This window comes from Citrobacter sp. JUb117, assembly GCF_024809055.1.
Taxonomy (GTDB): Bacteria; Pseudomonadota; Gammaproteobacteria; order Enterobacterales; family Enterobacteriaceae; genus Citrobacter; species Citrobacter gillenii.
Window position 1 is genome coordinate 115,344 of the sequence record NZ_JANUFB010000007.1, and the last position, 56,909, is coordinate 172,252.

57 protein-coding genes (1 of these 57 only partly in view) are annotated in these 56,909 nt (G+C 53.0%); 37 read left to right on the plus strand and 20 right to left on the minus strand.

Annotation, left to right across the window (positions count from 1 at the left end; translation table 11 throughout):
- Positions 1-1,345, plus strand: the 3' end of a protein-coding gene (ehaB, locus tag M2374_RS16965; protein ID WP_135912481.1) for an autotransporter adhesin EhaB. It extends 1,580 nt beyond the left edge of the window; only the last 1,345 of its 2,925 coding nucleotides appear in the window; its start codon lies beyond the left edge, outside the window; its stop codon occupies positions 1,343-1,345.
- A gap of 82 nt (positions 1,346-1,427) precedes the next feature.
- On the plus strand, positions 1,428-2,051 hold the full coding sequence (gene iprA / locus M2374_RS16970; RefSeq protein WP_181688431.1) for a hydrogen peroxide resistance inhibitor IprA: 624 nt from the start codon (positions 1,428-1,430) through the stop codon (positions 2,049-2,051).
- A 1-nt stretch (position 2,052) separates the two neighbouring features.
- Here iprA and ampH read toward each other — a convergent pair whose 3' ends face one another.
- Positions 2,053-3,210 (minus strand): D-alanyl-D-alanine-carboxypeptidase/endopeptidase AmpH, encoded by a 1,158-nt coding sequence (ampH, locus tag M2374_RS16975; protein WP_096758119.1) that lies wholly within the window; start codon positions 3,208-3,210, stop codon positions 2,053-2,055.
- A gap of 383 nt (positions 3,211-3,593) precedes the next feature.
- Between ampH and sbmA the strand changes: the two genes are divergently transcribed.
- Positions 3,594-4,814 carry a peptide antibiotic transporter SbmA gene (sbmA, locus tag M2374_RS16980; protein WP_181688429.1) on the plus strand — a complete coding sequence of 407 codons (1,221 nt, stop codon included), beginning with the start codon at positions 3,594-3,596 and terminating at the stop codon, positions 4,812-4,814.
- A gap of 14 nt (positions 4,815-4,828) precedes the next feature.
- A complete protein-coding gene (locus M2374_RS16985) occupies positions 4,829-5,932 on the plus strand; it encodes a DUF1615 domain-containing protein (RefSeq protein ID WP_181688428.1) in 1,104 nt (367 codons plus the stop codon).
- On the opposite strand, the gene M2374_RS16990 is transcribed toward M2374_RS16985, so the two are convergent.
- On the minus strand, positions 5,917-6,240 hold the full coding sequence (locus M2374_RS16990; RefSeq protein WP_115259259.1) for a DUF2755 family protein: 324 nt from the start codon (positions 6,238-6,240) through the stop codon (positions 5,917-5,919). The two genes, M2374_RS16985 and M2374_RS16990, sit on opposite strands and share 16 nt — an antisense overlap.
- 265 nt (positions 6,241-6,505) lie before the next feature.
- Between M2374_RS16990 and M2374_RS16995 the strand changes: the two genes are divergently transcribed.
- On the plus strand, positions 6,506-6,724 hold the full coding sequence (locus tag M2374_RS16995; RefSeq protein WP_115259258.1) for a DUF2754 domain-containing protein: 219 nt from the start codon (positions 6,506-6,508) through the stop codon (positions 6,722-6,724).
- Positions 6,725-6,747: 23 nt separating this feature from the next.
- Here M2374_RS16995 and ddlA read toward each other — a convergent pair whose 3' ends face one another.
- Positions 6,748-7,842: a D-alanine--D-alanine ligase gene (gene ddlA, locus M2374_RS17000; RefSeq protein WP_096759461.1), complete on the minus strand. Its 1,095-nt coding sequence runs from the start codon at positions 7,840-7,842 to the stop codon at positions 6,748-6,750.
- Between the two features lie 301 nt (positions 7,843-8,143).
- Between ddlA and M2374_RS17005 the strand changes: the two genes are divergently transcribed.
- From M2374_RS17005 to adrA, 5 genes are all read left to right on the plus strand, one after another.
- Positions 8,144-9,340, plus strand: a complete 1,197-nt coding sequence (locus M2374_RS17005) for a multidrug efflux MFS transporter (RefSeq protein ID WP_181629257.1) — start codon at positions 8,144-8,146, stop codon at positions 9,338-9,340.
- 248 nt (positions 9,341-9,588) lie between these two features.
- Positions 9,589-9,831, plus strand: a complete 243-nt coding sequence (locus M2374_RS17010; RefSeq protein ID WP_096758113.1) for a sigma-S stabilization anti-adapter protein IraP — start codon at positions 9,589-9,591, stop codon at positions 9,829-9,831.
- Between the two features lie 106 nt (positions 9,832-9,937).
- Positions 9,938-11,353, plus strand: a complete 1,416-nt coding sequence (phoA, locus tag M2374_RS17015) for an alkaline phosphatase (protein ID WP_181499032.1) — start codon at positions 9,938-9,940, stop codon at positions 11,351-11,353.
- A 97-nt stretch (positions 11,354-11,450) separates the two neighbouring features.
- Entirely contained in the window at positions 11,451-11,771 is a 321-nt protein-coding gene (psiF, locus tag M2374_RS17020; protein WP_096758111.1) for a phosphate starvation-inducible protein PsiF, read from the plus strand.
- A 99-nt stretch (positions 11,772-11,870) separates the two neighbouring features.
- Positions 11,871-12,986 (plus strand): diguanylate cyclase AdrA, encoded by a 1,116-nt coding sequence (gene adrA, locus M2374_RS17025; protein ID WP_115259256.1) that lies wholly within the window; start codon positions 11,871-11,873, stop codon positions 12,984-12,986.
- Between the two features lie 15 nt (positions 12,987-13,001).
- On the opposite strand, the gene proC is transcribed toward adrA, so the two are convergent.
- A complete protein-coding gene (proC, locus tag M2374_RS17030) occupies positions 13,002-13,811 on the minus strand; it encodes a pyrroline-5-carboxylate reductase (RefSeq protein ID WP_096758109.1) in 810 nt (269 codons plus the stop codon).
- Between the two features lie 181 nt (positions 13,812-13,992).
- Between proC and M2374_RS17035 the strand changes: the two genes are divergently transcribed.
- From M2374_RS17035 to ppnP, 5 genes are all read left to right on the plus strand, one after another.
- Positions 13,993-14,448, plus strand: a complete 456-nt coding sequence (locus M2374_RS17035) for a YaiI/YqxD family protein (RefSeq protein WP_096758108.1) — start codon at positions 13,993-13,995, stop codon at positions 14,446-14,448.
- 185 nt (positions 14,449-14,633) lie between these two features.
- The gene (aroL, locus tag M2374_RS17040) at positions 14,634-15,179 is read left to right on the plus strand and encodes a shikimate kinase AroL (protein ID WP_115259255.1); all 546 of its coding nucleotides are present in this window, start codon (positions 14,634-14,636) and stop codon (positions 15,177-15,179) included.
- A 26-nt stretch (positions 15,180-15,205) separates the two neighbouring features.
- Positions 15,206-15,397: a protein YaiA gene (yaiA, locus tag M2374_RS17045; protein ID WP_096758106.1), complete on the plus strand. Its 192-nt coding sequence runs from the start codon at positions 15,206-15,208 to the stop codon at positions 15,395-15,397.
- 213 nt (positions 15,398-15,610) lie between these two features.
- The gene (locus M2374_RS17050; RefSeq protein WP_181688427.1) at positions 15,611-16,288 is read left to right on the plus strand and encodes an AroM family protein; all 678 of its coding nucleotides are present in this window, start codon (positions 15,611-15,613) and stop codon (positions 16,286-16,288) included.
- A 71-nt stretch (positions 16,289-16,359) separates the two neighbouring features.
- Positions 16,360-16,644 (plus strand): pyrimidine/purine nucleoside phosphorylase, encoded by a 285-nt coding sequence (ppnP, locus tag M2374_RS17055; RefSeq protein WP_181688426.1) that lies wholly within the window; start codon positions 16,360-16,362, stop codon positions 16,642-16,644.
- Positions 16,645-16,697: 53 nt separating this feature from the next.
- On the opposite strand, the gene rdgC is transcribed toward ppnP, so the two are convergent.
- Complete coding sequence (rdgC, locus tag M2374_RS17060) at positions 16,698-17,609, minus strand: recombination-associated protein RdgC (protein ID WP_137362723.1); 912 nt, start codon at positions 17,607-17,609, stop codon at positions 16,698-16,700.
- Between the two features lie 125 nt (positions 17,610-17,734).
- Here rdgC and mak point away from each other — a divergent pair, with 125 nt between their 5' ends.
- A complete protein-coding gene (gene mak / locus M2374_RS17065) occupies positions 17,735-18,643 on the plus strand; it encodes a fructokinase (protein ID WP_181631511.1) in 909 nt (302 codons plus the stop codon).
- Positions 18,644-18,648: 5 nt separating this feature from the next.
- Here the strand turns inward: mak and araJ are convergent, their stop codons facing one another.
- The 3 genes from araJ to sbcD form a co-directional block, all read right to left on the minus strand.
- Positions 18,649-19,833: an MFS transporter AraJ gene (gene araJ / locus M2374_RS17070; protein WP_153879404.1), complete on the minus strand. Its 1,185-nt coding sequence runs from the start codon at positions 19,831-19,833 to the stop codon at positions 18,649-18,651.
- A 193-nt stretch (positions 19,834-20,026) separates the two neighbouring features.
- Positions 20,027-23,158, minus strand: a complete 3,132-nt coding sequence (gene sbcC / locus M2374_RS17075) for an exonuclease subunit SbcC (RefSeq protein WP_181688425.1) — start codon at positions 23,156-23,158, stop codon at positions 20,027-20,029.
- Positions 23,155-24,357: an exonuclease subunit SbcD gene (gene sbcD / locus M2374_RS17080; protein ID WP_115259250.1), complete on the minus strand. Its 1,203-nt coding sequence runs from the start codon at positions 24,355-24,357 to the stop codon at positions 23,155-23,157. Before sbcD ends, sbcC begins: the two co-directional genes overlap by 4 nt.
- A gap of 192 nt (positions 24,358-24,549) precedes the next feature.
- Here sbcD and phoB point away from each other — a divergent pair, with 192 nt between their 5' ends.
- The 5 genes from phoB (at position 24,550) to malZ (ending at position 31,728) form a co-directional block, all read left to right on the plus strand.
- Positions 24,550-25,239: a phosphate response regulator transcription factor PhoB gene (gene phoB, locus M2374_RS17085; RefSeq protein WP_096758099.1), complete on the plus strand. Its 690-nt coding sequence runs from the start codon at positions 24,550-24,552 to the stop codon at positions 25,237-25,239.
- A 50-nt stretch (positions 25,240-25,289) separates the two neighbouring features.
- Positions 25,290-26,585, plus strand: coding sequence for a phosphate regulon sensor histidine kinase PhoR (gene phoR / locus M2374_RS17090; protein ID WP_096759459.1), 1,296 nt, complete (start codon positions 25,290-25,292; stop codon positions 26,583-26,585).
- Positions 26,586-26,997: 412 nt separating this feature from the next.
- Positions 26,998-28,317, plus strand: coding sequence for a branched-chain amino acid transporter carrier protein BrnQ (brnQ, locus tag M2374_RS17095; RefSeq protein WP_181688424.1), 1,320 nt, complete (start codon positions 26,998-27,000; stop codon positions 28,315-28,317).
- 81 nt (positions 28,318-28,398) lie between these two features.
- Positions 28,399-29,772, plus strand: a complete 1,374-nt coding sequence (gene proY / locus M2374_RS17100) for a proline-specific permease ProY (RefSeq protein ID WP_115259248.1) — start codon at positions 28,399-28,401, stop codon at positions 29,770-29,772.
- A 138-nt stretch (positions 29,773-29,910) separates the two neighbouring features.
- Positions 29,911-31,728 (plus strand): maltodextrin glucosidase, encoded by a 1,818-nt coding sequence (malZ, locus tag M2374_RS17105; RefSeq protein ID WP_181688423.1) that lies wholly within the window; start codon positions 29,911-29,913, stop codon positions 31,726-31,728.
- 46 nt (positions 31,729-31,774) lie between these two features.
- On the opposite strand, the gene M2374_RS17110 is transcribed toward malZ, so the two are convergent.
- On the minus strand, positions 31,775-32,377 hold the full coding sequence (locus M2374_RS17110) for a peroxiredoxin (RefSeq protein ID WP_048212444.1): 603 nt from the start codon (positions 32,375-32,377) through the stop codon (positions 31,775-31,777).
- 167 nt (positions 32,378-32,544) lie between these two features.
- A complete protein-coding gene (gene acpH, locus M2374_RS17115; RefSeq protein WP_096758095.1) occupies positions 32,545-33,126 on the minus strand; it encodes an ACP phosphodiesterase in 582 nt (193 codons plus the stop codon).
- Positions 33,127-33,219: 93 nt separating this feature from the next.
- Between acpH and queA the strand changes: the two genes are divergently transcribed.
- From queA to secF, 5 genes are read left to right on the plus strand one after another with little or no spacing between them, the layout of a single operon-like run.
- Positions 33,220-34,290, plus strand: coding sequence for a tRNA preQ1(34) S-adenosylmethionine ribosyltransferase-isomerase QueA (queA, locus tag M2374_RS17120; protein ID WP_096758094.1), 1,071 nt, complete (start codon positions 33,220-33,222; stop codon positions 34,288-34,290).
- Between the two features lie 53 nt (positions 34,291-34,343).
- Positions 34,344-35,471 (plus strand): tRNA guanosine(34) transglycosylase Tgt, encoded by a 1,128-nt coding sequence (gene tgt / locus M2374_RS17125; protein WP_096758093.1) that lies wholly within the window; start codon positions 34,344-34,346, stop codon positions 35,469-35,471.
- Between the two features lie 22 nt (positions 35,472-35,493).
- A complete protein-coding gene (gene yajC / locus M2374_RS17130; RefSeq protein WP_052283894.1) occupies positions 35,494-35,826 on the plus strand; it encodes a preprotein translocase subunit YajC in 333 nt (110 codons plus the stop codon).
- A 27-nt stretch (positions 35,827-35,853) separates the two neighbouring features.
- Positions 35,854-37,701, plus strand: coding sequence for a protein translocase subunit SecD (gene secD / locus M2374_RS17135; protein WP_096758092.1), 1,848 nt, complete (start codon positions 35,854-35,856; stop codon positions 37,699-37,701).
- A gap of 10 nt (positions 37,702-37,711) precedes the next feature.
- Complete coding sequence (secF, locus tag M2374_RS17140; protein ID WP_096758091.1) at positions 37,712-38,683, plus strand: protein translocase subunit SecF; 972 nt, start codon at positions 37,712-37,714, stop codon at positions 38,681-38,683.
- A 174-nt stretch (positions 38,684-38,857) separates the two neighbouring features.
- Here secF and M2374_RS17145 read toward each other — a convergent pair whose 3' ends face one another.
- Positions 38,858-39,736, minus strand: coding sequence for a nucleoside-specific channel-forming protein Tsx (locus M2374_RS17145; protein ID WP_115259246.1), 879 nt, complete (start codon positions 39,734-39,736; stop codon positions 38,858-38,860).
- 298 nt (positions 39,737-40,034) lie between these two features.
- Positions 40,035-40,574: a DUF3251 domain-containing protein gene (locus M2374_RS17150; RefSeq protein ID WP_181688422.1), complete on the minus strand. Its 540-nt coding sequence runs from the start codon at positions 40,572-40,574 to the stop codon at positions 40,035-40,037.
- Positions 40,575-40,728: 154 nt separating this feature from the next.
- Between M2374_RS17150 and nrdR the strand changes: the two genes are divergently transcribed.
- The 6 genes from nrdR (at position 40,729) to pgpA (ending at position 44,831) form a co-directional block, all read left to right on the plus strand.
- Complete coding sequence (gene nrdR / locus M2374_RS17155; protein WP_096758088.1) at positions 40,729-41,178, plus strand: transcriptional regulator NrdR; 450 nt, start codon at positions 40,729-40,731, stop codon at positions 41,176-41,178.
- 3 nt (positions 41,179-41,181) lie between these two features.
- Complete coding sequence (ribD, locus tag M2374_RS17160) at positions 41,182-42,285, plus strand: bifunctional diaminohydroxyphosphoribosylaminopyrimidine deaminase/5-amino-6-(5-phosphoribosylamino)uracil reductase RibD (RefSeq protein ID WP_096758087.1); 1,104 nt, start codon at positions 41,182-41,184, stop codon at positions 42,283-42,285.
- Positions 42,286-42,371: 86 nt separating this feature from the next.
- The gene (gene ribE, locus M2374_RS17165) at positions 42,372-42,842 is read left to right on the plus strand and encodes a 6,7-dimethyl-8-ribityllumazine synthase (RefSeq protein WP_003021575.1); all 471 of its coding nucleotides are present in this window, start codon (positions 42,372-42,374) and stop codon (positions 42,840-42,842) included.
- Positions 42,843-42,861: 19 nt separating this feature from the next.
- Positions 42,862-43,281 (plus strand): transcription antitermination factor NusB, encoded by a 420-nt coding sequence (nusB, locus tag M2374_RS17170; protein ID WP_096758086.1) that lies wholly within the window; start codon positions 42,862-42,864, stop codon positions 43,279-43,281.
- Positions 43,282-43,357: 76 nt separating this feature from the next.
- Positions 43,358-44,335 carry a thiamine-phosphate kinase gene (gene thiL / locus M2374_RS17175; protein ID WP_135912468.1) on the plus strand — a complete coding sequence of 326 codons (978 nt, stop codon included), beginning with the start codon at positions 43,358-43,360 and terminating at the stop codon, positions 44,333-44,335.
- Complete coding sequence (gene pgpA, locus M2374_RS17180) at positions 44,313-44,831, plus strand: phosphatidylglycerophosphatase A (protein WP_096758084.1); 519 nt, start codon at positions 44,313-44,315, stop codon at positions 44,829-44,831. The genes thiL and pgpA overlap by 23 nt, the downstream gene beginning before the upstream one ends.
- A 58-nt stretch (positions 44,832-44,889) precedes the next feature.
- On the opposite strand, the gene M2374_RS17185 is transcribed toward pgpA, so the two are convergent.
- From M2374_RS17185 to xseB, 4 genes are read right to left on the minus strand one after another with little or no spacing between them, the layout of a single operon-like run.
- Positions 44,890-45,864, minus strand: a complete 975-nt coding sequence (locus M2374_RS17185) for an aldo/keto reductase (RefSeq protein ID WP_181688421.1) — start codon at positions 45,862-45,864, stop codon at positions 44,890-44,892.
- A 55-nt stretch (positions 45,865-45,919) separates the two neighbouring features.
- A complete protein-coding gene (gene dxs, locus M2374_RS17190) occupies positions 45,920-47,782 on the minus strand; it encodes a 1-deoxy-D-xylulose-5-phosphate synthase (protein WP_115259241.1) in 1,863 nt (620 codons plus the stop codon).
- Between the two features lie 24 nt (positions 47,783-47,806).
- Complete coding sequence (ispA, locus tag M2374_RS17195; RefSeq protein ID WP_115259240.1) at positions 47,807-48,706, minus strand: (2E,6E)-farnesyl diphosphate synthase; 900 nt, start codon at positions 48,704-48,706, stop codon at positions 47,807-47,809.
- Positions 48,707-48,949, minus strand: coding sequence for an exodeoxyribonuclease VII small subunit (gene xseB, locus M2374_RS17200; protein ID WP_096759458.1), 243 nt, complete (start codon positions 48,947-48,949; stop codon positions 48,707-48,709).
- 194 nt (positions 48,950-49,143) lie between these two features.
- Between xseB and thiI the strand changes: the two genes are divergently transcribed.
- On the plus strand, positions 49,144-50,592 hold the full coding sequence (gene thiI, locus M2374_RS17205; RefSeq protein WP_135912466.1) for a tRNA uracil 4-sulfurtransferase ThiI: 1,449 nt from the start codon (positions 49,144-49,146) through the stop codon (positions 50,590-50,592).
- Between the two features lie 100 nt (positions 50,593-50,692).
- Here thiI and M2374_RS17210 read toward each other — a convergent pair whose 3' ends face one another.
- The 3 genes from M2374_RS17210 to panE are packed head-to-tail and all read right to left on the minus strand — an operon-like array spanning position 50,693 to position 53,272.
- The gene (locus tag M2374_RS17210) at positions 50,693-51,775 is read right to left on the minus strand and encodes a hypothetical protein (RefSeq protein ID WP_181688420.1); all 1,083 of its coding nucleotides are present in this window, start codon (positions 51,773-51,775) and stop codon (positions 50,693-50,695) included.
- A 32-nt stretch (positions 51,776-51,807) separates the two neighbouring features.
- Positions 51,808-52,398 carry a protein deglycase YajL gene (gene yajL, locus M2374_RS17215; RefSeq protein ID WP_181625052.1) on the minus strand — a complete coding sequence of 197 codons (591 nt, stop codon included), beginning with the start codon at positions 52,396-52,398 and terminating at the stop codon, positions 51,808-51,810.
- Positions 52,361-53,272 (minus strand): 2-dehydropantoate 2-reductase, encoded by a 912-nt coding sequence (gene panE, locus M2374_RS17220; protein WP_096758077.1) that lies wholly within the window; start codon positions 53,270-53,272, stop codon positions 52,361-52,363. The genes yajL and panE overlap by 38 nt, the downstream gene beginning before the upstream one ends.
- A gap of 174 nt (positions 53,273-53,446) precedes the next feature.
- Here panE and M2374_RS17225 point away from each other — a divergent pair, with 174 nt between their 5' ends.
- The gene (locus tag M2374_RS17225; RefSeq protein ID WP_096758076.1) at positions 53,447-53,938 is read left to right on the plus strand and encodes a YajQ family cyclic di-GMP-binding protein; all 492 of its coding nucleotides are present in this window, start codon (positions 53,447-53,449) and stop codon (positions 53,936-53,938) included.
- Positions 53,939-54,032: 94 nt separating this feature from the next.
- Here the strand turns inward: M2374_RS17225 and M2374_RS17230 are convergent, their stop codons facing one another.
- Complete coding sequence (locus M2374_RS17230; protein ID WP_181688419.1) at positions 54,033-55,397, minus strand: MFS transporter; 1,365 nt, start codon at positions 55,395-55,397, stop codon at positions 54,033-54,035.
- 182 nt (positions 55,398-55,579) lie between these two features.
- On the opposite strand from M2374_RS17230, the gene M2374_RS17235 reads away from it, so the two are divergent.
- From M2374_RS17235 to M2374_RS17245, 3 genes are read left to right on the plus strand one after another with little or no spacing between them, the layout of a single operon-like run.
- The gene (locus M2374_RS17235; protein ID WP_181688418.1) at positions 55,580-56,062 is read left to right on the plus strand and encodes an Hcp family type VI secretion system effector; all 483 of its coding nucleotides are present in this window, start codon (positions 55,580-55,582) and stop codon (positions 56,060-56,062) included.
- 11 nt (positions 56,063-56,073) lie between these two features.
- Complete coding sequence (locus M2374_RS17240; RefSeq protein WP_174360582.1) at positions 56,074-56,523, plus strand: STM2901 family protein; 450 nt, start codon at positions 56,074-56,076, stop codon at positions 56,521-56,523.
- A complete protein-coding gene (locus M2374_RS17245) occupies positions 56,523-56,882 on the plus strand; it encodes a DUF1493 family protein (protein ID WP_174360583.1) in 360 nt (119 codons plus the stop codon). Before M2374_RS17240 ends, M2374_RS17245 begins: the two co-directional genes overlap by 1 nt.
- Positions 56,883-56,909: the final 27 nt, after the last annotated feature.

Below are 56,909 nucleotides of genomic sequence, written 5' to 3' on the forward strand. Positions count from 1 at the left end.
GACCAGTTACACCGACGCTTACAACAATGTCAATGCCGGTGTTTTCGATATCAACAGCACCAACTATGTGCTGAATGCTGATCTGACCAACGATCGCACCAACGACACTACCCAGTCTAACTACGGTTACGGCGTGATCGCGATGAACTCTGATGGTCATCTGACTATCAACGGTAATGGCGATTCTGACACTTCAGGCGATCAGTCTGAAGTTGATAACTATGGTGACCACGTAGCGGCGGCAACCGGTAACTATAAAGTTCGCATCGATAACGCCACTGGTGCAGGCTCTGTTGCTGATTACAAAGGTAACGAGCTGATCTACGTTAACGACACGAACAGCAACGCGACCTTCTCTGCGGCTAACAAAGCTGACCTAGGTGCTTACACTTATCAGGCGCAGCAGCAGGGTAACACCGTTGTTCTGCAGCAGATGGAACTGACAGACTACGCGAACATGGCGCTGAGCATCCCGTCTGCAAATACCAACATCTGGAACCTGCAACAGGATACTGTCGGTACGCGTCTGACCAATGCACGTCACGGTCTGGCGGATAACGGTGGCGCGTGGGTGAGCTACTTCGGCGGCAGCTTCAACGGCGACAACGGCACCATTAACTACGATCAGGATGTCAGCGGCATCATGGTCGGTGTTGATTCCAAAATTGATGGTAACAACGCTAAGTGGATTGTCGGTGCTGCAGCAGGCTTCGCGAAGGGTGACCTGAGCGACCGTACCGGTCAGGTAGATCAGGATAGCCAGACTGCCTATATCTACTCTTCAGCTCACTTTGCCAACAACATCTTTGTTGACGGTAACTTAAGCTACTCTCACTTTAACAACGATCTGTCTGCCAGCATGAGCAATGGTCAGTATGTTGATGGCAGCACCTCTTCTGATGCCTGGGGCTTTGGCTTGAAACTGGGTTATGACCTGAAGCTGGGTGACGCAGGTTACGTGACGCCTTACGGTAGCGTATCCGGTCTGTTCCAGTCTGGTGATGACTATAAGCTGAGCAACGACATGAAAGTTGACGGTCAGTCTTATGACAGCATGCGTTATGAACTGGGTGTTGATGCCGGTTATACCTTCGCTTACAGCGATGACCAGGCGCTGACTCCGTACTTCAAACTGGCGTACGTTTATGACGATGCGGGTAACGATGCTAACGTCAACGGTGATTCCATCGACAATGGTACAGAAGGTTCTGCGGTACGTGTTGGACTGGGTACTCAGTTCAGCTTTACCAAAAACTTCAGCGCATATACCGATGCCAGCTACCTCGGCGGTGGTGATGTCGATCAAGACTGGTCTGCGAATGCAGGCGTTAAATATACCTGGTAAGAATTCCTATTAGAGGACTCGGTATTTTAATCCCAATAAGCCCGTCAAGGATTTGACGGGCTTTTATGCAAGGAATGCGTAAATGTTATCTGTAGATAAGCCTTTTCTGGAATTTGGTAAGCTGGATAAATGTTTGTCGAAATATGGCGAGCGTTTTGAATATGAAAATGAAAAACAAATAATATATTCCAGTGATGTAAATAAAAATGACACTTTTGTTGTTTTAAAGGGGGTTGTCTCGCTGAGGCGAGGAGAAACCATACTGGTTGGCATTACACAGGCACCGTTTATTATGGGACTTGCTGATGGTGTGATGAAAACAGATATTCAATATAGATTAATAACAGAAGGTTACTGTACGGGTTATTATCTGCCTGCGTCCCAAACGATTAATATTATTGAACAATGTCAGCTATGGCGCGAGGCCTTTAGCTGGTTAGCATGGCAGCACTGCATGCTTGAATTACGCGACCTGCAATTAATTGGCAATAACTCCTATGAGCAAATCCGCGCCACGCTGATATCCATGATGAAATGGGATGAGTTACTGCGCTCTCGCGTTGGTGTTATGAACTATATCCACCAACGAACACGTATTTCACGCTCTGTCGTCGCAGAGGTTCTCGCAGCACTGCGTAAAGGCGGCTACATTGAAATGAATAAAGGCAAACTGGTGAATATTAACCGTTTGCCTTTTGAGTACTAAATCAGGATGCGGGGATAACCTGGGGTTTGTTTCCGCTCAACTCACTCACCAGATCGTTGATACCATCGCTCATATTGGTAAATCGGGTCAGCGGAGAACGGGTGACCACAATAAAGGCCCCTACGTTTTTCTGCGGGATCATCGCCATATAGGTAATGAATCCACCACCCCCACCGGTTTTTTGAATAATCCCCGGGCGGCCATTTTTCGGTGCCATATAGACCCAGCCCAGGCCCAGCGCATCGGCTTTGCCTGGCACGTCCATGCCAATTACTTTGGTTAACTGTGTACGCTGATAAATCAGCGTCTGCATCCGGTCAGCCTGCTGGCTGCGCTGATAAAAGTCTGAAGAGAGATACTGCTGCATCCAGCGCATCATATCGCCAGGCGTCGAATAGACGCCGCCGCTGCCCATAGCCGCCAGCGTATTGTTACACGGGCTGGCCCCTTTTTCGGCGACCATCAGGCGCTTGCACTGATCGGGTGAAGGCGTAAACGTGGTGTCTTTCATCCCGAGCGGTCGGGTGATTTTCTCTTCAAACAGCTGTTGATAAGGCTTACCGGACGCGGCTGCCAGCGCATCGGCCAGTAGATCGAACGCCAGATTCGAGTAGGAGGCCTGCGATCCGGGAGCAGCTTTCAGCGTGGCGGTAGAGAGGTAACTCCAGCGCTGTTCGCGCGTTGGCCAGACAAATACCGGGCGTTTTGCCGCACCGCCTGGCTGCTCGCGGGGTAGGGCGCTGGTATGAGTCGCCAGATTCACCAGCGTGATCGGCGTTCCCTGCCAGGTCGGGACTCGTGCACCGGGCGGTGCATATTTACTCAATGGATCGTTCAGTTTTACCGTGCCCTGATCGAGTAATTTGACCAGCATTTCACTGGTCATCAATTTGGTAATTGAGGCGATGCGGATCACCGAATCCAGCTGCGGATGAACATTATTGCCAGGGCGTGTTTCGCCAAAACTGCGAAATACGCGCTGATTACCGTCAATGACCACGAGCGCCATTCCCGTCGCCCCGCTGCCGTAGAAGATATGATCGGCGTAACGATCGACGATATCAGAGGCGAAGACCGGATCGGTGATAGGCTGTGCCGCCTGGACAGATGTCAATGACGCCGCACACAGCGCGGCAGAAAAAAGCAGACTACGTTTCAACGGTGGTGTCCATGAGTTAGGGGTAGTAAAAAAGGATGACGTGCGTATGCGTATTTATACTACTCATCGGCATATTGCAAAGTGCTATTACGCCAATCATAGTGTGAAAAACGTAACGATGAGTAAACGTTACCTTTTCCCCCGGAGTGGATGTTCGCTTTTGTGATCTCACGCTGCGATAATCTGAATATGCCGGAACGCTTTCAGGTATGAAAACCATAGAAACAATTCTTCAGGGCCGGTAGCGAACTAAGCGCGTCGGTTCTGGTCACAATTGTCGGTTTCAGCATGTGTTTATTGGGCGTTAGCCGTCTTGCCATCGTTTGCACGCTGGCAAATGCACAGCAGTCGTCATAACGATAAGAAGTTAGCAGGAGAGCACTATGTTTACGTCTTTTTTCCCAAAGCCGGGACCGTTCTTTATTTCGGCATTTATTTGGGCGCTGGTCGCCGTTGTATTCTGGCAGGCAGGTGGGGGAGCCTGGGTTGCACATATCACCGGCGCATCGGGTGATGTGCCTATCAGCGCCGCCCGGTTCTGGTCGCTGGATTACCTGATTTTTTATGCATATTACCTTCTCTGCGTCGGCCTGTTCGCCGCGTTCTGGTTTATCTACTGTCCACACCGTTGGCAGTATTGGTCCATATTGGGCACGTCGCTGATTATCTTTGTGACCTGGTTTCTGGTTGAAGTCGGGGTTGCCGTCAACGCCTGGTATGCGCCGTTCTATGACCTGATTCAAACCGCACTGAGCGCTCCTCATAAGGTGAAGATTGAACAGTTCTATCATGAAGTGGGGATCTTCCTTGGCATCGCGCTGATTGCCGTGGTAATTGGGGTGATGAACAATTTCTTCGTCAGCCATTACGTGTTCCGCTGGCGTACCGCGATGAACGAACATTATATGGCGCACTGGCAGCATCTGCGTCATATCGAAGGCGCCGCGCAGCGTGTGCAGGAAGACACCATGCGCTTCGCCTCTACGCTGGAAGATATGGGCGTCAGTTTTATCAACGCGATTATGACGCTGATTGCCTTCTTACCGGTGCTGGTTACGCTGTCTGCACATGTCCCTGAGCTGCCGATTGTTGGCCATGTTCCCTATGGTCTGGTGATTGCTGCCATTGTCTGGTCGTTGATGGGCACCGGCTTGCTGGCGGTGGTGGGGATCAAACTCCCGGGTCTGGAGTTTAAAAACCAACGCGTGGAAGCCGCTTACCGTAAAGAACTGGTCTATGGCGAAGATGATGCTAATCGCGCAACGCCGCCGACCGTGCGTGAACTGTTTCACGCGGTGCGTCAGAACTATTTCCGCCTCTATTTTCACTATATGTACTTTAATATCGCCCGTATTCTTTACCTGCAGGTGGATAACGTTTTCGGTTTGTTCCTGCTGTTTCCGTCAATTGTTGCCGGTACGATTACGCTCGGTCTGATGACGCAAATCACCAACGTGTTTGGTCAGGTACGCGGATCGTTCCAGTATCTGATTAACTCCTGGACGACGTTAGTGGAATTAATGTCTATCTATAAGCGTCTGCGCAGCTTCGAACGTGAGCTGGATGGTCAGGATATTCAGGCCGTAACCCATACGCTTAGCTAACAAAAGGAGATGTTATGTCGACGGTTTCCCGTCTTTACCCCTGGTCTTGTCTGGCGGCGTTGGTGCTGGTGGGATGCAGTAGCCAGTCTTCGCAGCCGTTAAAAAAAGGGGAGAAAGCCGTCGATGTGGCGAGCGTGGTCCGTCAGAAGATGCCGGCCAGCGTGAAGGACAGAGACGCCTGGGCGCAGGATCTGGCCAGGACGTTTGAAAGCCAGAAGCTGGCACCGACGGTTGAGAATGTCTGTTCGGTGCTGGCGGTAGCGCAGCAGGAGTCTAACTATCAGGCGGACCCGGCGGTACCGGGCTTAAATAAAATAGCCTGGAAAGAGATCGACCGCCGCGCTGAGCGCATGCATATTCCGCTGTTTGTGGTGCACACCGCGCTGAAGATTAACTCGCCGACCGGCAAAACCTACAGCGAGCGTCTGGATTCGGTAAAAACGGAAAAGCAGCTTAGCGCTATTTTTGATGATTTTATCAATATGGTGCAGATGGGGCAGACGCTATTCGGTTCGCTTAATCCGGTGCATACAGGCGGTCCGATGCAGGTCAGCATCGCGTTTGCTGAACAACACGCTTCAGGCTATCCGTGGAAAATGGCGGGGACGGTACGTCAGGAAGTCTTCACCCGTCGTGGTGGGCTGTGGTTCGGGACCTATCATTTGCTGAATTACCCGGCGAACTATAGCGCGCCTATCTTCCGTTTCGCTGATTTTAATGCGGGCTGGTACGCCAGTCGTAATGCGGCTTTCCAGAACGCGGTGACTAAGGCCAGCGGCGTGAAACTGGCGTTGGACGGTGATTTGATTCGCTATGACAGCAACGATCCAGGCAAAACAGAGCTGGCGGTACGTAAGCTGGCCGGGAAGCTGGACATGAGCGAGAGTGATATCCATCGGCAGTTGCAAAAAGGTGACAGCCTCGCGTTTGAAGAGACCGCGTTGTACAAGAACGTGTATAAGCTAGCGGAAGCGAAAACGGGCAAAACCTTACCCCGCGAAATGCTGCCGGGTATTCAGCTCGAAAGTCCAAAGATTACCCGTAATCTGACCACCGCGTGGTTTGCGAAACGGGTGGATGAGCGACGGGTAAAATGTATGGGTCAGTCATCTTTGTGATGGCGTTGGCGCCAGTGCAACACGGCTGCGATGGTGCCAAGAATCAGACCGCCGACCAGGAAGGGAATCAAACCAAAAATTGTTCCTACGCCCAACCCGATCTCGATGTGCGGGCGTCCGCTCTCCTGCATTTGCAGTTGCATTAGCTGTTCATAAATACCGGGTGCGTGAGCCAGTAGGGTTAATACCTGCGCCCCGACCCAAAAGCAAAACAGCACAAAGACGGCATAGACAATGTTGCCGGTCAGCGAGGAGGGATCCCGATGCTTGCCCTTAAACGGGAATTTTGAGAGCGTAAAATCAGCCATAAAGACCTCCAGCAACAACCTGCTTTTCTTGACGTAATGCCAGTAACTGACAGTGAGTCTGACAGGTGATCGGGATTGTCAATATCAGAATGATGGTAATTTCAGCCAGGGATTATTCCTGGATTTCGTTTTTTTGCCTGTTGTCACAAATATGTAACCTTAAGTGAAATTAGATTACATCTAAGAAATTCTGCCTACGCCACAGACCGCCAGAGAGAAATGTGCGAGGATGCGTCTTTATAACGTTGTGATCCCCGGAGCTGTTATGAACCTGCCTGTAAAACTTCGCCGCGACTGGCACTACTACGCGTTTGCTATTGGGCTTATCTTTATTCTCAACGGGGTGGTGGGATTACTGGGATTTGAAGCGAAGGGGTGGCAAACCTATGCGGTGGGGCTGGTTACCTGGGTGATTAGCTTTTGGCTTGCCGGATTGATTATCCGCCGCCGCGCGGAAGATGACGAAACGCAGGATGCCCAATAGCTATCGGGCACCCTGGCGGGGGTTTACATACTGGTTTTCAGCGCGCTGTTTGCCGCATGACGCTCCAGCGCCAGTTCGATCAGACGGGTGATCAAATCGGTATAACCTAAGCCGCTCGCCTGCCACAGTTTTGGATACATACTGATATTGGTGAAGCCCGGTAGCGTGTTGATCTCGTTGATCACCACGTCATTTTCCGCGGTTAAGAACACATCTACGCGTGCCATGCCAGCGCAACCCAGCGTCTGGTAAGCCTGGATCGCTATCTCGCGGATCTTGTCGTTAATCTCCGGCGCAATGGCCGCCGGGACCACGACTTTGGCACCGTTATCGTCAATGTACTTGGTGTCATAGGCGTAAAAATCGCTGTTCAGAACGATTTCGCCACAGGTGCTGGCCTGCGGATGATCGTTCCCCAGCACCGCGCATTCGATCTCACGACCAACGACCCCTTGTTCCACCACCACTTTATGGTCGAACTCAAATGCCAGCGCCACGGCCTGGTTATATTGAGCTTCGTTGGTGACTTTGCTGACCCCAACGGACGAGCCCTGATTAGCCGGCTTGACGAACAGCGGCAGGCCCAGGCGCGATTCAACCTCTGCGAAGCTGATGCTATTACGATTAGCGCGGGTGAGCGTAATAAAGGGGGCAATGTTTAATCCGGCGTCGCGCAGCAGACGTTTAGTCACGTCTTTATCCATGCATGCCGCTGAGCCCAGCACGTCGGAACCGACGAACGGGAGATTTGCCACGCGCAGCATACCTTGCAGGGAACCATCTTCGCCCAACGTACCGTGCACAATCGGGAAAATAACATCGACGGTTTGCAGCGGCTGACCATTGTGCGCATCAATCAACTGGTGTTCTTGCTTTCCCGGTACCTGCGCCAGGCTGGTTGCCGAAGGACGCAGCGCAATACGCGCCGGGTCGTTGGCATTAAGTAGATAGTTGCTGGCATCGCTGACGTGCCATTGCCCTTCTTTATCAATACCTAACAGCACAACATCAAAGCGAGTCTTGTCGATGGCATCGACAATATTTTTTGCCGATTGCAATGACACTTCATGTTCTGCTGATTTACCACCAAATACGATTCCTACCCGCAACTTTGCCATCTTAAAAACCCATTCCATGAATGCAAAGCACATACATTACCACGACAAAACGCAGGATTCCTCGGCTTCTGGCAGAATGTTTTCGTGCGTCGCCAGGGAAAGGAAACTCACAAATCTGCGCTGGAGCCTCAAAGCATATTCCCCTGCAATAAATAGGGGTTATGTGTGATGAATATCACAAATATGATGAGCGGGGAGATAAAATACTAAACTGTGAGGTATCGCACCTCTGGGCCCTTGTCCGGACACGTAATTTGTTAAGCTGCTCGCAGTTTTCAGCTACTTATCGTTATGAGTCCCTATGGAATCCTGGAGAGTTAACCTTATTTCCGTTTGGTTCGGGTGCTTTTTTACCGGACTGGCGATCAGCCAAATCCTGCCTTTTTTACCGCTCTATGTTTCCCAGCTCGGGGTGACCTCGCATGAAGCGCTGTCGATGTGGTCCGGGTTAACGTTTAGCGTCACCTTTCTGATTTCCGCCATTGTTTCGCCGATGTGGGGCAGTTTAGCCGATCGTAAAGGGCGTAAGCTGATGCTGCTGCGCGCCTCGCTGGGGATGGCGATTGCGATTTTATTGCAGGCCTTTGCCACGAATGTCTGGCAGCTTTTCCTGCTGCGTGGTGTGATGGGATTAACGTCGGGATACATCCCCAATGCGATGGCGTTAGTGGCGTCGCAGGTTCCGCGTGAGCGCAGCGGTTGGGCGCTAAGTACGCTCTCTACGGCACAGATTAGCGGAGTGATTGGTGGGCCGCTGATGGGCGGTTTTATTGCCGACCACGTGGGCTTGCGCGCGGTATTTTGTATTACCGCCGGGCTGCTGGTGGTCAGTTTCTTGGTCACGCTATTCTTCATTAAAGAGGGTGTGCGCCCAACGATTAAAAAAAGTGAACGCTTAAGCGGCAAGGCTGTGTTCGCCTCGTTGCCTTATCCGGCGCTGGTGATCAGCCTGTTTTTTACTACCCTGGTTATCCAGTTGTGCAACGGATCAATTGGTCCCATTCTGGCACTGTTTATTAAATCGATGGTGCCGGACAGCGGCAATATTGCTTTTCTCAGCGGGCTGATTGCCTCGGTGCCTGGTATATCGGCGCTGATTTCAGCCCCCCGGCTGGGCAAATTAGGCGATCGGGTGGGAACTGAACGGATCCTCATGGCGACGCTTATCTTTGCCGTGGTGCTGTTTTTCGCCATGTCCTGGGTCACAACGCCGTTGCAGTTGGGGGTATTGCGTTTCCTGCTAGGCTTTGCCGATGGCGCAATGCTTCCTGCCGTGCAAACGCTACTGGTGAAATACTCCAGCGACCAGGTAACTGGGCGTATTTTTGGCTATAACCAGTCGTTTATGTATCTGGGCAACGTCGCCGGACCGTTAATGGGAGCCACCGTGTCGGCCATGGCGGGTTTTCGCTGGGTGTTTATCGCGACCGCGAGCATTGTGCTGATCAACATTTGGCAACTGGCTGTCGCGTTACGACGTCGGCGTCGCACGCGCTGAATGGCGAATAAACCCCGTTGGCTGTCAGCGGGGTTTATCCATAAGTTTGTATTATATTATTGGGTGATTATTAAGCTTCTCACCCTTTTATATTGAATAATTCTGTCGTAATTCCCAATTCATCTTATTTTGCGGTGTGATTGTTTTCGCAAAACGTTTTATTTCTGCTAAAAATACAACTTTCATCCCCTAGGCAGTTGGGAGCCATAATGCTACCGTGACCCATATTTTGTTAAGGGAATACACAAATGAAAAATCTCGTCACTGAGTTGTTACTTAAGCTCGCCCAAAAAGAAGAAGAGTCACAGGACCTCGCCGCGCAGGTAGAAACCTTAGAGCGCGTTATCATGGAAATGCTGCATACGATGGCGACGCATGAGCAGCAAACACTGATTCGTCATATTGAGGGCGCGCTGGCAGGCGTAAGCCGCATGCCAGCCTGTTTAACAACCTTGCATGACGTCGGCGAGAGGGTACCCAAAGCGTATTGAGGTTTGCGTAGCGCCTCACGACGTTGAATCATCATAAAAGTGTCACATCAAATACTTATAGTCGCTTTGTTTTAATTTTACCGTATTTATACATGGAGAAAATAAAGTGAAACAAAGCGCACTCGCTATTGCCCTGTTACCTTTGCTGTTTACCCCGGTTATTTATGCAGAATCATCTGCTGTGCCGGTTATGGATAATCGCGCCGCTCAGGGGGATATCACCACGCCGGGTGGCGCTCGCCGATTAGCAGGCGATCAAACGGCCGCTCTGCGTGATTCACTGATTAATAAACCGGCTAAAAATATTATTTTGCTGATCGGCGATGGTATGGGTGACTCAGAAATTACTGCAGCGCGAAATTATGCCGAAGGCGCGGGCGGCTTTTTTAAAGGGATTGATGCGCTACCCCTGACTGGACAATACACCCACTATTCGCTGGATAAGAAAACGGGTAAACCCGATTACGTGACAGATTCAGCGGCTTCGGCAACGGCGTGGACCACCGGGGTTAAATCCTATAATGGTGCGCTGGGCGTTGATATCCATGAAAAAGATCACGCCACGATTCTGGAAATGGCAAAAGCCGCAGGTCTGGCTACCGGCAACGTTTCTACTGCTGAATTACAGGATGCCACTCCGGCTGCGCTGGTTGCGCATGTGACGTCACGTAAATGCTACGGTCCGAGCGTGACCCGTGAAAAATGCCCGACTAATGCGCTGGAAAACGGCGGTAAAGGGTCAATCACTGAACAATTGTTGAATGCCCGTGCCGACGTCACGCTGGGGGGCGGGGCAAAAACGTTTGCTGAAACCGCTGCTGCGGGTGAATGGCAGGGCAAGACGCTGCGTGAGCAGGCGCAGATGCGTGGCTATCAGTTGGTGAGCGACGCCGCATCGCTTGCGGCAATCACTGACGCCAGTCAGGATAAACCGCTGCTGGGGTTGTTCTCTGAAGGTAATATGCCGGTGCGTTGGGAAGGACCAAAAGCCTCGTATCATGGCAACATTGATAAGCCGGCTGTGACCTGTACGCCAAATGCCAAACGCAACGACACGGTGCCGACGCTGGCACAGATGACGGATAAAGCGATTGAGCTGTTAAGCAAAAATGAAAAAGGCTTCTTCCTGCAGGTGGAAGGCGCGTCAATCGATAAACAGGATCATGCTGCTAACCCGTGCGGGCAGATTGGCGAAACGGTTGATCTGGACGAAGCCGTACAGCGCGCGCTGGCCTTTGCGAAGAAAGACGGTAATACGCTGGTGGTGGTAACCGCCGATCACGCGCATGCCAGCCAGATAGTGGCGCCAGATACCAAAGCGCCGGGCCTGACTCAGGCGCTGAACACCAAAGATGGCGCGGTGATGGTCATCAGCTACGGCAACTCTGAAGAAGAATCTCAGGAGCATACGGGCAGCCAACTGCGTATTGCTGCCTATGGGCCGCATGCGGCGAATGTGGTTGGCCTGACCGACCAGACCGATTTGTTCTACACCATGAAATCGGCCTTAGGGCTGAAATAAGTACACACCCGGCGGCATTACTTTTGCTGTCGGGTGGTTTTTTTATCGTTAGCAGCCAGACTTATCTGTGTCTCGTCGTTCAGAAAAGGAAGGTGCTATGAAAATATCATTAGTCATGACGTTGCTTTTTGGTCTGCTTTTTTTAGCGACTGTTGGCGCCGCCGAGAAAACGCTAACCCCGCAACAACAACGAATGACCACCTGTAACCAGCAGGCCACAGCGCAGACCTTAAAAGGGGATGCGCGTAAGAGCTATATGAGTGATTGCCTGAAAAACAGTAAATCGGCCCCCGAGGAAAAAAGCCTGACGCCACAGCAACAGAAGATGCGTGAATGTAATGTTCAGGCAACGGAACAGTCGCTGAAAGGTGATGATCGCAATAAATTTATGAGTGCCTGCCTGAAAAAAGCAGCGTAATTGCGTAGTACATAAGGGTGAGCAGCGAAATTCGCTCACCCGAAATATCATACTCCCGCGCACGTCCTCCTTTCTATAATTTGGGAAATTTGTTTCAGAATGTTCCTAAATACGATGAATGATGAAAGTTTCTATCAAAAAAAGGTCGTCCCAAATGAAGCGGTTTTATCGCTTCATCAAAATGACCATCAGCGCTCCGGACTGCGATTTGCCCGACGGATCAGGCTGCCGCGCGCGGTGGGACTGGGCGGGATGTTTTTCCCTATCGCGTCGGTCCTGGTGTCTCAGCCGATCACCGGAGGCTGGTGGCTTTTATTGGTAGGATGGGCTTTTGTCTGGCCGCATCTGGCATGGCAGTTGGCGGGCAAAGCAGATGACCCGATGCATAGCGAATTCACCAACTTAAAAGCCGATGCGATTCTGACCGGAATGTGGATAGGGCTGATGGGGGTAAACCTGCTACCGTCGACGGCCCTACTGATGATTATCTGTATCAACCTGATGGGCGCAGGGGGAATACGGTTATTCATCGCCGGTCTGGTGTTGACGATTGTCTCATGTCTGGTCACCCTGCAACTGACGGACATCCCCGTGGTGTTTAGCAGTACGCAACTGAGTGTGATGCTGTCGCTGCCGGTGTTGGTGTTGTATCCGCTGCTGTTTGCGTGGGTGAGCTATAAGACGGTCATCAAATTGGCTGAGCACAAACGTCGGTTGCAGGTGATGAGCACGCGAGATGGTATGACCGGTGTGTATAACCGACGTCATTGGGAGCTTTTGCTGCGCAATGAATTTGATAACTGCCGCCGTTATCAGCGCGACGCCACGTTACTGATTATCGATATCGACCACTTCAAAAGTATTAACGATACCTGGGGCCATGACGTTGGCGATGAGGCTATTGTCGCGCTAACGCGTCAGCTGCAGATGACGCTGCGCGGCAGCGATGTCATAGGGCGTTTTGGTGGCGATGAATTTGCTGTGATTATGTGCGGTACCCCGGCGAGCAGCGCCATCGCCGCCATGTCTCGTGTCCACGAACGACTCAGCCTATTGCGATTGTCCTGTGCTCCGCAGGTTGCTCTGCGTATCAGCGTCGGCGTCGCACCGCTGACTTCAGAAACGGAACACTATCGAGAATGGCTGAAATCGGCGGATATGGCGCTTTATAAAGCAAAGAATTCCGGACGTAACCGCACTGAAGCGGCGGCCTGACGTCCGGTTGCCCACTCAGGATTTGCTTAGTTTTTCCGACTGTTCCATGCACTTAACCATCGCTTCAATGACTGAAGAACGGAAACCACGGGCCTCCAGAACGCGCACGGCCTCAATGGTTGTTCCACCTGGTGAGCACACCATATCCTTCAGTTCTCCAGGATGTTTTCCTGTTTCGAGAACCATTTTTGCTGACCCCATCACCGCCTGTGCGGCGAATTTATACGCCTGCGCGCGGGGCATGCCGCCCTGGACGGCCGCATCAGCCATCGCTTCAATAAACATAAACACGTAGGCCGGCGCAGAACCGCTGACGCCGACGACCGGGTGAATCATCGATTCCGCAATCACTTCAGCTTCGCCAAAGCAGCGGAAAATATTTAATACGTCAGCCGTATCTTCCGGTGTCACCAGCGCGTTTGGCGTTACGGAGGTCATGCCCGCATTAACCAGCGACGGTGTGTTGGGCATCGCGCGGATAATTTTACGGTCATGACCCAGCGCGCGGGCAAGCTGATCGAGCGTGACGCCAGCGGCAATAGAGACGACCAGTGAATCTTTGTTCAGGCTGGAGGTGATTTCGCTCAGCACTTTAACCATGATGCCGGGTTTCACAGCACCAAAGACAATATCGGCAATTTGGGCGACTTCCTGCGCCGACTGCGCGGCGTTGATGCCGTACTGGTCGTGTAATGCGGCGACTTTATCAGGAGAGGGGGTATAGACCCAGATTTGTCCGGGGAGAACCTGACCACTGGCGATCATGCCTCCAAGAATGGCTTTGCCCATATTGCCGCAGCCGATAAAACCAATTTTCTTGTCCATCTTGTCACTCCCTATGCGTGATATTCATTGTTTTATACCCGTCATACTTTTGAATTACTTAGGGTATACCTGGGAAAGTTAAGCTTAGCGCGGAATGGATATGTTCAGAAGGAGAAACAGCACTTTGCCGGAAAGTAAAAGCACGAGACAATGTGCGATTGCACAGGAACCAGGAGGTGTTATGACAATATGGGTGGATGCGGATGCGTGTCCGAATGTGATTAAAGATATTTTGTACCGGGCTTCAGAGCGTATGCAGATGCCGCTGATTTTGGTCGCCAACCAGAGTTTGCGCGTGCCGCCTTCACGTTTTATCCGTACATTACGTGTTCCTGCCGGGTTTGATGTTGCCGATAACGAGATTGTGCGCCAGTGTAGCGCAGGCGATTTGGTGGTAACCGCGGATATACCGCTGGCTTCTGAAGTGATTGAAAAAGGGGCCGCGGCGCTGAATCCTCGTGGCGAACGCTATACCGAAGCCACCATCCGTGAACGTCTGATGATGCGTGATTTTATGGACACACTCCGTGCCAGTGGGATCCAGACCGGAGGCCCGGACACGCTTTCACCGCGCGACCGACAGCATTTTGCTGCTGAACTGGATAAGTGGTGGCTGGAAGTTCAGCGTAGAAAATAAAGACTGTAATTTATTTTTTACACTTTCATCATTGTGAAATCTTGTTATAGTGAGAATCAATGGGCTTTTTAGTCTGTGGTGGAACTTATTCTTTACGTTTTGGTGATGTACTAGTTTGATGGTATGATTATAACTTTAACAGCATCAGATCCCGCTTGTGGGCGGCTCTCTGGGGAATTTCTTCGATGACGCAACCTCTTTTTCTTGTTGGCCCGCGGGGGTGTGGTAAGACGACAACCGGTATGGCGCTGGCGAAAGCTATCGACTTCCAGTTTGTTGATACCGATCGCTGGTTGCAATCACATGTGCAAATGACCGTTGCCGAAATCGTTGAAAGAGAGGGGTGGGAAGGATTTCGCGCTCAGGAGACGACCGCTTTGCAGGCCGTGACCGGCCCCTCAACGGTTATTGCGACCGGTGGCGGCATTATTCTTACCGAATATAACCGTCACTACATGCGAAATAACGGCATGGTCATTTATTTAAGCGCGCCGGTCTCGGTACTGGTGAGTCGCCTGGAAGCCGCGCCTGAAGAAGGATTGCGCCCAACCTTAACCGGTAAACCGCTGACCGAAGAGGTGCAGGAAGTGCTTGAGCAACGCGACGAGCTGTATCGTCAAGCGGCGCACTTTATTGTTGATGCAACGCACGAACCCTCTCAGGTTGTGGCTGATATCCTGGCGATGATGTCCCAGGCTGCGCCGCGGTTGCAGGGTGGGGTCTATACTTAACGCTTATCCATTCAAAAGGAAGCGCTATGCCGACAAACCCCCCTTATCCACGTAAAGCGACGATTGTTACTGTTGAAAAAGGTACGCCAGGCCAGACGGTCACCTGGTATCAACTCCGCGCTGACCACCCGAAGCCGAATTCGTTGATTAGCGAACATCCGTCCGCGCAGGAAGCAATGGATGCCAAAAAACGCTATGAGGATCCGCAGAAAACCTGAGGTCGGACGCTGTCTGTGTCACATTTTTCGCACGTCTCTGGAGAGTGCGAAAAATGAAAAGTAAACGATAACAATAAATTATTAGAATGATTTGGAATCTTTACACAATGTATTGCTTATCTGCTGCTACGCTTTTGAACATTTATAGCGCAGGTCAGTGCCCGGCATTTATCCGGGAATTCACAGCAAAGTAAGAAGACGGTGGAGCAACACATGAGTACGTCGTTGGCTATCCTCACGATTGGCGTTGTGCCGATGTGTGAGGTATTACCGCTCCTGACGGAATATATTGATGAGCAACACATTACCCACCATAGTTTGCTAGGGCAGATGCGGCGGGAAGAGGTGATGGCCGAGTACGCCATCTCGCCGGGCGACGATGTGTTATTAACGCTGCTCAGTGACCAACAGTTGGCGCACGTTTCGCGCCAGAAAGTGGAACGCGCGCTGCAAGGTATCGTTGAGGTGCTGGATAATCAGGGTTTTGACGTCATTTTATTGATGAGCACTGCGGTCATTACTCGTCTGACGATCCGAAACGGCATCCTGCTGGAGCCCTTACGTATTATTCCCCCTCTGGTGGCGTCGATTGTCGACGGGCATCAGGTTGGTGTGATTGTACCCGTCACTGAATTACTCGTCGCCCAGACGCAGAAATGGCAGGTGCTACAAACGCCGCCAGTCTATGCCGTGGCCAATCCCATTGATGGCACCGAACAACAACTGATTGATGCTGGAAAGCAACTTCTTGAGCAAGGTGCCGACGTGATTATGCTCGACTGCCTGGGGTTTAATCAGCGTCATCGTGATGTACTGCAAAAATCACTCGACGTTCCGGTACTGTTGTCGAATGTGCTGATAGCCCGTCTGGCTTCGGAACTTCTGGCGTAATTTTGCGTGACAGAGGGAACGTCAGGCCCCTATATTGGTTGTTAACTTAATAACGAGATAGGGCCAGTGGTATGCTTCAAAGTAATGAATACTTTTCCGGCAAAGTAAAATCGATTGGTTTTACCAGCAGCAGTACTGGCCGCGCGAGCGTGGGTGTGATGGTGGAAGGCGAGTACACCTTTGGCACGGCGGCACCTGAAGAGATGACGGTGGTGAGTGGGGCATTGAATGTATTGCTGCCGGGCGAAACTGAGTGGAAAGTGTATGTTGCCGGGGAGATGTTTAACGTGCCTGGGCACAGTGAATTTCATCTGCAGGTCGCAGAGCCGACGTCCTATCTTTGCCGTTACCTGTAAGCGTAATATGCCGGATAAGCCGCTTGTGGCGTTATCCGGCAAGACTGATGCGCTTAGCGCTGTGCTTCGCCGCCTAATCCTTCCACCAGACTTTTGATCAATGCTGCCAGTTCACCGGTCATCAGGATGAAATCGGCATCAAAACGCTGACCGTAATCTTCTCTGTCGATATCTTCGTTCTGGTCGCGCAGCTCATCACAGAACTTCAGACGCTTAATCGAGCCATCGTCACACATCAAAAACTGAATGCGCTGCTGCCAGTCGAGAGCCAGCTTAGTGACGACTTTTCCGGCTTCAATGTGCACGGCGATCTCATCACTCACCAGGTCCTGTTTCTTCGCCCGGATCACACCACCGTCTTCCAGCATAGCTTTCAGTTCGGCTTCATCCAGCAACTGGAATCCCTGCGCAGTCGTCCCGGAACGGACCCATTCGGTGAGCGTGAGCTCTATCGGGTTTTCCAGGGTCAGCGGGACTACCGGCAATGAGCCCAGGCTTTTACGCAGCAGTGCCAGCGTATCTTCCGCTTTCTTAGCGCTCGCACAGTCGACGATGATCAAATCATTAACGGTGTCTATCCACATCATTGTCTGGCTAAAGCGGCTAAAGGCACGCGGCAGCAAGGAGTGCAACACTTCATCTTTCAGCGAGTCTTTCTCGGTCTTCTTGAGTTTGCGACCCTGCTCAGCTTCCAGCTTGAAGATTTTGGCTTCCAGTGCCTGCTTGATCACCGGCGACGGCAGAATTTTTTCTTCTTTGCGGGCGCAGATAATAATTTGGCCATTGTTGGAATGCGTCAATGCGTCGCTGTGCGATCCCATCGGCGGAACCCAGCCCATTTTTGCCATATCCTGGCTACCACAAGGGGTAAACGTCATTGAGGTAAGCTGTTTTTCCATCTCTTCGGCGCGCAAAGAAACATCGCGGCTAAGACGGTAAACCATTAAATTTTTGAACCACAGCATGATAATTTCCACGGCCTTGTCGTTAAATTCAGCGGGCATAATAACGAATTGTCGGCGGGCGTGCATTGCCTAACACCATGCTCGCCTCTACTCTGTTGATATTCCCAAAAAATGAGGACCAGTGTGTGCGTATAGGAATCGATTTAGGTGGTACCAAAACAGAAGTTATCGCGCTGAGTGATGCGGGGGAGCAACTTTTCCGCCATCGCCTGCCCACGCCGCGTGATGACTACCGGCAAACCATAGAAACTATTGCCGCACTGGTGGATATGGCGGAAAAAGCCACCGGACAGACCGGAACCGTTGGTATGGGGATCCCCGGATCGATTTCCCCTTACACGGGGGTGGTGAAGAATGCCAACTCAACCTGGCTCAATGGGCAGCCTTTTGACAAAGACTTAAGCGTGCGTCTGAACCGGGAGGTCCGTCTGGCTAACGATGCTAACTGCCTGGCGGTCTCTGAAGCGGTAGACGGCGCTGCGGCGGGCGCGCAAACGGTGTTCGCGGTGATTATCGGTACCGGCTGCGGCTCCGGGGTGGCGTTTAATGGTCGGGCGCATATCGGCGGCAACGGTACTGCGGGTGAGTGGGGGCATAATCCGCTGCCGTGGATGGACGAAGATGAATTGCGCTATCGGCAGGAAGTACCGTGTTACTGCGGGAAGCAAGGTTGTATTGAAACCTTCATCTCCGGGACCGGGTTCGCCACGGATTATCATCGCCTGAGCGGTAATAAACTGAAAGGTAGCGATATTATTCGGCTGGTGAGCGAAGGTGATGCGCTGGCGGAGCAGGCGTTACGCCGCTATGAATTGCGCCTGGCAAAATCGTTGGCTCATGTGGTGAACATCCTTGACCCGGACGTCATCGTGCTGGGGGGCGGGATGAGTAATGTCGACAGGTTGTATCAGACCGTTCCGTCATTGATTAAACAGTTCGTCTTTGGCAGTGAGTGTGAAACGCCTTTACGCAAGGCGTTGCACGGTGATTCCAGCGGGGTTCGCGGTGCGGCCTGGCTGTGGCCGCAGGGGTAATTTTGCTATGCCGGATGGCGCTTATCCGGCATACAATTTACGCCTGTAGGGCGGTTCAGACGCCCATACAGCAGCAGCGATGACATGGCGGAAAACGACAGCAGGGCCGCTGGGAGGGTTACGTAGTTGTAGGCAAAACCCAGCGTCAGCATCATGCCGCCGCAGTATGCGCCAACCGCGCTACCGAGGTTAAAGGCCATTTGCCCACCGGCGGCACCCAGCAGTTCGCCGCCTTTCGCATTTTGCAGCAGCAAAATTTGTAGCGGGGCCGACAGCGCAAACAGACCCGCGCAGCAAATAAAGGCGAAGGTCAGCGACGCGGCTTTCATATCGCCGACGAAAAACAGCATCACCAGGGCCAGCACAATCACGAAGTCGGTCACCACCGCAATGCGCAGCGGCGTATAGCGGCCCGAAATCCGCCCACTCAGCAGATTGCCCAGCACCATGCCTAATCCAGCCAGCATCATGATGAAGGTCATCAGCGCTTCAGAAAAACCGGAGATATACATCATGTATGGCTTCACATAGCTAAACCAGGCGAACACGCCGGCGTTGCCAAACATCGTAGCGGAGAAAATAAGCCACGGTGCCGGGCTTTTCAGAAAGTGAAATTGCTCTCGCAGTTTGCCTTTTGCTTCGTCACTGATGTTGGGCACCCAGAAGGCAATCGACGCAATGACTGCAATGTTAAACACGGCGATCAGCAAAAAGGTGTAGCGCCAGCTAAATGCCTGACTCAGCCAGGTACCGACGGGAATGCCAATCAGGTTGGCGACGGTCATCCCACTGACCATGCCAGCGACAGCGGCGGTGACTTTCCCCGGGCGTGCGAGTTTAGTCAGAATAATGGCCCCGACGCCAAAGAATGCGCCGTGCGGAAAACCGGAAACCAGCCTGCCGACCGCCAGCATAAAATAGGATGAGGAGAGGGTGAAGATGGCGTTACCTATTACACACAACGTGACCAGAAACAGCAGAATATGTTTCAGCGAAAAGCGGTTGGAAAAGATCGCAATAATCGGCGCACCCAGCACCACGCCGAAGGCGTAAAACGAAATCATGTGGCCCGCCGCAGGAATGGAAATTCCTACATCTCGCGCCAGCTCGGTTAACACACCCATGATGCCAAACTCGGCCATGCCCAGCCCAAACGTCCCGAGGGCTAAAGAGAAAATCACTTTTTTCATACGACCTGCCAGCAATATCAGCGCAGATGTGCGCCACAGCGGCGAACGTTCGCCGCCAATAAGAGCATAGCTTGCGGATAAGTGAAATGAAATGCCATTTCATATCCGTCTCTGAGTATGCAATATTATGCTACATATTGTGCCGGATGGCGCTAACGCTTATCCGGCCTGTGAAGCCGCACCCGTCTGTCGACTACTCCACCGCAAACATCTTGTCGAGTTTGCTATAACCCAGCCCGTTGATTTTCTTCACCTTGATTTGCACCGGAATGCGCTCTTTCATGGCCTCGACGTGGCTTATAACGCCAATGGTTTTGCCGGTGGCATTTAGCGCATCCAGCGCGTCCAACGCGGTATCCAGCGTTTCGCTGTCCAGCGTGCCAAAACCTTCATCAAGGAACAGGGAGTCAATGCGCGTTTTGTGGCTGACCAGATCGGACAGTGCCAGGGCCAGGGCCAGACTTACCAGGAAGCTTTCACCGCCGGACAGCGTGCGGGTATCGCGAACGGCGTCGGCTTGCCAGGTATCAACCACTTCCAGCTCCAGCGCTTCGCTGGCTTTTCGCTGTAGCAGATAGCGACCGTGCAGGCGGGTCAGTTGATTGTTAGCCAACCACACCAGGTTATCTAGCGTCAGGCCTTGGGCAAACTTGCGGAATTTATCCCCTTCTTTCGAGCCAATCAGCGCATTCAGATAGCCCCAGTCTTCGACCTGGCTGGCCGCCTCTTTAATCTGCTGCATTAATGCCTGCTGACGCTGGCGGTTATCGCTGTCCTGCTTAAGCTGCTGGCGTAACTCCCCCTGTTGGGTGGTGTTCTCTCGCAGTTGTTGCGCCAGTTGTTGCAGCCGGGCTTGCAGGGTTTGTGCGTCGGCGTCCAGCCCCTCCGGGCGCAGCGCCTGATGCGTCTGCAGTTGTTGGCTGGCTTGCCCGGACAGCGCCGTTGCCTGCTGCGATTGATTTTCCAGCGTCTGTTTTAACTGCTCAAGGCGGCGGACGGTGTCGTCGTCCAGCAGCGCGGCAAGGAACGCCTCTTGATCGGCAAAGCAACTGGCCGCCAGGGCGGCGGTAAATTGCGCCTGCGACTGTTGCAAGCGTTCGCTTTCCAGCGTTTCCTGCTGTTGCTGTGCGGCAAGCTGGCTTTGCAGCGACACGCAGTCGTCGTGAATTTCGCGCCAGTTTTCAGGGATAACCGTTTCGGCTTCTGCGGTGTCCGTTGCCGGAAGCGTGTCGAGCAGCGGCTTCAGGGCGTGAATGCGTTCCTGAATCACGCCATGCTGCGTCTGTTTCTCCTGCCACTGCGCGAATTCGGTTTCGCGGGCGCTTAACCAGGCTGCCTCTGTGCCGTCTTCCGGTGCAGTCAGTGACAGCGCGGACAAGGCGCTTTCCAGCCCCTGATGCGTCGTCGCCAGCTGTTGTTGATACTGGCGTTCCTGTTGTTGCTGATCGTGTAACTGGTTTTCCAGCGTCAGGCGCTGGCTGAGCAGATAAAGCTGGCGCTCGTAGTGCTCCTGTTCGCCCATCCAGCCGGTAATATCCTCCTGAATATTCTGCGTAATATTCAGAGCGGTGCAAACGTCCTGCCACTCTTTAGTGAGTGCTTGCTCTTCCTGAGAGAGCGTCTGTATCTCTTCTGTCTCACGCTGGATTTGCTGTGTCAGGGCATTGACCTGCCCCAGAACCAGCAGACCTTCCTCTTTCAGTGCTGCGACTTCTTTGGCTAACTGGTCGCGACGTTGCTGGTTTGCACTCAGTTCCAGCGCCTGATACTCCGAGACCGCAGGATGTGCAGTAGAGCCGCATAACGGGCAGGGCTGTCCGGCCTGCAAAAGCGCGCGCTCTGCCTCCAGACTTTTGATTTTTTCTTCCTGTTTGCAGAGCGTTTCAACGTCCAGGTAGTGCTGATTTTTTTCTTTATATTGCTGTCGGCGTAGCGTGAGCGTTTCATTGAGCGCGGCCTGCTGCGCCTGCGCTTTTTGCACGCTTTCACCGTTCTGACGCAGACGTTTTTGCAACGGCTGATAGCGAGCATGAAGTGAGGTCAGACGCTGACGGAAAGCCCGTGATTGCGCTTGCTGTTCCATCGCGACCGCAACCTCATCCGCGGTGAGCGTCAGGGCATTTTCCGGCAACGCCGCCAGTTTCTGGCGTAACTCAGCGATACGGGCAGCGAGCGCCGTAAGCTGATGCTTATCGCGACTACGCTGAGAAAAAAGTGCGCGCCAGCCCGCAATCTCCTGGCCCCATAAGCGGAATCGATCATGCTCCGCCAACCACTGCGCCAGTGCGGTAAGTTCGGTCTGAAGTTGCTCGTGGCTGCGCAGTGCACCGTTGCGGATGCGCGCGCGCAGCGAGGTTTTAGCGTGTAAGCGAGTATTTACTTCAATGATCCGCTGCTTTGTTTGCGCCAGGCGTGCAGTCTGCTCCTGCTGGCGATCCCACAGTGGACGAAGCTGGTTGGCAGGCTGAGCGAGCTGGAGTCTTGCCAGCTCAGGCGCGGCGTCCGCAAGCGCCTGTTGGGCCTGCTGCGCTAAGCTAGCCACGCGCTGCTGTTCACGAACCAGTTCTTCGCTGCGCGTAACCCATTGAAAATCTTTCTGCTGATGTTGCTGCTGCGCCAGCAAAATTTTTTCTTCGTCAGTAAGTACCTGCAAACTTTGCTGCAACTGCTGTTGCTGCTCTTCGCTTAACAGTACGACACCCGCCGCCTGCGCTTCGCATATTTCGAGCGTATTGCGCGCCGCTTTGTGTTTTTCAAACACCATTGCCGAAATTTGTCCGTAGATTTCGGTGCCGGTCAGCTCTTCCAGCAGCTCAGCGCGCTCCTTGGGTTTGGCGTTAAGGAAGGCGGCAAATTGCCCCTGCGACAGCAGCATCGAACGCGTAAACCGTCCGTAATCCAGCCCGGTGAGCGTGGCGGTCATGTCCAGTTTATCTTTGATTTTATCGGCGAGGATTTTTCCGTCGGCGCAGCGGGCAAGTTCCACGCGCGGGACCTGCAGATTGCCGTCAGGCTGATTACGCGCCCGATTCTGGCTCCAGAACGCGCGGTAGGCTTCGCCTTTAACTTCGAACTCGACCTCTGCCAGACACTCGGCGGTGTCGCGGGTCATCAGGTCGTTTTGCGACTGTGATACGGTATTCAGGCGCGGTGTCTCGTGGTACAGCGCGAGACAAATCGCATCAAGCAGGGTGGTTTTTCCGGCCCCTGTAGGCCCGGTGATGGCAAACAGACCGTTGCTGGCAAAAGGCTCTGCCGTGAAGTCGACTTTCCATTCCCCTTTCAGGGAGTTGAGGTTTTTCAGGCGCAGGCTAAGAATTTTCATGCGTCAGCCTCCCCGGCAAGCGTCTGTAACGTGTCATTAAACAGCTGATTAAGACGTTCCCGCCTCGGCGCTTCCAGTTCCTCCAGCGCCAGACGGCGGTCAAAGACTTCCGTCACGCTCAGTTCGCTCAGCGTTTCACGCCGCTCATTGGCCATAATACGCTCGCGCTGCTCCCGACTGCGGCGCACCAGCAGAACCTCTACCGGCAGGTCTTCCGTCAACGCCTGAATTTTGCGCTGCATGTCGTGCAGGTAATCGTCGGTGGTGATTTCAATATCTAACCAGACGGGCGTTTGTAGCTCTACATCGCGCCATTGCTCAAGCTGGGCGGTAATGGCGGCTAAATCGCCTTTCAATACTGCCAGCGGCTGCGTGACCGGTACGGTGAGATTGTCGACGGTATGTAGCTTGCCGTCTTCGAAGCTCACCAGATGCACGCCTTTGCTTTTGCCACATTCGTCAAAACTGAGGGCAATCGGCGAGCCACAGTAGCGAATATGTTCTGTTCCGCCGATGACCTGCGCCCGGTGAATATGTCCCAACGCGATGTAATCTGCTGGCGGGAAATTCTGCGCCGGAAAGGCATCCAGTGTGCCAATATAAATGTCACGTACCGCGTCACTTTTGCTGGCACCGACGGTCGTCAGGTGCCCGGTTGCAATGATCGGCAGGTTGCGTTCACCGCGCAGTTCACAGGCGTCCAGGTACTGCTGCTGGTAATAGTCGGTAATTGCCCCCAGCAAATGCTGTTGTTTTTCGCTGCCGGTGAGTCCAGCCTGGCTGGTGATGATGTCGCGTGGGCGTAAAAAGGGAATCGGGCACAGCACGGCGCCTGGCGTGCCGTCGCGGCGTTTCAGTATTTGCGGTCCATGGCCTGCGCTGGCGACCACCGTGGTGTTCAGAAACGCCAAAATATCGCGTGATTCATTAAGCGTGGCGACCGAGTCATGGTTGCCTGCCAGCACCACCAGGTGGCAGCCTGTTTGCTGCAAATTGACGACAAAGCGGTTGTAAATCTCGCGGGCATAGCTCGGCGGTGAGCCGGTATCAAAAATATCGCCTGCCACAATAATGGCATCCACCTGATGGGATTGTGCGGTCTCCAGCAGCCAGTCAAGAAAGGCCTGATGCTCGGCGGCGCGGCTCTTGCTGTAGAAGTTTTGGCCCAGATGCCAGTCTGAGGTATGAAGGATGCGCATACGAGTTCCATGACGAAAAAGCAATGAGGGGGATTATACCCTTGCAATGGCGTGAATATCTTGTTTCCGGGCTGTCATAATTCAACAACATTGGTTAAGCCTGGACTATCTTTTTCATAAATCTGTCATAAATCTGACGCATAATGGCGGCGTATAGAGGGTATGAACGATTAAATTAAAACAGGGCAAATCATGGCGAGACGTATTCTGGTCGTAGAAGATGAAGCTCCAATTCGTGAAATGGTCTGCTTCGTGCTCGAGCAAAACGGGTTCCAACCTGTAGAAGCCGAAGACTATGACAGTGCGGTGAATCAACTCAATGAACCCTGGCCGGATCTTATCCTGCTTGACTGGATGCTTCCCGGTGGCTCGGGGTTACAGTTCATTAAACACCTCAAACGTGAAGCGATGACGCGGGACATCCCGGTGATGATGCTGACGGCAAGAGGTGATGAAGAAGATCGCGTACGTGGGCTGGAAACCGGTGCGGATGACTATATCACCAAGCCGTTTTCGCCGAAGGAGCTGGTGGCGCGCATTAAAGCCGTACTGCGTCGTATTTCACCAATGGCGGTTGAAGAAGTTATTGAGATGCAGGGGCTGAGCCTTGATCCCACCTCGCATCGTGTAATGACCGGCGAAGAACCGCTGGATATGGGGCCAACTGAGTTCAAACTGCTGCATTTCTTTATGACTCATCCTGAGCGCGTCTACAGCCGCGAACAACTACTTAATCATGTCTGGGGCACCAACGTGTACGTAGAAGACCGGACGGTTGACGTGCATATCCGCCGCTTGCGTAAGGCGCTGGAGCACAGCGGCCACGATCGCATGGTGCAGACGGTACGCGGAACGGGATACCGTTTTTCAACCCGCTTCTGACCGGCACGGAAAATAGCCCATTAGATCAAGTTGTATAGGGAGTGCGACGTTTGCTGGAACGATTGTCATGGAAAAGGCTGGTACTGGAGCTGATACTTTGCTGCATTCCGGCTTTTATCCTTAGTGCTTTTTTCGGTTATCTGCCGTGGTTTTTACTGGCATCGGTAACGGGTCTGCTTATCTGGCATTTCTGGAATTTACTGCGTTTGTCCTGGTGGCTGTGGGTCGACAGGAGTATGACGCCTCCGCCGGGGCGGGGCAGTTGGGAACCGCTGCTTTACGGCCTGCATCAAATGCAACTGCGTAACAAAAAACGCCGCCGCGAACTGGGTAATCTGATTAAGCGTTTTCGCAGCGGGGCTGAATCGCTGCCTGATGCGGTGGTACTGACCACCGAAGAGGGTGGGATTTTCTGGTGTAACGGCCTGGCACAGCAGGTTCTGGGACTGCGTTGGCCGGACGATAGTGGGCAAAATATTCTTAACCTGCTTCGCTACCCGGAATTTACCTCATACCTGAAAACGCGCGACTTTAGTCGGCCAATTAATTTGGTACTTAATACCGGGCGGCATCTGGAAATTAGGGTGATGCCGTATACCGACAAGCAGTTGCTGATGGTGGCGCGCGATGTCACGCAGATGCACCAACTGGAAGGCGCGCGGCGTAATTTCTTTGCCAACGCCAGCCACGAGTTGCGTACGCCGCTGACGGTGCTGCAAGGTTATCTGGAGATGATGCAGGAGCATCCCCTGGAAGGGGCAACGCGAGAGAAAGCGCTGGATACCATGCGTGAGCAAACGCAGCGTATGGAAGGGCTGGTGAAACAGTTGCTGACGCTATCGAAAATAGAAGCCGCACCGACACTGCCGCAGAATGAAAAAGTAGATGTGCCGATGATACTGCGCGTGGCTGAGCACGAAGCACAAACGCTGAGCCAGAATAAACACACGTTTACCTTCGACGTGGATAATCGCCTGAGCGTGATGGGTAACGAGGAGCAACTGCGTAGCGCAATCTCGAATCTTATCTATAACGCGGTGAACCATACGCCGGCGGGAACGCACATCACCGTGCGCTGGCAGCGGGCGACGGCAGGAGCCGAGTTCAGCGTCGAAGATAATGGGCCAGGGATTGCGCCTGAGCACATTCCTCGTTTGACCGAGCGTTTCTATCGCGTGGATAAAGCGCGATCGCGGCAAACGGGCGGTAGCGGGCTGGGGCTGGCTATTGTGAAGCATGCTTTAAATCATCACGACAGCCGATTGAATATCGAGAGTACGCCGGGCAAAGGGACGCGGTTTAGCTTTGTGCTGGCGGAACGTTTACTTGCCAAAAGTAACGATTGAGGCGTATCCGTAAGATTATCTTTCCAAAAGCCAGCGAAAGCTGGCTTTTTTACGCGGGTCAATACAGTCATCCTGAATTTTACGACGTCTGATTGTTTTTTGTTCGCATTATTACCCATACCTTTTTCCAGGAAATGGTGTTTTGTTCTAACTGGATTTTTCATATCGCTATATTGTTCTGGTTTTTAGATCCCACCTTGCTTTAAAACGTTATAAGCGTTTAAATTGCGCACCATGTGCTGTCATACCGACTGCATTTACGCGGTAAATCGAAAAACTATTCTTCGCCGCGCCCAGCTGGGAGAATTTCCCGCTGGAATTGATTAAAAATGCCGCTGTATCGTCCCAAAAGGGAAGGGCAAAAATTTAACCTTTACAACACCACATTCACATCCACAGGCTGTAAGACTTTATGACCCATCAGTTAAAATCGCGCGATATCATCGCACTGGGATTTATGACATTTGCACTGTTTGTAGGTGCAGGTAACATTATTTTCCCCCCAATGGTTGGTTTGCAGGCCGGCGAACACGTCTGGACTGCGGCTTTTGGCTTTCTGATTACCGCTGTTGGCCTGCCGGTGCTCACCGTTGTGGCGCTGGCGAAAGTCGGCGGTGGTGTAGACAGCCTCAGCACTCCGATCGGCAAAGTGGCCGGTTTAGTACTGGCTACCGTCTGTTATCTGGCCGTTGGGCCGTTATTTGCAACGCCGCGTACCGCAACGGTCTCCTTTGAAGTGGGGATTGCCCCGCTGACCGGTGACTCCGCGCTGCCGCTGTTTATCTACAGCGTGGTCTATTTCGCGATTGTCATCCTGGTGTCGCTCTATCCGGGCAAACTGCTGGATACCGTGGGGAATTTCCTCGCGCCGCTGAAAATTCTGGCGCTGGTTGTGCTGTCTGTTGCTGCGATTATCTGGCCTGCCGGTCCGATCAGCAATGCCATGGAAGCCTATCAAACTGCGGCGTTTTCCAACGGCTTCGTGAACGGCTATCTGACGATGGATACGCTGGGGGCGATGGTCTTTGGTATTGTTATCGTGAACGCCGCGCGTTCGCGTGGCGTTACTGAAGCACGTCTACTGACACGTTATACCGTCTGGGCAGGTTTGATGGCTGGTGTCGGCTTAACGCTGCTGTACCTCGCCTTGTTCCGTCTGGGTTCAGACAGCGCGATTCTGGTCGATCAGTCTGCTAACGGCGCGGCAATTCTGCATGCGTATGTTCAGCACACCTTCGGCGGTGCAGGTAGCCTGCTGCTGGCCGCGTTGATTTTCATCGCTTGCCTGGTGACGGCGGTTGGCCTGACTTGTGCGTGTGCTGAGTTCTTTGCGCAGTACATTCCACTGTCTTACCGTACGCTGGTGTTTATCCTTGGCGGCTTCTCGATGGTGGTGTCAAACCTCGGCTTGAGCCACCTGATTCAGATCTCGATTCCGGTCCTGACGGCTATTTATCCGCCCTGTATCGCACTGGTTGTATTAAGCTTTACCCGCTCATGGTGGCATAATTCTTCCCGCGTCATTGCACCTGCGATGTTTATCAGCCTGATTTTTGGTATCCTTGATGGCATTAAAGCTTCTGCAATTGGCGACGTGTTACCGGTCTGGACCCAGCGTTTACCGCTGGCAGAGCAAGGTCTGGCGTGGTTGATGCCAACAGTCGTGATGGTGGTCCTGGCCGTAATTTGGGACCGCGCAGCAGGTCGACAAGTGACCTCCAGCGCACACTAATATCACTGACAATAAGTTTTAACCACGGGGCTATTAATATGGCCCCGTGGTTTTTTTATTGTGTTAACAGGTTAGGAATCGATGGAAAGTAATAACAAGCTAAAGCGTGGGCTGAGCACCCGGCACATCCGCTTTATGGCATTAGGTTCGGCAATTGGTACCGGGCTGTTCTATGGCTCAGCCGATGCCATCAAAATGGCAGGGCCGAGCGTGTTGTTGGCCTATATTATCGGCGGCGCGGCGGCGTACATTATCATGCGCGCGCTGGGCGAAATGTCCGTTCATAACCCGGCAGCCAGCTCGTTTTCGCGCTATGCGCAGGAAAACCTCGGACCGTTGGCAGGCTACATTACCGGCTGGACCTACTGTTTTGAAATCCTGATTGTCGCTATTGCCGACGTGACCGCCTTCGGTATTTATATGGGCGTCTGGTTCCCGGCGGTGCCGCACTGGATTTGGGTTCTGAGCGTAGTGCTGATTATCTGCGCCATCAACCTGATGAGTGTGAAGGTGTTTGGCGAACTGGAGTTCTGGTTCTCATTCTTTAAGGTCGCCACCATCATCATTATGATTGTCGCCGGTTTTGGCATCATCATTTGGGGGATTGGCAACGGTGGGCAACCAACCGGCATCCATAACCTGTGGAGCAACGGTGGGTTCTTCAGTAACGGCTGGTTGGGCATGATTATGTCGCTGCAAATGGTGATGTTTGCCTATGGTGGCATTGAAATCATCGGCATTACTGCCGGTGAAGCGAAGAACCCGCAGGAGTCGATCCCGCGTGCAATTAACTCCGTGCCGATGCGAATCCTCGTGTTTTACGTGGGCACGCTGTTCGTCATTATGTCTATTTACCCATGGAATCAGGTGGGCACCGACGGGAGTCCTTTTGTTCTGACGTTCCAGCATATGGGCATTACCTTTGCGGCAGGTATCCTTAACTTTGTGGTGCTGACCGCCTCGCTGTCGGCGATCAACTCTGATGTCTTTGGCGTGGGCCGTATGCTGCACGGTATGGCGGAGCAGGGAAGTGCACCGAAAATGTTCGCCAAAACCTCGCGTCGCGGCGTGCCGTGGGTGACGGTGATGGTGATGACCATTGCCCTGCTGTTTGCGGTGTATCTCAACTACATCATGCCGGAGAACATCTTCCTGGTGATCGCCTCGTTGGCGACGTTTGCCACGGTGTGGGTATGGATCATGATCCTGCTGTCGCAGATTGCCTTCCGCCGTCGTCTGCCGCCGGAAGAGGTCAAAGCACTGACGTTTAAAGTACCGGGCGGTGTGGTTACGACGGTGATTGGCCTGATTTTCCTGGTCTTTATTATCGGGCTTATTGGCTACCATCCGGATACCCGTATTTCACTGTACGTTGGTTTTGCGTGGATTGCCCTGCTGCTGGTGGGGTGGGTGTTCAAACGCCGCCGTGAGCGTCAACCGGCTGAAGCACAGTAATTTTTTTGCCGGGTAAGGCTTGCGCCTCCCGGCATTTTCTCCTCCCCCGAACTCCTCCCCCAATAAACGTTAAGATGATGAGTGATCCTTAACTTTCCTATGGCAAGGTGACTTCATTTTCATCAAAGGGGATACGTGATGTTGAACGCCTGGCACCTTCCGGTTGCCCCATTTGTTAAGCAAAACAACGATAAACTGACGATTACGCTCTGGCTGTCAGGGGACAATCCACCCCAGCGGGTCACGTTACGCGCAGAAAATGATAACGAAGAGATCTCGCTCGGCATGCATAAGCAACGCAGCCAGCCGCAGCCTGGCGTGACCGCGTGGCGCGCGGCAATCGATCTCTCCTGCGGCCAGCCACGTCGACGCTATAGCTTTAAGCTGCTGTGGCTCGATCGCCAGCTGTGGTTTACCCCGCAAGGGTTCAGCCGATTTCCGCCCGCGCGGCTGGAACAGTTTGCTGTGGATGTGCCAGACAATGGTCCGCAATGGGTGGCCGACCAGGTTTTCTATCAGATTTTCCCGGACCGCTTTGCCCGCAGTCAGTCGCGCGATACAGAACAGGATAACGTCTATTACCACCACGCGGCCGGGCACGATATTGTGCTGCGCGACTGGGATGAACCGCTGAACGCACAGGCCGGAGGCTCGACGTTCTATGGTGGTGATTTGGACGGGATCAGCGAGAAGCTGCCGTACCTGAAAAGCTTAGGGGTAACCGCACTGTATCTGAACCCGGTGTTTACCGCACCAAGCGTGCATAAATACGATACCGAAGATTATCGCCATGTTGACCCCCGGTTTGGTGGCGACAGGGCGCTATTACGCCTGCGGCATAACACGCAGCAACAGGGAATGCGCCTGGTGTTGGACGGCGTATTCAATCACAGTGGCGATTCGCACGCCTGGTTCGACAGGCATCATCAGGGAACAGACGGGGCGTGCCATAACCCGGACTCGCCCTGGCGCGACTGGTACCATTTCTCTGACGACGGCGTCGCATTGGACTGGCTGGGTTACGCCAGCCTGCCGAAGCTGGATTTTGCCTCGGAAAGCCTGGTGAACGAAATTTATCGCGGCGAGGACAGCATTGTCCGTCACTGGTTAAAAGCGCCGTGGAGCATGGACGGCTGGCGGCTTGATGTTGTGCACATGTTGGGAGAAGCCGGTGGAGCGCGCAATAACCTGCAGCATGTGGCCGGGATCACCCAGGCGGCGAAAGAAACGCAGCCAGAAGCCTATGTGGTCGGTGAACACTTTGGCGATGCGCGCCAGTGGCTGCAGGCCGATGCCGAAGATGCCGCCATGAACTACCGTGGTTTTACCTTCCCGCTCTGGGGATTTCTCGCCAACACCGACATCTCTTACGATCCGCAGTCTATTGATGCTCAAACGTGCATGGCGTGGATGGATAACTATCGTGCGGGATTATCGCATCAGCAGCAGTTGCGTATGTTCAACCAGCTCGACAGCCACGATACCGCTCGTTTTAAATCTTTACTGGGCAAAGATGTTGCGCGCCTGCCTCTGGCGGTGGTGTGGCTGTTTACGTGGCCTGGCGTGCCGTGTATTTACTACGGTGATGAAGTGGGGCTGGATGGAAATAACGATCCGTTCTGTCGTAAACCGTTCCCGTGGCAGAAGGATCAACAGGACGGCGAACTGTTGGCGCTGTACCAGCGGTTGGCGAAATTACGTCATCGTAGCAAGGCGCTACGCCACGGCGGCTGCCAGGTGATTTACGCCGAAGATAACGTGGTGGTTTTTGTCCGGGTACTTAACCAGCAGCGCGTACTGGTGGCGATTAACCGGGGACACGCCTGTGAAGTGGTCCTGCCGTCGTCGCCGTTGCTCAATGTCGCGCAGTGGCGACATGAAGAGGGCAAAGGCCAGGTCATGGGTGATGTACTGACGTTGCCTGCAATCTCAGCGTCGGTGTGGTCGGGTCATTGAGATAAAAAAAGGCCCGCATTTGCGGGCCTTGTTCAATTCATGCCAATTACAGGCTGGAGACGTTTTCGGTCAGGTATTTTGCCACGCCGTCCGGAGACGCGTTCATACCTTCTTTACCTTTTTCCCACTGTGCAGGGCAAACGTCACCGTGCTCTTCGTGGAACTGCAGCGCGTCAACCATACGCAGCATTTCGTCGATGTTACGACCCAGCGGCAGATCGTTAACCACCTGGTGGCGAACAACGCCGTTCGCGTCGATCAGGAAAGAACCGCGCAGAGCAACGCCCGCTTCCGGGTGCTCGATGCCGTAAGCTTTCTGGATTTCGCGCTTGATGTCAGCAACCATTGCGTATTTCACTGCACCGATGCCGCCTTTGTCGACAGGGGTGTTACGCCATGCGTTATGGACAAATTCAGAGTCAAAAGAAACGCCAACCACTTCAACGCCGCGCTTCTGGAATTCTTCGTAACGTTTGTCGAACGCGATCAGTTCAGACGGGCAAACGAAGGTGAAGTCCATCGGCCAGAAGAACAGAACGGTGGTTTTACCGTTGGTATGCTGTTTGAAGTTGAAGTTATCAACAATCTCACCGCTACCCAGTACCGCAGCTGCTGTGAAATCCGGAGCCTGACGAGTTACCAGTACCATATAATTCTCCTGCAAAGTTAAGGGTTTTTTGGAACGCAACGCGGGCCAGTATAGAGAGTGTTCGGGAATAAGACAAAGAGGCGCTGACAATCAATGAGACAGGTTTTGGCTATCAATGTTTTGCCGGATGGTGGCGTCACCTTATTCGGCCCAGTGCTGTCGGGCGATCAAAGTGCTTTACGGCGGGCCTGTTCCATCATCTGCGGATAAAAACGCCAGAAGCGTTCTTCCAGCGCGTCGTAATGTCTGTCCAGGTCATACCACGAGTCGCGCAGGGCATCGAGACGCGGGCGGCGGCTGGCCATGCCATTGAGCACATCCTGGATAAAATCCATATCCTGATAGCGCTCCAGCCATTTCTCTGACCACATGTAATTGTTCAGATTGACAAAGCGCGGCGGCGATTCAGGCAAGATTGTGGCAACCTGAGTATGGGCGTAGCGGACAAAGGCTGCTAATGGGAAGTCGGGCGAGATTTCTGCCCAGTGGCGCGATAAAAAGTGATCCCACATCACGTCGAGCGTAATCGGCGCGACGCGGCGCGTTTCGCTGCGAAACCACTCTTTAGCTTCACGGACTTCCGGCAGGTTGTCGGTCATGACGTCGATTCGACGATGCATGAAAATGCCGTCCACCACCTCAGGCGCAAAACTGGATGCCGGGTTTCCGCGAACAAAATCCGCCAGCAGGTTGCCGGAGAGTGAACTGTCGGCTAAATGCGCCAGATGTAAATGTGCAAGAAAATTCATTATCGATTATCTGTCCAAAAGCGGGGTAAAGGTTGCAGGGAAAGCGCCCCGGCACTAGACTACCCGCCTCTTATTTTAGTCTGAGTCAGTGTCATGCGCGTTACCGATTTCACCTTTGAACTTCCTGAATCCCTGATTGCCCACTATCCGCAAGCAGAGCGCAGTAGCTGCCGCTTGCTGTCACTGGATGGGCCAACGGGCGCGCTGACGCACGGTACTTTCACCGATTTGCTCGACAAGCTCAACCCCGGAGATCTTCTGGTCTTTAACAATACCCGCGTGATCCCGGCCCGCCTGTTTGGGCGTAAAGCCAGCGGCGGCAAGATTGAAGTGCTGGTTGAGCGCATGCTCGATGACAAACGTATTCTGGCTCATATTCGCGCATCCAAAGCGCCGAAGCCGGGTGCTGAGCTGTTGCTGGGCGATGATGAAAGCATTAAAGCGACGATGGTTGCGCGCCATGATGCGCTGTTTGAAGTGGCGTTTGACGACGAACGCAGCGTACTGGATATCCTCAACGCCATCGGCCATATGCCGCTGCCGCCGTATATCGACCGCCCGGATGAAGACGCCGACCGTGAACTGTACCAGACCGTATACAGCGAAAAACCTGGCGCCGTGGCGGCACCGACAGCGGGTCTGCACTTTGACGATCCGTTACTGGCAAAACTGCGTGAAAAGGGCATTGAGATGGCGTTTGTGACGCTGCACGTTGGGGCGGGGACGTTCCAGCCGGTGCGCGTAGACACCATTGAAGATCACATCATGCATTCCGAATATGCGGAAGTTCCGCAGGACGTGGTCGACGCGGTACTGGCAGCGAAAGCGCGCGGTAATCGCGTGATCGCGGTAGGGACGACCTCAGTTCGTTCGCTGGAAAGCGCGGCTCAGGCGGCGAAAAATGATCTGATTGAACCGTTCTTCGGGGATACGCAAATCTTTATCTACCCGGGCTATCAGTACAACGTCATCGATGCGCTGGTAACCAACTTCCATCTCCCTGAATCGACATTGATTATGTTGGTTTCGGCGTTTGCAGGTTATAAAAACACCATGAACGCCTATCATGAAGCGGTTAAAGCGGAATATCGCTTTTTTAGTTACGGTGATGCGATGTTTATCACGTACAATCCGCAGGCTATTTCTGAGCGTGTCGGGGAGTAAGTTCCCGGCATGAGTATTTTACGTCGGACTGTTTTTCTGACGCAGGAGTTAAGATGAAATTTGAACTGGATACCACAGACGGTCGCGCTCGCCGCGGACGCCTTGTTTTTGATCGTGGCGTAGTGGAAACGCCTGCTTTTATGCCTGTCGGTACCTACGGTACGGTGAAAGGTATGACGCCGGAAGAAGTTGAAGCGACCGGCGCACAAATTATTCTCGGCAACACGTTCCACCTGTGGCTGCGCCCTGGGCAGGAAATCATGAAGCTGCATGGCGATTTGCATGACTTCATGCAGTGGAAAGGACCGATCCTCACCGATTCCGGCGGTTTCCAGGTATTCAGCCTGGGCGATATCCGTAAGATTACCGAGCAGGGTGTACATTTCCGCAACCCGATCAACGGCGATCCGATTTTCCTCGATCCTGAGAAATCGATGGAGATTCAATACGATCTCGGTTCCGATATCGTGATGATTTTCGACGAATGTACACCGTACCCGGCTGACTGGGACTATGCTAAACGCTCGATGGAGATGTCATTGCGTTGGGCACAGCGTAGCCGTGACCGTTTTGATAGCCTCGGCAACAAAAATGCGCTTTTTGGCATCATTCAGGGCAGCGTTTACGAAGATTTACGTGATATCTCTGTTAAAGGTCTGGTAGATATAGGCTTTGATGGCTACGCTGTCGGCGGTTTGGCTGTGGGTGAACCGAAAGAAGACATGCACCGTATTCTGGAACATGTTTGCCCACAAATTCCGGCAGATAAACCTCGTTACCTGATGGGCGTCGGCAAACCAGAAGATCTGGTTGAAGGCGTGCGTCGTGGTATCGATATGTTTGACTGTGTGATGCCAACGCGAAATGCCCGTAATGGCCATTTGTTTGTGACTGACGGCGTGGTAAAAATCCGTAACGCGAAACATAAAAGCGACACCAGTCCACTCGACGCTGAGTGCGATTGTTACACCTGTCGCAATTATTCACGCGCTTACTTGCATCATCTTGACCGTTGCAACGAAATATTGGGCGCGCGACTCAATACCATTCATAACCTTCGCTACTACCAGCGCTTGATGGCGGGTTTACGCAAGGCTATTGAAGAGGGTAAATTAGAGAGCTTCGTAACCGATTTTTACCAACGTCAGGGTCGACCTGTTCCACCTGTGAACGTTGATTAATTTTAATAATGAGGGAATTTGAATGAGCTTTTTTATTTCTGATGCGGTAGCGGCAACAGGTGCTCCGGCGCAGGGCAGCCCGATGTCTCTGATTCTGATGCTGGTGGTGTTTGGTCTGATTTTCTACTTCATGATCCTGCGTCCACAGCAAAAGCGTACCAAAGAGCATAAAAATCTGATGAGCTCCATTGCCAAAGGTGATGAAGTCCTGACGAACGGTGGCCTGGTCGGTCGTGTGACCAAAGTAGCGGAAACTGGCTACATCTCTATCGCACTGAACGACACCACTGAAGTGGTTATCAAACGTGACTTCGTAGCTGCCGTTCTGCCGAAAGGCACCATGAAGGCGCTGTAATATTCCGTTTTCCCAAAGGGAACTGCCGTGTTAAACCGTTATCCTTTGTGGAAGTACATCATGCTGGTCGTCGTGATTATCGTCGGCCTGCTTTACGCACTTCCCAACCTGTATGGTGAGGATCCGGCTGTTCAAATCACTGGCGTGCGCGGTGCCGCCGCCAGTGAGCAAACGCTGATCCAGGTCCAGAAAACGTTACAAGAAGAAAAAATCACACCTAAGTCTGTGGCTCTGGAAGAGGGCGCTATTCTTGCGCGCTTCGACTCCACCGATACCCAATTGCGCGCACGTGAAGTGCTGCTGGGCGTGCTGGGTGATCAATACGTCGTGGCGCTTAACCTTGCTCCGGCAACCCCTCGCTGGCTGGCTGCTATTCACGCGGAACCGATGAAACTCGGTCTTGATCTGCGTGGTGGCGTTCACTTCCTGATGGAAGTGGATATGGACACCGCGCTGGGTAAACTGCAGGAACAAAATATCGATAGCCTGCGCAGCGATCTGCGTGAAAAAGGCATTCCTTATACTACCGTTCGTAAAGAAGATAACTACGGTCTGAGCATCACCTTCCGTGATGGCAAGGCGCGTGACGACGCGATCTCTTATCTGAGCAAGCGTCATCAGGATCTGGTTATTTCCAGCCAGGGCAGCAATGCGCTGCGTGCAGTGATGACCGATGCACGTCTGAGTGAAGCCCGTGAGTACGCGGTACAGCAGAACATCAATATTCTGCGTAATCGTGTTAACCAACTGGGTGTCGCTGAGCCGGTTGTTCAACGCCAGGGCGCCGACCGCATCGTGGTCGAACTGCCGGGTATTCAGGACACCGCGCGTGCGAAAGAGATTCTGGGCGCAACGGCGACGCTGGAGTTCCGTCTGGTAAACACCAACGTGGACCAGTCTGCGGCGGCATCCGGGCGCGTACCGGGTGACTCGGAAGTGAAACAGTCTCGTGAAGGACAGCCGGTTGTGCTGTATAAACGCGTGATCCTGACCGGTGACCATATCACCGACTCCACTTCCAGCCAGGACGAATACAATCAGCCGCAGGTTAACATCTCGCTGGATAGCGCGGGTGGTAACATCATGTCTAACTTCACCAAGGATAACATCGGTAAGCCGATGGCGACCCTGTTCGTGGAGTATAAAGACAGCGGTAAAAAAGATGCGAATGGCCGTTCAGTGCTGGTGAAACAGGAAGAGGTGATTAACATCGCCAACATCCAGTCTCGCTTGGGCAACAGCTTCCGTATCACCGGTATCAACAACCCGAATGAAGCGCGTCAGCTTTCACTGCTGCTACGTGCCGGTGCGTTGATTGCGCCGATTCAGATTGTTGAAGAACGCACCATCGGCCCGACTCTGGGTATGCAGAACATCAAGCAGGGTCTGGAAGCGTGTCTGGCTGGTCTGGCTGTTTCTATTCTGTTTATGATCTTCTTCTACAAGAAGTTTGGTCTGATTGCGACCAGCGCGCTGATTGCGAACCTGGTACTGATTGTCGGTATCATGTCGCTGCTGCCGGGCGCTACGCTAAGTATGCCGGGTATCGCGGGGATCGTCTTAACCCTTGCCGTAGCGGTCGATGCGAACGTACTGATCAACGAACGTATCAAAGAAGAGTTGAGTAACGGACGTTCGATTCAGCAGGCGATCAACGAAGGTTATGCGGGCGCATTCAGTTCCATCTTCGATGCGAACATCACGACGCTGATTAAAGTTCTGATCCTGTATGCAGTCGGTACCGGGGCAATTAAAGGGTTCGCGATTACTACCGGTATTGGTGTGGCGACGTCGATGTTTACCGCGATCGTCGGGACACGTGCCATCGTAAACCTGTTGTATGGCGGCAAGCGCGTCAAAAAGCTGTCAATCTGAGGAGTGCGAAGTGGCACAGGAATATACTGTTGAACAATTGAACCACGGCCGTAAAGTCATCGACTTTATGCGCTGGGACTACTGGGCTTTCGGCATCTCTGGTTTCCTGCTGATTGCGGCCATCGTGGTGATGGGCGTACGTGGCTTTAACTGGGGGCTCGATTTCACCGGTGGTACGGTAATTGAAATCACGCTGGAAAAACCGGCGGAAATGGACGTGATGCGCGATGCGCTGGAGAAAGCGGGCTTCGTCGAGCCGCTGCTGCAGAACTTCGGTAGCAGCCACGACATTATGGTACGTATGCCGCCAACCGAAGGTGAAAACGGTGGGCAAGTGCTGGGTAGCAAGGTGCTGAGCGTCATTAACGAAGCCACCAACCAGCATGCAGCGGTGAAGCGTATCGAATTCGTCGGGCCTAGCGTCGGTGCCGATCTGGCACAAAACGGTGCGATGGCGCTGATCGTGGCGCTGATCTCCATCCTCGTGTACGTCGGTTTCCGCTTTGAGTGGCGACTGGCGGCGGGCGTGGTTATCTCGCTGGCGCACGACGTGATCATCACGCTTGGGATCCTGTCGTTGTTCCATATCGAGATTGACCTGACTATCGTCGCATCGTTGATGTCGGTTATCGGTTACTCGCTAAACGACAGCATCGTGGTTTCTGACCGTATTCGTGAGAACTTCCGCAAAATCCGTCGCGGGACGCCTTATGAAATCTTTAACGTGTCGTTGACCCAAACGCTGCACCGTACGTTGATTACCTCCGGTACAACGTTAGTGGTTATTCTGATGCTGTACCTCTTTGGTGGTCCGGTACTGGAAGGCTTCTCGCTGACTATGCTTATCGGTGTGTCCATCGGTACCGCGTCGTCTATCTACGTGGCATCGGCACTGGCGCTGAAGCTGGGTATGAAGCGTGAGCACATGCTGCAGCAGAAAGTTGAGAAAGAAGGGGCGGATCAGCCGTCTATTCTGCCTTAACCGACGCAGGGCGTTACACTGGAATCCCGATCGCAAGGTCGGGATTTTTTTGCCTGAAGAAAGCCTACAAATTGTCTATGGGTTTTCTTTAGACAAAAAAACCAGCAATTAAGCTGGCTTTTGTATACCTGGGCCGGATAAGCATAGCGCCATCCGGCGACAACCAACCTCAATTTAGAAGTTGTAACCTACAACAAAGTAACCACCCCAACCGGTAGAACGAACGTTTTCGTTCATAAAGACCACGTCCGCGTTATCTTTCCACTGGCCGCCGTTGTGCCAGTAACGGGCAACAACAGAATAGTGCCAATGATCGTAGTTCAGCGCCAGAATGTGGCTGGAGGCGATCGAATCGTTGGTACGTGCTTTCTTGCCATTTACATCGGTGAAGTCTTTGTCACCGAGATCGGAGCCCCAGTCAAAGTTGGTGAAGCCGATATAGCTCAGGTTACCGCCCCACAGTTCGGTAATCGGGACAAAGTATTTCACTTTGAAACGGTAGCCATCCCATTCGTTTTCGTTCGCGGCACCGTAGTTCTGCCACTGGTACTTGGCGTACACGTTCATGGACAGGCTCATCGGCAGGCCGGTGTCGATATCAGTACCCAGACCCATATACCAGGTGCTCTGGCGACCATCTTTGTTACGACCCATATCGTAGATATAGTTGTTCGCGAAATACCACTCTTTGAACGGACCAAAGCTCAGATCGGCACCGGTCAATTTGTCGATGGAGAAACGTGGTTCGATTTCCATAAACAGCGGGGAGCCGTGGTTCCAGATACCCTTCGCATCGGTGTTACCACCGAAGAATACCGGCGCATCCATGTAACCATAGAAGTCAAACCAGTCTTTTTTAGCGAAAGCTTCATATTCCAGGTAGGTATCGTTACGGATCTGCGGTCCGAAACGGGTGTGGTAGCTGCCGACAACATTAACGCTCTGGTGCCACCAGTCGGACAGGTATTCCGGTTTGTTGTTTTCTGCTGCATTAGCAGTGAAAGACGAGGAGAGCGCCAGCACTGCACCGGCTGCAAGTAATGTTTTTTTCATATGTATGCCACTGTTTGAAATCCCTTTCGGGAGTGAAAAAGGCGCAATTTGCGTTTCTAAATATTTCGTAATTCTTCGGAGCCTATTATAAAAATCATTGTTCACAAAAATATGTCTTGTTTCACAGTTCTATCATTTACGTAATCGATTGCGTTCACGTTTGCGTACTTTAGGCGGCGAATTGTACTGACTCCCATGAATGTTGCCAAGTTTTACTAAAAATATCGGTGATGTCAGCGGAGTAACAAAATGACGGGGATGGGTGTTGCGGAACGCACAAAACGCTCCGCAAAAAAGTTTATTGGGTCACAGGCTGGATGTCATGGATGCGTACAAAGCCAAGTTGGTCAAGCGACAGGCCATTGAGCTGTAGCGGAATGTCTACGTCACTGGGGGCAAGAAGGCTTGCCGGAGCGTTGATCAATTCATTCTTAACGTTCACTTCCTGATAGTTGTCCGTGGTGCCCTGGATTTGCCCGTACTCTACGGTGGCGCTAAATGCCGGTAACGGTGTGTTGGATTCTCCCTGAATGCGCAGCGTCAGGCGCGTACCGTCCGCATTCGGTGCAATATTGACCAGTGACATGCGGAGCGTACCAATCTGGCTGTTCAGGCGGGCGGGGGTTTTCGAACCCGGTAATAAATAGACGCCGCGGGTGGATTTCGCATTCAACATATTTTGTTGCGTTATTTTTACCGTTTCCTGATTGAGCTGGATCATCTCTTTGCTCAAGGTACTTACGCTTTGATGCATCTGTCGTACTTCGGCTTGCTGTGCGCAGGCATTAAGACTAAAGAGGCTTCCCACCAGGAGAATTCTTAGGTAACGTCTTGTCATTATGATTACTTCCTACATTGTCGCGATAGCATAATGGTAGTGTGCTCAGAGCACGAAGGCATCGATCCTTTGTCTCAAAAGCGCTCTGCCTTTGTTGTCGCGCCAGTTCAGGGTAAAATAGATCTCTATGAACCACTGAGGTACAGGACGCCGTATGCATTGCCCATTCTGTTTCGCCGTAGACACAAAGGTAATTGACTCTCGTCTTGTCGGCGAGGGCTCTTCAGTACGCCGCCGTCGGCAGTGTCTGGTCTGTAACGAACGTTTTACCACTTTTGAAGTGGCAGAACTGGTTATGCCACGCGTTGTAAAAAGCAACGACGTGCGCGAGCCTTTTAATGAAGAGAAGCTGCGCAGCGGCATGCTGAGAGCGCTTGAGAAACGGCCGGTCAGCGCAGATGACGTCGAAATGGCGTTAAACCATATAAAATCACAGCTGCGTGGGACGGGCGAGCGCGAGGTGCCGAGTAAAATGATCGGTAATCTGGTGATGGAGCAACTGAAAAAGCTCGATAAAGTGGCCTACATCCGTTTTGCTTCGGTTTACCGGAGCTTTGAAGATATCAAAGAATTTGGCGAAGAGATTGCTCGCCTACAGGATTAAGCCATGCAGGATGAGTTGTACATGGCGCGAGCGCTGAAGCTGGCCGCGCGTGGACGTTTCACGACCCACCCTAATCCCAACGTGGGCTGTGTCATTGTTAAAGACGGGGAAATCGTCGGTGAAGGATACCATCACCGCGCGGGCGAACCCCATGCCGAGGTCCATGCGCTGCGTATGGCCGGTGTTAAAGCGCAGGGGGCAACCGCCTACGTCACGCTCGAACCGTGCAGTCATCACGGGCGTACGCCGCCGTGCTGCGATGCGCTGATTGCTGCGGGCGTGACGCGTGTTGTTGCTGCGATGCAAGATCCTAACCCGCAGGTGGCGGGGCGTGGACTTTACCGCTTGCAGCAGGCCGGTATTGATGTCAGCCACGGCATGATGATGAACGACGTCGAACAGCTGAATAAAGGTTTTCTCAAGCGGATGCGCACCGGATTTCCGTATGTTCAGCTTAAGCTCGGCGCATCGCTTGACGGCCGTACGGCGATGGCCAGCGGCGAAAGCCAGTGGATAACCTCACCACAGGCACGTCGCGACGTGCAGCGCCTGCGTGCGCAAAGCCATGCTATTTTAACCAGCAGCGCCACGGTGCTGGCTGACGACCCCCAGCTTACCGTCCGTTGGTCGGAGCTTGATGAATCGACCCAGGCGCTGTATCCGCAGGAAAACCTGCGTCAGCCAATCCGCATTGTTCTCGATCGTCAAAACCAGGTCACACCTGAACATCGTATTGTGCAGCAGCCGGGAGAAACCTGGATTGCGCGCAGCAGCGACGATTCGCGTATCTGGCCGGAGAGTGTTCGCACGCTGAATGTGCCGGAGCATAACGGCAATCTGGATCTGGTGGTGTTGATGATGCAACTGGGCAAGCAGCAAATTAACAGCATTTGGGTTGAGGCTGGCCCAACGCTTGCAGGCGCATTATTGCAGGCCGGGGTGGTGGATGAGCTAATCGTCTATGTTGCGCCTAAACTGTTAGGCAGTGACGCGCGAGGATTATGTGTGCTGCCAGGCCTTGAGAAACTGGCCGATGCCCCCCATTTCAAATTCAACGAGATACGCCATGTAGGTCCGGACGTTTGCCTGCATTTAGTGAGCGCATGATCTCCCGGTTCGAAAGGGAAGCAGCGCACAGATTATTATGATAAAATCCGCCCCCCTGCGGGGTCTAGTGAATCCGAAGGAAGAATATGAACATTATTGAAGCTAACGTTGCTACTCCGGACGCTCGCGTCGCCATCACCATTGCGCGTTTCAACAACTTTATCAATGACAGCCTGCTGGAAGGTGCTATCGACGCCCTGAAGCGTATTGGCCAGGTTAAAGATGAAAACATTACCGTCGTTTGGGTTCCAGGCGCGTATGAGCTGCCGCTGGCAGCTGATGCACTGGCGAAAACCGGTAAATATGACGCGGTGATTGCGCTGGGTACAGTTATCCGTGGCGGTACCGCACACTTCGAATATGTGGCTGGCGGTGCAAGCAATGGCCTGGCGCACGTCGCTCAGGACAGCGGTATTCCGGTAGCCTTCGGTGTTCTGACCACCGAAAGTATTGAACAAGCCATCGAACGTGCTGGCACGAAAGCCGGTAATAAAGGCGCAGAAGCTGCACTGACCGCGCTTGAAATGATTAATGTATTGAAAGCCATTAAGGCCTGATTTTTGTAAGGGGAAATCCGTGAAACCTGCTGCTCGTCGCCGCGCCCGTGAGTGTGCCGTCCAGGCGCTCTACTCCTGGCAGTTGTCCCAGAACGACATCTCTGATGTTGAATACCAGTTCCTGGCGGAACAGGACGTGAAAGATGTCGACGTCCTGTATTTTCGTGAACTGCTGTCCGGGGTGGCGACTAACAGCGCGTACCTGGATGGCCTGATGAAGCCTTACCTGTCTCGTCTGCTGGAAGAGCTGGGTCAGGTAGAGAAAGCCGTACTGCGTATTGCACTGTTTGAACTGTCTAAACGTAGTGATGTGCCGTATAAAGTGGCCATCAACGAAGCGATTGAACTGGCGAAAACCTTCGGTGCCGAAGATAGCCACAAGTTCGTCAACGGCGTACTGGATAAAGCAGCACCTGCGATTCGCCCCAACAAAAAGTGATCGCCAGGCCGGCAGGATGGTGGAATCTATTTCCGCTGTCGCCGGCCTTTTCTTTTTTCCTGCTGAGGCATAACGTATGGCATGTGGCGAATTCTCCCTGATTGCCCGTTATTTTGACCGTGTTAGAAGCTCTCGTCTTGACGTCGAAACCGGCATTGGTGACGATTGTGCACTCCTGAACATCCCTGAAAAACAAACGCTGGCGATCAGCACCGACACGCTGGTGGCAGGCAATCACTTCCTTCCCGATATTGATCCAACGGACCTGGCCTGGAAAGCGCTGGCGGTTAATTTAAGCGATCTGGCGGCGATGGGAGCTGACCCGGCATGGCTGACGCTGGCGCTCACGTTACCTGACGTTGATGAATCCTGGCTCGAAGCCTTCAGTGACAGCCTGTTTGAACTCCTTAATTACTATGATATGCAGCTGATTGGCGGTGATACCACGCGTGGGCCACTGTCGATGACGTTGGGTATCCATGGCTACGTCCCGGTCGGGCGAGCCTTAAAACGCTCGGGTGCGAAGCCAGGTGACTGGATTTACGTTACCGGTACGCCGGGCGACAGCGCTGCCGGTTTGGCTATTCTGCAAAACCGATTGCAGGTAACAGATGCCAAGGACGCGGAGTACCTGCTTAAACGTCACCTGCGCCCCACGCCGAGAATTTTACAGGGGCAGGCCCTGCGCGACCTGGCCAGTGCGGCTATCGATCTTTCCGACGGTCTGATTTCCGATCTCGGACATATCGTTAATGCCAGCGGTTGCGGCGTGCGCGTTAATGTCGATGCGTTACCGTATTCCACGGCATTATCTCAGCACGTTGAGCCGGAGCAGGCGCTGCGCTGGGCGCTCTCAGGTGGTGAAGATTATGAGTTATGCTTTACCGTACCGGAAATAAACCGTGGTGCACTGGACGTCGCGCTGGGCCATCTTGGCGTATCATTTACCTGCATTGGGCAGATGAGTGCGGACGTGGAAGGGATGCACTTTACGCGTGACGGTAAGCCTGTCACGTTTGACTGGAAAGGATATGACCATTTTGCTGCGCCTTAAAAAAGATGTCGCAAAAAGCCGTTTGAGTATGCGTAATCCGTGGCACCTGTTGGCCACCGGATTCGGCAGCGGATTAAGTCCAATTATACCCGGTACCATGGGATCGCTGGCGGCGATCCCATTTTGGTATTTGATGACGTTTCTGCCGTGGCAGCTGTATTCACTGGTCGTCATGCTGGCTATTTGTATCGGTGTCTATCTGTGCCATCAAACGGCGAAAGATATGGGTGTACACGATCACGGTAGTATCGTCTGGGATGAGTTTGTCGGGATGTGGATAACCCTGATGGCTCTGCCGACACTCGACTGGCAGTGGGTCGCCGCCGGATTTGTGATTTTCCGCATTCTGGATATGTGGAAGCCCTGGCCGATCCGCTGGTTCGATCGTAACGTGCATGGCGGTACGGGGATTATGATCGACGATATTGTGGCGGGGATACTTTCCGCAGGGATCCTCTATTTTATCGGGCATCACTGGCCGCTTGGCATTATTTAACCCTTACCAGGGTTATGTTGTAGGCCCGATAAGCACAGCGCCATCGGGCAATACCAGATTATTTAAATCCCACCACCGGATGCTGTTTGTACGGCATTTCCAGTTCGGCAATCTGTTCCGGTTTTAGCGTTAAATCGACCGCGTTGAGCAACTCATCCAGCTGTTCTTCGCGCGAGGCGCCAATTATGGGCGCAGCGACGCCCGGTTTGCTCAGCAGCCACGCCAGCGCTACCTGCGCGCGCGAAGCGCCGATTTCCTCACTCACCCCGGTTAACCGTTCCGCTATTCTCGCGTCGTTTTCATCACTCTCGCGGTACAGATTTTTTCCGACTTCATCCGACACGACACGCGCGGTCGTTTCTCCCCAGGGGCGCGTCAGACGTCCCCGTGCCAGTGGGCTCCACGGGATCACCGCCACGCCTTCCTGGTAGCACAGCGGCAGCATGTCGCGTTCTTCTTCACGGTAGATAAGGTTGTAGTGATCCTGCATGCTGACAAATTGCGCCCAGCCGTGTTGTTTCTGCAAGGCCAGCGCCTGCGCAAACTGGGAGGCGTGCATCGAAGAGGCGCCGATATAGCGTGCTTTGCCGGACTTCACCACGTCGTTGAGCGCTTCCAGGGTTTCTTCGATAGGCGTGTTGTAATCCCAGCGGTGAATTTGCAGGATATCGACATAGTCCATGCCAAGGCGAGTCAGGCTGTCGTCGATAGAACGCAGGATTTGCGCCCGGGATAACCCTTCCGCTAAATCATCCACCAGGTGAAATACTTTTGTGGCGACCACCACCTCGTCGCGGTGGGCGAAGTCACGCAGGGCGCGACCGACAATTTCTTCGCTGCTGCCAGCGGAGTAACTATTGGCAGTATCAAAAAAGTTAATACCGCCTTCAAGAGCATATTTGATAATTGGGCGACTGCTTTCTTCCGGCAGCGTCCAGGCGTGGTTGCCGCGATTGGGTTCGCCAAACGTCATGCAGCCCAGACAAAGGCGAGAAACCCGAAGGTCAGTTTTTCCTAAGAGGTTGTATTGCATATTCCGCTCCTGCTTAGCGTGTTAATCATTAAGCATAGCAGGAGCGGGGAGGGGATTATGCCAGCCAGGCCTTGATTTTGGCCTCAATGCCGGCGGCATCAAGACCGAGATCGGCGCGCGCTTCGTCCTGTGTCCCCTGTGGGATGAAGAAGTCAGGCAGACCAATGTTAAGCACCGGAACCGGCTTACGATGCGCCATCAGCACTTCGTTTACACCGCTGCCCGCGCCGCCCATAATGGCGTTTTCTTCCAGCGTAACCAGCACCTCGTGACGGGCCGCCATCTCCAGAATCAACGTTTCGTCCAGTGGTTTGACAAAGCGCATATCGACCAACGTGGCGTTCAGCGATTCCGCAACCTGAGCGGCTTCTGGCATCAGGGTGCCGAAGTTAAGGATTGCCACTTTTGTCCCGTGACGCTTCACGATGCCTTTACCAATAGGTAATTTTTCCAGCGGGGTCAGCTCAACACCAACCGCATTACCGCGCGGGTAGCGCACCACGGCCGGGCCGTTAGTGTAGTGATAACCGGTAAACAGCATCTGGCGGCATTCGTTTTCATCGCTCGGGGTCATAATGACCATCTCCGGGATGCAGCGCAGGAAAGAAAGATCGAACGCGCCCTGGTGGGTTTGTCCATCTGCGCCCACGATCCCCGCGCGATCCACGGCGAACAGGACCGGCAGTTTCTGAATGGCGACATCATGCAGCACCTGATCGTAGGCGCGTTGCAGGAAGGTGGAATAAATCGCGACCACCGGCTTATAGCCGCCAATTGCCAGTCCGGCAGCAAAGGTGACCGCGTGCTGCTCGGCAATCGCCACGTCGAAGTAGCGGTCCGGGAATTTACGTGAAAACTCCACCATACCGGAGCCTTCGCGCATGGCCGGGGTAATCGCCATCAGCTTGTTGTCTTTGGCCGCCGTTTCGCACAGCCAGTCGCCGAAGATTTTGGAGTAGCTCGGCAGGCCGCCGCTGCTTTTCGGCAGACATCCGCTGGACGGATCGAATTTGGGTACCGCATGGAACGTGATTGGGTCTTTTTCTGCAGGTTCATAACCACGACCTTTTTTGGTCATGATGTGCAGGAACTGCGGGCCTTTAAGGTCGCGCATGTTCTTCAGCGTGGTGATCAGTCCCAGCACGTCGTGACCGTCTACCGGGCCGATGTAGTTAAAGCCCAATTCTTCAAACAGCGTACCCGGCACCACCATGCCTTTAATGTGTTCTTCGGTACGTTTAAGCAGCTCTTTTATCGGCGGCACGCCGGAGAAGACTTTCTTCCCGCCTTCACGCAATGAGGAATACAGTTTGCCGGAGAGCAGTTGTGCCAGGTGGTTGTTTAGCGCGCCGACGTTTTCTGAAATCGACATTTCGTTGTCGTTCAGGATAACCAGCATGTCGGGCTTAATATCGCCCGCGTGGTTCATGGCTTCAAACGCCATGCCGGCAGTGATGGCACCGTCGCCAATCACGCAAACGGTACGGCGTTCTTTGCCTTCTTTCTCGGCGGCAACCGCAATGCCAATACCGGCGCTGATGGAGGTGGAGGAGTGTCCGACGCTTAAAACGTCATACTCGCTCTCGCCACGCCAGGGGAACGGATGCAGGCCACCTTTTTGGCGGATGGTGCCGATTTTATCGCGGCGCCCCGTCAGAATTTTGTGCGGGTACGCCTGATGTCCCACATCCCAGATTAACTGGTCAAACGGGGTGTTGTAGACGTAGTGCAGCGCGACGGTCAGCTCCACCGTGCCCAGACCGGAGGCAAAATGCCCGCTGGAACGGCTCACGCTGTCGAGCAAATAGCGGCGCAGTTCGTCGCAAAGCTTGGGCAGGCTCTCTTTTGGCAGCAGGCGTAACTCCTGGGTGGAGTCGACCAGCGCCAGGGTCGGGTATTTGGCTATATCAAAACTCATCGCAAGCTCATCGGATATGTTGGTTTATTTATCACGCTGGATTATGTAGTCCGCTAGCGCTTCCAGTGCCGAGGTATCGAGTGACTGTGCGGCCAGCAGACTGAGCGACTGGCGGGCATCCTCGATTAAATCCCGGGCTTTATTCCGGGCTTGCTCAAGACCCAGAAGTGCAGGATAGGTACTTTTGCCAAGCTGCTGGTCGGCACCCTGACGTTTACCCAATGTTGCAGTATCGCCTACCACATCCAGTATGTCATCCTGAACCTGGAACGCCAGACCGATGCTTTCGGCGTACTTGTCGAGTATCGGCAGGACGTTTCGGCCTTGGTCTCCGGCACTTAATGCCCCCAGACGCACGGCGGCGCGAATCAAGGCCCCGGTTTTATGGCGATGGATTTTCTCCAGCGCCTCCAGCTCAACTTGGAGGCCTTCAGCCGCCAGATCCAGCGCCTGACCGCCGCACATGCCGGCAATACCGCTGGCCTGAGCCAGTTCAGAGATCATGGCGATGCGGTCACGGTCGGCGACCTCCGGCATGGGGGCGTCACTGATAATGGAAAACGCCAGCGTTTGCAGCGCATCACCCGCTAAAATCGCATTCGCCTCGCCAAACTTAACGTGGCAGGTCGGCAGGCCGCGTCGCAGATCGTCGTCGTCCATCGCGGGTAAATCATCGTGCATCAGCGAATAAGCATGGATGCACTCAACCGCCGCGGCGGGAGCGTCGAGCGTACTCAGGCTGACGCCAAACATCTGACCGGTTGCGTATACCAGGAACGGGCGCAGACGTTTACCGCCTAATAATGCGCCATACTGCATGGTCTCGACCACGGGAGTGTTCTGAAAGGGCAATGGCGCGATAAAACGGCTCAGTGCCTGGTTGGCCTGCTCAACGCAAGCCTGTAGCTGCTGCGTAAAATCCATTTACTCATTATCCGGTGTAAAAGGCGTGAGGGCGGCATCTTCCGTCTCAGACAGCAGGATTTGCACGCGCTGTTCAGCCTGTTGCAACTTAACCTGTCCCTGACGCGCCAGCTGTACGCCACGTTCGAATTCGTTCAGCGCCTCTTCCAGCGGCAGGTCGCCGCTTTCCAGACGGGTAACAATCTGTTCCAGCTCGCTCAGCGCTGTTTCAAAGCTGGCGGGCGCTTCATTTTTCTTCGGCATAATGAATGTCTGACTCTCAATATTTTCAGCCCAAGCCATGGTAACGGACTTCGGGCAATTATCAAATAATGCGCAATGTGCACAGGAAGCTCGCGTAGTGGTATACTTCCGCGCCTGGATGCAGCCGCAGGTATGGGCTGCTGTATTATTCCCCAATACAAGCCTTTGATGCTTGCCAAAGAACCATTGCCGCCATGAAGTTTATCATTAAATTGTTCCCAGAAATCACCATCAAAAGCCAATCTGTGCGTTTGCGCTTTATAAAAATTCTGACAGGGAACATCCGTAACGTTTTAAAACACTATGATGAAGACCTTGCTGTCGTCCGCCACTGGGACCATGTTGAGGTTCGCGCCAAAGATGAAACCCAGCGTCTGGATATTCGTGACGCGCTGACCCGCATTCCGGGTATCCACCATATTCTCGAAGTGGAAGACGTGCCGTTTACCGATATGCACGATATCTTCGAGAAAGCGCTGGTGCAGTACCGCGATCAACTGGAAGGCAAAACCTTCTGCGTGCGCGTGAAGCGCCGTGGTAAGCATGAGTTTAGCTCCATTGAAGTGGAACGTTATGTTGGCGGTGGGCTGAATCAACATATTGAATCCGCGCGCGTGAAGCTGACCAAACCTGATGTGACCGTCAATCTTGAAATTGAAAACGACCGACTGCTGCTGGTGAAAGGTCGCTACGAAGGTATTGGCGGCTATCCGATTGGCACCCAGGAAGACGTGCTGTCGCTGATTTCCGGCGGTTTTGACTCTGGCGTTTCCAGCTATATGTTGATGCGTCGCGGCTGTCGCGTGCACTACTGCTTCTTTAACCTCGGTGGTGCGGCGCACGAAATCGGCGTTCGTCAGGTGGCGCATTACCTGTGGAACCGCTTCGGGAGTTCGCATCGCGTACGTTTTGTCGCCATCAACTTTGAACCGGTGGTGGGTGAGATCCTCGAGAAAGTTGACGATGGCCAGATGGGCGTGGTCCTCAAGCGCATGATGGTTCGCGCGGCGTCTAAAGTGGCCGAGCGCTACGGCGTCCAGGCGCTGGTGACCGGTGAAGCGCTTGGGCAGGTATCCAGCCAGACGCTGACTAACCTGCGTTTGATCGACAACGTCTCCGACACGCTGATCCTGCGTCCGCTGATCTCGCACGATAAAGAACACATCATTAATCTGGCGCGTGAAATTGGTACCGAAGACTTTGCTCGAACCATGCCGGAGTACTGCGGTGTGATCTCAAAAAGCCCGACGGTAAAAGCCATTAAAGCGAAGATTGAAGCCGAAGAACAAAACTTCGATTTTGCCATCCTCGATAAAGTGGTGGAAGAAGCCAATAATATCGATATCCGCGATATCGCTCAGCAGACCGAGCAGGCCGTGGTGGAAGTTGAAACCGTGAGCGGTTTTGGCCCCAACGACGTGATTCTGGACATCCGCTCTGTGGATGAACAGGATGATAAGCCGCTGAAAGTGGAAGGCGTGGACGTGGTTTCGCTGCCGTTCTACAAGCTGAGCACCCACTTTGGCGATTTGGACCAGAATAAAACCTGGCTGCTGTGGTGTGAACGCGGTGTGATGAGCCGCCTGCAGGCGCTGTATCTGCGCGAGCAGGGTTTTGCAAACGTGAAGGTGTATCGCCCGTAGTGACTTCTGCCTGATGGCGCTGCGCTTATCAGGCCTACAAACTGTACGTCTTTGTAGGCCTGATAAGGTGTTTACACCGCCATCCGGCAATATCACGATATTATTCAAAACGCACGGGAAGCGTCTTCCCGTTCGACTCCCAGACGCCTTGATAGACACCGTCTTTCAATTCCAGCGTCATCTTCTCTTGCGCCTGTTCTGCGTCAGAGGTCTTCAGTTCATAATGTTGATTGTTGGCAGTGTCGCACTTACCGGTTAATTCAATCGGTGCGCCAAATTTCTGGTAGAAGTAAGCCCCTTCAAAATAATCACCGTATTTACAGTCCACCTTCAACACGATACGCATGCTTTTTCCCAGCGTGCCGTACATCACCTTGCCATCGATGCCGGGCGCGGGCTCAACCGGTGTTGTACCCTTTGCGCCAGTCAGATACTGGCCGTATGGCGTGAACTGATTATGCAGTTCTGCGGTCGGGATTTTTGTTGTGAAATCGCCCAGTTCATCACCCGCGCGGTTGGCGTGGTTGCTACAGCGTCCGTTCAGGAAAGCCAGATGATCTTTTTGCAGGGAGAATTTGTCGATGTAGTACAACCCGTCGGTGTAGGTGGCGCATGATGCGTAGAAGTCGTCATAGCCCAAATCTTCACCGTCTTCCTCTTTTATTGGCTCCGACTTTTGTGATTTCTGTGCGGCAACAAAGGTATCAATTTGGCTGCGGATATCTTTTCTGATGCGGGTGTTTAATTCGGCCATCGTGGCGCGAGAAAAGAGATCGTTAAGGGTAATTGCCGCGCCATTGGCTAAATCGAAGCTCATCGGCACGTTATACGACTCGCAATAGGCCCCGCAGCCTTCGGCAAACATATTCAGGGTCAGCACGTTGGCGTCGCGATACTCGACCGTGTAGTCAAGGTTGGCGGTGGCATTCATCTCTGATTTCGCAAACTGATTCACTGTCGCCTGCGGGTTATTCCCTGGTAACCGATTGATGAAGCTTGCGAAAATATAATTGTTAATGCGTTTTGCAACCTGCGGGTTATCCGTTGAGGAAAACCATGGCACGCGATACTGCATTTCAGTGCTATTGGGATAACGGTACTCAAGGCTCTTAATTTCAAGCTGGGTTGCGGCGGTGGTGCTGGAAAGGAGCAGTAAAACCACTCCGCTCAGATATCCTTTCATAACGGTTCCTTTTAGAGGGAGTGGCCTAAGTGTTACTCGTAGTAGTTATAAATGCCTGCGGGCATCACCAGTTGTGACGCCACTTCATGAGCCTTTTCGCGACTGACCAGCAGATCAATGATTTTTAAGCCAAAATCAATTGATGTTCCTGGCCCCTGGCTGGTCAGCAGGTTGACGCGCGGATCCCAGACGACGCGTTTGTCCTGCCATTGTTCAGCGGGGATTTTGTCTTTCAGCGCCGGGAAGCCGGTCATATTGCCGATGGGGAAAATGTCATGCGGAACCAGCACGGTGGCGGCTGCGGCACATATGGCTGCCACAATACGCCCGGAGCGATGAAACTGTTTAACGGTTTCAATCAGCAGCGGGCTGTCGCGAAAACATTCTGCGCCATTAATACCGCCGGGCAGCACGATAATGTCGTAATCGCCGTCGGCGACTTCAACCAGCGGTGCATCCGCCAGCAACTTGACGCCGCGCGAGCAGACAATCGTCAGGTCGCCATCGCTGGCTACGCTGGCGGTTGTCACCTGGATCCCGCCTCGAACCAGCAGATCGATAGTGGTGACCGCTTCGGTCTCTTCACTACCAGGGGCGAGACATACCAGTGCTTGAGCGCTCATATTCACTTTCCTTTCGCTTTACCATTTCAAACAGGTGGGCATTTTCCGGGACGGCGATGCCGTGCGCACGCGCGCGTTTCAACAAATAACCGGTAATGTAGTCAATCTCCGTATGGCGCAGAGCACGAATGTCCTGCAGCATGGATGAGATATTTTCTGCCGTACTGTCAATTACTTGCTCAACATAATAGCGTAAATCATCCACGGATGTATGGTGGCCTTCGCGTTCGATAACCGCCGCCACTTCCTCGCATATCTGCGCTATTTTTTCAGGATGCTGGCGTAACTCACCGTTTTGGCAGTTCCACAGCGCGGTGAGTGGGTTAATGACGCAATTGACTGCCAGCTTGCGCCACAGTTCCGCGCGGATGTTGTCGTGCCAGGCAACGTCAGGCAGCACCTCTTGCAGGATCTCAGCCAGATAACTGAAATCGCCATCCTGTTCACGCGCCGGGCCGATGCGCGTTGTTCCTTTCGCCACATGGATTATGACGTTGCCATCACGGCGAGCGGCCTGCGTGGTGGTGCCTATCAACAGTGGTTGCGTAATGCTTTGCAGCTCATCAATGGTGCCCATTCCGTTGTGAATCAACAGAATTGGGGTGGTCTTTGGCAGAATAGTTGCCAGGCTTTTTACCGCATCAGAAACCTGCCAGGCTTTCAGCGTCACCAGTAACAGATCGCTTTTTGCCAAAAAGTCGGGATCGTTTGCCGTCAGGGATTCATTAAAAACTGACCCATCCGTGTCAATCAAATTCACGCTGCAATAAGGTTGTGGCACGCGTAGCCACCCTTGAACCTCATGTCCATGTTTGCATAGCGCGGTAAGCCAAAGCTGCCCTAAGGCTCCGCATCCCAGTACGGTAATTCTCATTCATCCTCCTCACCTGCAACAGCACCAGGTGCTAATCCATATCGTCTGCATCCCATTATTGTTCGCTGCTACCATTGGCACGTACAATTAGGGGATACAGCCTAGTATAGCGCTGTCTGTTGAGTAACTTTGCAGGTATTATGCTTCGCATCAAAAACGAAGGGAGAGGAAAAGATGCCATCTTTCGATATTGTCTCTGAAGTTGATCTTCAGGAAGCGCGTAACGCGGTCGATAACGCGAGCCGCGAAGTGGAGTCACGCTTCGATTTTCGTGGCGTTGAAGCCACTTTTGAGCTGAACGAAGCCAATAAGACCATTAAGGTGCTGAGCGAGTCTGATTTCCAGGTTAATCAGTTGCTGGATATTTTGCGCGCCAAGCTGCTGAAGCGCGGGATTGAAGGGACGTCACTGGACGTACCGGAAACCTTTACCCACAGCGGAAAAACCTGGTTTGTGGAAGCGAAGCTGAAGCAGGGCATTGAAAGCGCGGTACAGAAGAAAATCGTCAAGCTGATTAAAGACAGCAAACTGAAGGTGCAGGCGCAGATTCAGGGCGAAGAAATTCGTGTGACCGGCAAAGCGCGTGACGATCTGCAATCCGTCATGGCGTTGGTGCGTGGCGGCGATCTCGGCCAGCCGTTCCAGTTCAAGAACTTCCGCGACTAAGCCGTTCTGCCTGATGGCGCTACGCTTATCAGGCCTACCGATCGCAGACGCTATTTGTAGGCCGGATAAGGCGATAGTTGCCATCCGGCAATCCTCACGCCTGGCTTATCGCCTGCTCAATTTCAAATCGATTGGTCACTTTGCTGTCGATTTTCACATAGGCAGAATGCTCTTTTGCCACAATTAACACCTCACTCACGCCTTCTTTTGCCTGCAGTCGCTGTTTTAGTGTGTCATCTGCGGCGATCTCAGGGGGGATTTCCACGCGCAGGCTGCTGACATACGGCGGCTCTTTCATCGTGCTGGCCACCAGTAACCAGATTGCAGCCAGTAATGCGCCTGCCAAAAATACCGCCTGACCATCAAACATTTCGACCACCCAACCGCCCAGTGAACCCCCGATGGCGACACCGAGGAACTGGCTGGTGGAGTAAACGCCCATCGCCGTTCCTTTATAACCCGCCGGTGATTCTTTGCTGATGAGCGAGGGGAGAAGTGCTTCCATCAGGTTAAAGGCGAGGAAGAAGAGCTGAACACCTGCAATCAGCCCCCAGAAACGAATGTTAGCGCTCCACAGGACAATCTCAGCAGCCAGGATCAGCACCACACACGACAGAAATACCCGCTTCATCCGGCGTTTTACTTCGGCATAGATGATGAACGGCACCACGGAAACAAAGGACAGCAGCATCGTCACCAGATAAATCTTCCAGTGTTCGGCGGCGGGAAAGCCCGCTTTTGCCAGCTGGCCTGGCAGGGCGACGAAAGTGGACATCAGTAAAATATGCAGGCACATGATGCCAAAATTGAGCTTCAGCAGTTTAGGCTCCGCCAGGACTTTACTGAAGCTGCCTTTGACCATGCCCGATTCGCGGTTCAGCACGTGGGTGGTGCTATTGGGAACCACCCAAATGGTCAGTAAGATACCGGTGGTTGCCAGTGCGGCGATCATCCAGAACAGCGCGTGTAATCCCAGCGCGTGGGTAACGATCGGCCCAAGCACCATGGCAATGGCGAAGGTGATACCAAAGCTGACGCCAATAAACGCCATCGCTTTTGTGCGGTTCTGTTCGCGGGTTAAGTCAGACAGCAGCGCCATCACTGCGGCGGCAATCGCCCCGGAACCCTGCAGTGCACGTCCGAGTATAATTCCCCAGATAGAGTCTGAGAGCGCGGCAATCACGCTACCGAAAACGAATATCGCCAGCCCACCGACGATAAGCGGTTTACGACCGATGCGGTCGGAAAGCAAGCCGAAGGGGATCTGGAAGACCGCTTGTGCCAGACCATAAATGCCGATGGCAAGCCCGATCAGCGCTTCGCTGGCGCCCTGCAGCGCCATACCATAGGTGGTCAGAACCGGCAGGACCATAAACATGCCAAGCATGCGCAACGAGAATACGGTCCCTAAACCCCAGGTGGCGCGCAACTCACCGGGCGTCATTTTATAATCGTTCATTCCCACCTCTGTTTTAATTTCGCGCCTAGTGTAAAGCGGGGAGAGGATGGGGTAAACCACTACAATATGTGGAGCCGTGAACAGGTGTAAAAACTGTTGTTACGATGGCAACTAATTTACATGCAATAATTTCAAGTGTACATTTTTTGTGGTCTTTTTTTACGGAATAAGGAACAGGGAAAATGGCGATTCCGGGCAATATGTGGATGTATGACGATGGCGGCGCGCTGATCAAAGGCGGGTGCGACGTGAAGGGACGAGAAAACAGTATTGAATTTAAGGGGTTTCATCATAATCTCTCTATCCCTACCGATAATGCAACGGGTAAGCCAACAGGCACACGCCAGCATTCGCCAATGATGATTGTCAAAGAGTTCGACTACTCTAGTCCGTATTTATACAAAGCGGTTGCAACAGGCCAAAATCTTAAGTCTGCTGAGATTCGTTGGTACAAGATTAATGATGCGGGTCAGGAGGTGGAGTATTTCAATATGCTGCTCGAAGGCGTGCGGATTGTCTCCGTTTCTCCCACAATGGCTGGTCCAGAGGACATGAACAATAACCATCTTGAAACCATCGAATTACGCTACGAAAAAATCACCTGGAAGCATTGCGACGGGAACATTATCTATACCGATGCATGGAATGACCGGCAGACGGCATAATAGGTGATTGAATGGACACTACGGAAGAAGCTAAGGGTACCTATTGGTATCACGGTCACAGCAATCTATCAGCTGGGGAATTGTTCGATCTCATCTTTCTGGAACAGTTTTGTGATGAGTTAGGAATTGGTATTGAATCGGGAGCCGCTATTCTGGCTGGTCAACCTTGGTTGAAGACAAGACAGAAACCTTCTGGGGCTATTGAAGGAACAAGTGTTGTTTCCAAATACGGGAGAATGCTTCTGAGAGATGCGCGGGTTCCATTTGGTATTAAAGTCCCCACCCCAGTGGGTTTCAGGATACAAAGCACTAACAAACTTGCTGCTGTGATTGCTCGGTATATACCTTGGCTTGGGTGGATTGGTCTAGTAAATGCACTTGTGCAAGTATCAAGAAAGACGCAGCTAAAATACAATTTAATTGCTCGACCTAAAGATCGCATTCAGTGGACATCATTCTAATGAGTATTCAAGACGATGTGTTAAAGCTTTTCAGGGAAGAAATACCTGGGTTTTTGGATGAAAACTGGAAGGAGGTTCCTTTAGAACTCGACTCAGAATTGTTTGACGCCCCCGGTGATGATCTCCACAGTGCTCTGGATAGATATGAGAAAGAGTTCAAAGTCGATTTATCATGTGTGAACTGGAAACCTTATTATCCATGGCACAATCTGCCACTATTCACGAGATGGTTCAAAGCTAAACGGGAAGAAGTGGAAGCAACACGTTTACCGTTAACCGTAAGGATGTTTGCTGAGTCGGCTGAAGCGGGGAAATGGCTGTTTGAAATCTGGACGAATAATAAACTGGAAGATGCCTGATGGGGTTACGTTTATCCGGCCTACAAG

What these genes read in the sequence shown, in the direction of transcription:
- sbmA (WP_181688429.1), top strand. Translation starts at nt 3,594, where the DNA reads ATGTTTACGTCTTTTTTCCCAAAGCCGGGACCGTTCTTTATTTCGGCA.
- ppnP (WP_181688426.1), top strand. Translation starts at nt 16,360, where the DNA reads ATGCTTCAAAGTAATGAATACTTTTCCGGCAAAGTAAAATCGATTGGT.
- M2374_RS17210 (WP_181688420.1), bottom strand. Translation starts at nt 51,775, where the DNA reads ATGAAAGGATATCTGAGCGGAGTGGTTTTACTGCTCCTTTCCAGCACC.
- M2374_RS16985 (WP_181688428.1), top strand. Translation starts at nt 4,829, where the DNA reads ATGTCGACGGTTTCCCGTCTTTACCCCTGGTCTTGTCTGGCGGCGTTG.
- pgpA (WP_096758084.1), top strand. Translation starts at nt 44,313, where the DNA reads ATGACCATTTTGCTGCGCCTTAAAAAAGATGTCGCAAAAAGCCGTTTG.
- proC (WP_096758109.1), bottom strand. Translation starts at nt 13,811, where the DNA reads ATGGACAAGAAAATTGGTTTTATCGGCTGCGGCAATATGGGCAAAGCC.
- yajC (WP_052283894.1), top strand. Translation starts at nt 35,494, where the DNA reads ATGAGCTTTTTTATTTCTGATGCGGTAGCGGCAACAGGTGCTCCGGCG.
- xseB (WP_096759458.1), bottom strand. Translation starts at nt 48,949, where the DNA reads ATGCCGAAGAAAAATGAAGCGCCCGCCAGCTTTGAAACAGCGCTGAGC.
- M2374_RS17235 (WP_181688418.1), top strand. Translation starts at nt 55,580, where the DNA reads ATGGCGATTCCGGGCAATATGTGGATGTATGACGATGGCGGCGCGCTG.
- ddlA (WP_096759461.1), bottom strand. Translation starts at nt 7,842, where the DNA reads ATGGCAAAGTTGCGGGTAGGAATCGTATTTGGTGGTAAATCAGCAGAA.
- M2374_RS17225 (WP_096758076.1), top strand. Translation starts at nt 53,447, where the DNA reads ATGCCATCTTTCGATATTGTCTCTGAAGTTGATCTTCAGGAAGCGCGT.
- panE (WP_096758077.1), bottom strand. Translation starts at nt 53,272, where the DNA reads ATGAGAATTACCGTACTGGGATGCGGAGCCTTAGGGCAGCTTTGGCTT.
- aroL (WP_115259255.1), top strand. Translation starts at nt 14,634, where the DNA reads ATGACGCAACCTCTTTTTCTTGTTGGCCCGCGGGGGTGTGGTAAGACG.
- ribE (WP_003021575.1), top strand. Translation starts at nt 42,372, where the DNA reads ATGAACATTATTGAAGCTAACGTTGCTACTCCGGACGCTCGCGTCGCC.
- dxs (WP_115259241.1), bottom strand. Translation starts at nt 47,782, where the DNA reads ATGAGTTTTGATATAGCCAAATACCCGACCCTGGCGCTGGTCGACTCC.
- araJ (WP_153879404.1), bottom strand. Translation starts at nt 19,833, where the DNA reads ATGAAAAAAGTGATTTTCTCTTTAGCCCTCGGGACGTTTGGGCTGGGC.
- M2374_RS17010 (WP_096758113.1), top strand. Translation starts at nt 9,589, where the DNA reads ATGAAAAATCTCGTCACTGAGTTGTTACTTAAGCTCGCCCAAAAAGAA.
- ispA (WP_115259240.1), bottom strand. Translation starts at nt 48,706, where the DNA reads ATGGATTTTACGCAGCAGCTACAGGCTTGCGTTGAGCAGGCCAACCAG.
- psiF (WP_096758111.1), top strand. Translation starts at nt 11,451, where the DNA reads ATGAAAATATCATTAGTCATGACGTTGCTTTTTGGTCTGCTTTTTTTA.
- M2374_RS17230 (WP_181688419.1), bottom strand. Translation starts at nt 55,397, where the DNA reads ATGAACGATTATAAAATGACGCCCGGTGAGTTGCGCGCCACCTGGGGT.
- M2374_RS17240 (WP_174360582.1), top strand. Translation starts at nt 56,074, where the DNA reads ATGGACACTACGGAAGAAGCTAAGGGTACCTATTGGTATCACGGTCAC.
- iprA (WP_181688431.1), top strand. Translation starts at nt 1,428, where the DNA reads ATGTTATCTGTAGATAAGCCTTTTCTGGAATTTGGTAAGCTGGATAAA.
- thiI (WP_135912466.1), top strand. Translation starts at nt 49,144, where the DNA reads ATGAAGTTTATCATTAAATTGTTCCCAGAAATCACCATCAAAAGCCAA.
- M2374_RS16990 (WP_115259259.1), bottom strand. Translation starts at nt 6,240, where the DNA reads ATGGCTGATTTTACGCTCTCAAAATTCCCGTTTAAGGGCAAGCATCGG.
- M2374_RS16995 (WP_115259258.1), top strand. Translation starts at nt 6,506, where the DNA reads ATGAACCTGCCTGTAAAACTTCGCCGCGACTGGCACTACTACGCGTTT.
- sbcC (WP_181688425.1), bottom strand. Translation starts at nt 23,158, where the DNA reads ATGAAAATTCTTAGCCTGCGCCTGAAAAACCTCAACTCCCTGAAAGGG.
- M2374_RS17110 (WP_048212444.1), bottom strand. Translation starts at nt 32,377, where the DNA reads ATGGTACTGGTAACTCGTCAGGCTCCGGATTTCACAGCAGCTGCGGTA.
- M2374_RS17035 (WP_096758108.1), top strand. Translation starts at nt 13,993, where the DNA reads ATGACAATATGGGTGGATGCGGATGCGTGTCCGAATGTGATTAAAGAT.
- M2374_RS17005 (WP_181629257.1), top strand. Translation starts at nt 8,144, where the DNA reads ATGGAATCCTGGAGAGTTAACCTTATTTCCGTTTGGTTCGGGTGCTTT.
- M2374_RS17245 (WP_174360583.1), top strand. Translation starts at nt 56,523, where the DNA reads ATGAGTATTCAAGACGATGTGTTAAAGCTTTTCAGGGAAGAAATACCT.
- ribD (WP_096758087.1), top strand. Translation starts at nt 41,182, where the DNA reads ATGCAGGATGAGTTGTACATGGCGCGAGCGCTGAAGCTGGCCGCGCGT.
- nrdR (WP_096758088.1), top strand. Translation starts at nt 40,729, where the DNA reads ATGCATTGCCCATTCTGTTTCGCCGTAGACACAAAGGTAATTGACTCT.
- M2374_RS17145 (WP_115259246.1), bottom strand. Translation starts at nt 39,736, where the DNA reads ATGAAAAAAACATTACTTGCAGCCGGTGCAGTGCTGGCGCTCTCCTCG.
- yaiA (WP_096758106.1), top strand. Translation starts at nt 15,206, where the DNA reads ATGCCGACAAACCCCCCTTATCCACGTAAAGCGACGATTGTTACTGTT.
- phoB (WP_096758099.1), top strand. Translation starts at nt 24,550, where the DNA reads ATGGCGAGACGTATTCTGGTCGTAGAAGATGAAGCTCCAATTCGTGAA.
- M2374_RS17185 (WP_181688421.1), bottom strand. Translation starts at nt 45,864, where the DNA reads ATGCAATACAACCTCTTAGGAAAAACTGACCTTCGGGTTTCTCGCCTT.
- M2374_RS17150 (WP_181688422.1), bottom strand. Translation starts at nt 40,574, where the DNA reads ATGACAAGACGTTACCTAAGAATTCTCCTGGTGGGAAGCCTCTTTAGT.
- yajL (WP_181625052.1), bottom strand. Translation starts at nt 52,398, where the DNA reads ATGAGCGCTCAAGCACTGGTATGTCTCGCCCCTGGTAGTGAAGAGACC.
- queA (WP_096758094.1), top strand. Translation starts at nt 33,220, where the DNA reads ATGCGCGTTACCGATTTCACCTTTGAACTTCCTGAATCCCTGATTGCC.
- acpH (WP_096758095.1), bottom strand. Translation starts at nt 33,126, where the DNA reads ATGAATTTTCTTGCACATTTACATCTGGCGCATTTAGCCGACAGTTCA.
- sbcD (WP_115259250.1), bottom strand. Translation starts at nt 24,357, where the DNA reads ATGCGCATCCTTCATACCTCAGACTGGCATCTGGGCCAAAACTTCTAC.
- brnQ (WP_181688424.1), top strand. Translation starts at nt 26,998, where the DNA reads ATGACCCATCAGTTAAAATCGCGCGATATCATCGCACTGGGATTTATG.
- proY (WP_115259248.1), top strand. Translation starts at nt 28,399, where the DNA reads ATGGAAAGTAATAACAAGCTAAAGCGTGGGCTGAGCACCCGGCACATC.
- rdgC (WP_137362723.1), bottom strand. Translation starts at nt 17,609, where the DNA reads ATGCTGTGGTTCAAAAATTTAATGGTTTACCGTCTTAGCCGCGATGTT.
- malZ (WP_181688423.1), top strand. Translation starts at nt 29,911, where the DNA reads ATGTTGAACGCCTGGCACCTTCCGGTTGCCCCATTTGTTAAGCAAAAC.
- thiL (WP_135912468.1), top strand. Translation starts at nt 43,358, where the DNA reads ATGGCATGTGGCGAATTCTCCCTGATTGCCCGTTATTTTGACCGTGTT.
- adrA (WP_115259256.1), top strand. Translation starts at nt 11,871, where the DNA reads ATGTTCCTAAATACGATGAATGATGAAAGTTTCTATCAAAAAAAGGTC.
- tgt (WP_096758093.1), top strand. Translation starts at nt 34,344, where the DNA reads ATGAAATTTGAACTGGATACCACAGACGGTCGCGCTCGCCGCGGACGC.
- M2374_RS17050 (WP_181688427.1), top strand. Translation starts at nt 15,611, where the DNA reads ATGAGTACGTCGTTGGCTATCCTCACGATTGGCGTTGTGCCGATGTGT.